Raw genomic sequence first — 57,671 nt, forward strand, 5'->3', positions numbered from 1 at the left:
CTCACCCGGACGGCCGAACAGGCCCTCGGCTGGGGCTGGACCTTCGGCACCCTCCTGCTGGTCGTCGCCCTCGGCCTGGTCGCCGCCCGCGCCCTGCCCCAGCCCGTCACCCGCCGTACGGCACTGCTCGCGGCCCCCGTCGCGGTCACCCTGCTGATGCTGTCGCTGCCGGTGCGCAACACCCTGTACCTGGGCCAGACCAGCATCCTCCCCGTGCTGCTCGTCCTCGCGGGCTGCTTCGCCGTGCGGGGCGAGCGGACCAGCGGCGCGTTCATAGGGCTCGCCGCGGCCTTCCAGCCGACCGTGCTGCTGTTCGTGCCGCTGCTGTGGTTCACCGGCCGCAGGCGGGCCGCCGCGAGCACCGGGATCACGTTCGCCGGGGCCACCGCGCTGGCCTGGGCCGCGATGCCGCACGACTCCTTCACCTACTGGGTGCACCACCTCGCGGGCGTCGGCCTCGGCGGCCGGGCGGACGACCTCGCCAACCAGTCCCTGCACGGCGCGCTGCTCCGGCTCGGCCTCACGGGCCCGCTGGAGATCGTCGTCTTCTTCGCGCTGGCCGTCGCCGTCGCCGTGTTCGGCATGCGGCGGGCCATCCACTACGCCCGCGACGGGCAGTTGCTGCTGGCCGTCGCGATCACCGGCTGTGTCGTGGTCGCCGTCTCCCCGACGTCCTGGAAGCACCAGCTGCTGTGGGTGCTGCTCGCGGCCGTCGGCAGGGTCGGCACGAAGCAGTCCTCGCGGTACGTGTGGCCGGTCGCCGTCGTCCTGGTGATGACCCTGCCGGCGAAGATGATGGTCCCGAACGTGGACGTCCTGCACCCGGCCCGTGACAACGTCGTCCTGCTGGCCGCGCTCGCCGCCGCGCTCGTCGTGCCGTTCCTGTCCCGCACCTCGGCGTACTACCGGGCACCCGTGCCCACGGAGTACGCCCCGAAGGCGCAGACCCGTTTCCGCTGGGCCCCGCTGCTGCGCCGGGTGGCGACCCGGCCGAACCTGCTCCTCGAACTGCTGCTGATCCGCGTCGTGTACGCGGCCTACCAGCGCACCCGCCTGGAGGCCACCGGCAGCCGGGCCTCGGCCGAGGAACACGCCCGGCAGATCCTCGCCGTCGAGAGGGCCCTGTTCCTCGACGTCGAACACTGGTTCAACCACGCGGTGGTCCGGATCGACTGGCTGCGGGCCTTCTTCGACTTCTACTACACGTCGTTCCACTTCGTGGTCCCGCTGACCGTCCTCGGCCTCCTCTACTGGCGCCGCCCCGCCGACTACCGCTGGGCCCGTACGGCCATCGGCTTCACCACGGTCCTCGCGCTCGTCGGTTTCTTCTTCTACCCGCTGGCGCCGCCGCGCCTGATGCCCGGCCTCGGCATCATCGACACCCTCCACGGCGTCCAGGACTTCTCCCGCCCGGACTACGGCAGGCTGACCGAAGTCGCCAACCAGTACGCGGCGATGCCGTCCCTGCACTTCGGCTGGTCCCTGTGGTGCGGGCTCACGATCGCGCTCGTCGCCCCCCGGGTGTGGATGAAGGTCCTCGGCCTGATGCACCCCTTCTTCACGGCCCTGGCGATCGTGGCGACGGGCAACCACTGGGTGCTGGACGCGGTGGGCGGGGCGGCGGTCGTGGGCGCCGGCTTCGGCCTCACCTACCTTCTGACCGGGCCCCGCACCACCGCGTCCTTCAAGGGGCGCGGGGAACCGCGCGAGCAACCAGCGACGACGGACCGACTCGCGACGGCCGTCCGGCCCAACGGCGCAGGAGCGACCGGAGAGGGCGGGGGAGCGACCGGAGAGGGCGGAGACAGGGGCGGGGCGTAGGGGCGCGGCCCCTGCCTCCGGCCGGACGGGCCGACGGCGCCGGGAGGCCGTCGGCCCGAGTCGGGGTGGGGGTGGGGCGGCTCAGACCGTGGTCACCTGGAGGTGCTTCACCCCGTTGATCCAGGCGGAGCGCAGACGGTCGGGATCGCCGGCGAGACGGAGGCCCGGCATCGCGTCGGCGATCGCGTTGAAGATCAGGTCGATCTCCAGGACCGCGAGGGACTTGCCCAGGCAGAAGTGGGGGCCTCCGCCGCCGAAGCCGAGGTGGGGGTTGGGGTCGCGGGTGATGTCGAAGGCGTCGGGGTTCTCGAAGACGTCCGGGTCGTGGTTGGCGGAGGCGTAGAAGATGCCGACACGGTCGCCCTTCCGGAGGAGCTTGCCGCCGAGTTCCACGTCCTGGGTGGCGGTGCGCTGGAAGGCGTTGACCGGGGCGGCCCAGCGGACGATCTCCTCGGCCGCCGTCGCGGGGCGCTCGCGCTTGTACAGCTCCCACTGGTCGGGGTGGGTGAGGAAGGCGTGCATGCCGTGGGTGATGGCGTTGCGGGTCGTCTCGTTGCCCGCGACGGCCAGCATCAGCACGAAGAAGCCGAACTCGTCGGAGGCGAGGTTCCCCTCGTCCTCGGCGGCGACCAGCGTGGTGACGATGTCCTTCGCCGGGCACTGCTTGCGGTCGGCGGCCATGTTCATGGCGTAGGCGATCAGTTCCATCGCCGACTGCTGGCCGACCTCCTCGGTGATGGCGTACTCCGGGTCGTCGTAGGAGATCATCCGGTTCGACCACTCGAAGATCCGGATGCGGTCCTCCTGCGGGATGCCGATCAGCTCGGCGATGGCCTGGAGGGGGAGTTCGCAGGCGACCTCGGTGACGAAGTCGAAGGGGCCCGGGCGGGCGGCGGCCTCGCGGGCGATGGCGAGGGCCCGGTGGCGCAGGTTGTCCTCCAGCGCGCGGATCGCCCTCGGGGTGAACACGCGCTGCACGATCTGGCGGACCCGGGTGTGCTCCGGCGGGTCCATGTTCAGCAGGATCAGCCGCTGGGCGTCGATCGCGTCGCGTTCGATGTGCTCGTTGAAGCGGATGATCGCGGTGTTGACCGTCGAGGAGAACAACTCCGGGTGCGTGGAGACGTACTTGACGTCCGCGTGCCGGGTGACGGCCCAGTAGCCCTCGTCCGCGAAGCCCGCGATGCCGGGTGCCTGCGGGATCCAGTGGACCGGTTCCGTGCGGCGCAGTTCGGCGAACTCCGGGAGGGGGACACGGTGGTGCAGCAGGTCGGGGTCGGTGAGGTCGAACCCGTCGGGCAGCGCTGGACAGGGCATCGGCAACTCCTGACGGAGCATCAGATATAGGGAATTGCGGTGACGGTAGTAACGGGTTCCAGAACTAGCAAGGGGTGCGGGCTGCTCAATCGGCTTCCAATTGCCGCACGCCCCTTGCGGTGCCGGAGTGCCCCTCCGCAGACTGCTGAAGAGAACTAGAACGTGTACTAGTTCTGCGTGGCGGGCCGGGCCGGGACGCCCCGCGCCGCGCGGGTAACCGTCGAGAGGATTCCCCATGGCCGCGGAACCCGTGATCGTCGAAGCCGTACGCACCCCCATCGGCAGGCGCGGCGGCGCGCTCGCCAACCTGCACCCCGCCTATCTCCTGGGCGAGACCTACCGTGAACTCCTCGGCCGCACCGGCATCCCCGCCGACTGCGTCGAGCAGATCGTCGGCGGCACCGTGACCCACGCCGGCGAACAGTCCATGAACCCCGCGCGCACGGCCTGGCTGACCATGGGCCTGCCGTACGAGACGGCCGCGACCACCGTCGACTGTCAGTGCGGCTCCTCGCAGCAGGCCTCGCACATGGTGGCCAACATGGTCGCGGCCGGCGTCATCGACGTCGGGATCAGCTGCGGGGTCGAGGCCATGTCCCGGGTGCCGCTCGGGTCGGGGTCCAAGCACGGGCCGGGCAAGCCGTTCCCCGACGAGTGGAACGTCGATCTGCCGAACCAGTTCGAGGCCGCCGAACGGATCGCCCGGCACCGGGGGCTCACCCGGGAGGACGTGGACGCGCTGGGCCTGCGGTCCCAGGAGCGGGCCGCCGCCGCGTGGGCCGAGGAGCGGTTCAAGAGGGAGACGTTCGCCGTCCAGGTGCCGACGACCGAGGCGGAGCAGGGCGCCGGGCAGGGCATGTGGCGGCTCGTCGACCACGACGAGGGGCTGCGCGACACGTCGGCGGAGGCGCTGGCCCGGCTGAAGCCGATCATGCCGACGGCCGTCCACACGGCCGGCAACTCCTCCCAGATCAGCGACGGCGCGGCGGCGATCATGTGGGCGTCCAAGCGGATGGCACGGGCGCTCAAGCTCCGGCCGAGGGCCCGGATCGTCGCCCAGGCGCTGGTCGGCTCCGACCCCCACTTCCACCTCGACGGGCCCATCGACGCGACCAAGGCCGTGCTGGGGAAGGCCGGGATGTCGCTGAGGGACATCGACCTGGTGGAGATCAACGAGGCCTTCGCGTCGGTGGTGTTGAGCTGGGCGCGGGTCTTCGACCAGGACCTGGCGAAGGTGAACGTCAACGGCGGCGCCATCGCCCTCGGCCACCCGGTGGGCGCCACCGGGGCGCGGCTCATCACGACCGCGCTGCACGAGCTGGAGCGTACGGACAAGGAGTTCGCGCTGGTGACGATGTGCGCCGGCGGCGGGCTGGCGACCGGGACGATCATCCAGCGGCTCTGACGGGCAGGGAGGAGAAAGGGCCCTGCTGGTCGTCCCGCGACCAGCAGGGCCTTCCCCCGTGGCGGCAAGTCCCCCGTGCCGCCGTACTCCCCCGTGGCGGCCGGTCGAACCGCCCGTTCCCCCGATGTGCGCGGCCCCCGTACCGCCCACACCACTGATTTCACCGGGTCGCGCATTGTTAGGCAGGGGGGTCGCGGCTGCCAAACAATGGCCGGACGCGATCTCTCCGCTTGGGCGGCCGGATGCGTACGTTGGTGGCGGACGGTGTGGTTGTGGTGGGAGGGGAACAGCGCGGTGGCGGGTCGTCGTGAGGTACCGGTCGATCCGGGGGCGGGGCCGGTGCAACGGTTCGCGTTCGAGTTGCGCAAACTGCGGACCGAGGCGGGCGGCCTCACCTACCGGGCGATGGCCGAACGGGCGGGCTACTCGATCACCACCCTCTCCCAGGCCGCGGGTGGCGAGCAGTTGCCCACCCTGCCGGTGGCCCTGGCCTTCGTACGGGCCTGCGGGGGCGACCCTGCGGAGTGGGAGGCCCGGTGGCAGCGGGCGGTCGAGGAGGCCGCGGCGGTCGATCCGGACGCCGACGAGACGGCCGCGGAGCCGCCGTACCGGGGGCTCGCCCGGTTCGAGACCGGGGACAGCGGCCTCTTCTTCGGCCGGGACCGCCTCACCGCGGACCTCGTGGACCTGATGCGCCGACGGCGTTTCGCGGCCGTCTTCGGCCCCTCCGGCATCGGCAAGTCCTCCCTGCTGCGCGCCGGCCTGATCCCGGTCCTGAGGGAGTCCGAGGACCCGGACCTACGACCGTCCGCGATCCGCGTCCTGACCCCCGGCGACCAACTGTCCCGAACCTATGAGCTGCTGCGGGAGGTGAGCGGGGGCGGAGGGGGTACGGCCACCGCCGGCGGCACCGGCACCGGCACCGGCACCGGCACCGGCACCGGCGACGGCGACAGCGGGACCGGCGACAGCGGTAGTGGCACTCGCGCCGGCGGTGGCACTCGCGCGGGTCGCCCCGGCCCCGGCTCTGGCCCTGCCCGTGGCTCCGCCCCCGGCCGTACCGGTCCCGGCTCCGCCCCCGGCCGTACCGGTGTCGGCCCCGGACGTGGTGACAGGCTCGTCGTCGTCGATCAGTTCGAGGAGGTGTTCACCCTCTGCCACGACCCCGTCGAACGCGCGCGGTTCATCGACCTGTTGCTCACCGCACGCGATCCGGGCAGCGGGCTGCGGGTGCTGTTGGCCGTGCGCGCCGACTTCTACGGCCGGTGCGCCGAGCACCGCGCGCTGGCCGAGGCGCTCGGGGACGCCAACCTGCTGGCCGGGCCCATGAGTCCGGCCGAACTGCGCGAGGTCGTCGTCAAGCCGGCCGCGGCCGCCGGACTGACCGTGGAGCGGGCGCTGACCACCCGGCTCGTCGAGGAGATCACCGACGCGCCCGGCGGGCTGCCCCTGCTGTCGCACGTCCTGCTGGAGACCTGGCGGCGCCGCCGGGGCAAGACCCTCACCCTCGCCGGCTACGAGGCGGCCGGCGGCCTGGACGGCGCGATCGCCAAGACCGCCGAGGACGTCCACAGCCGGTTCACCGACAGCGAGGCGGCCACCGCCCGCCGGGTCCTGCTGCGGCTCATCTCGCCCGGCGACGGCACCCCCGACACCCGCCGGCCCGCCGAACGGGCCGAGTTGGAGACCACGGGCACCGGACGGGAGGAGGCCGCCCGGGTCCTGGAGGCGCTCACCCGGGCCCGCCTCCTCACCCTCGACGGCCCGACCGTGGACCTCGCGCACGAGGCGCTCATCACCGCCTGGCCCCGGCTGCGCGGCTGGATCGAGGAGGACCGCGACCGGCTGCGCGCCCACCGGCACCTGACCGAGGCGGCCCGGTCCTGGGAGGAGCTGGGCCGTGACGCGGGCGCGCTGTACCGGGGGAGCCGGCTCGCCAGGGCGCGGGAGTACTTCGGGGGGCCGGGCCACACCGACGACCTGACCGACCAGGAGGCCGCCTTCCTCGCGGCCGGTCTCGGCGCGCTGGAGCAGGAGGAGCGCGCCAAGGCCCGCACCACCCGCCGGCTGCGCGTCCTCGTCACCTCCCTGGCCGGCCTGCTCGCCCTCGCCCTGACCGCCACCGCCGTCGCGTACTGGCAACGCCAGAGCGCCCTGGACGCCCAACGCGACGGTCTCTCCCGCCAGTTGGCCGCGCAGTCCACCGCCCTGCTGGACAGCGACACCGACCTCGCGTCACTGCTGGCCATCAAGGCGTACCGGACGAGCCCCACCCGCGAGGCCACCCGGAGTCTGTACGCCGCCGCGGCCGTCCCCCTCGAACGCCGGCTGACCGGACACGCCGAGACCGTGTCCGCGCTGGTCTACAGCCCCGACGGCAAGACCCTCGCCAGCGGCGCCTACGACGGCACGGTACGGCTGTGGGACACCAGGACCGGACGGACGAGCAAGGTGCTCACCGGCCGTGCGGACGCGGACGACCCCGATCTCGTCCGCACCGTGGCCTTCGCCCCGGACGGCCGCACCCTCGCCACCAGCCATGGCGACGACGCGCGGCTGTGGGACCTGGACACCGGACGCGTACGGGACTCGGTCGCCCTCAGCGACCCCGACGACGACAACATGGCGGCGGTCGGCTTCGACCGCGCCGGCCGCGCGCTCGCCGTCGCCGAGGGCGGGCAGGTGCTGGACGTGGCCGACGGCCGGGTCGTGACCACCCTCAAGGGCCCCACCGGGCTGGAGATGGCGGTCGCGTTCAGCCCCGACGGACGCACCCTCGCCACCAGCACCCGGGATCACACCGCCCAACTGTGGGACCTGGATACGGGAAAGGTGCTCCACACCCTCAAGAGCGGTACCGGCGTCGTCAGTTCACTGGCCTTCGACTCGGCCGGGAAGACCCTGGCCACGGGCACCGAGGACGGCACCGTCCATCTGTGGGACGTGGCCGACGGCGAGCAGCGGACCACCCTCACCAGTGCCAGCAGCAGGGTCGAGTCCATGGCGTTCGCCCCGGACGGCAGGACCCTGGCCGCCGGCAGCTACGACGGCACCGTACGCCTGTGGGACCTCGCCACCGGCCGAGCCGGCACCACCCTCACCGGCCACACCAGCCCCGTCATGTCGGTGGCGTTCGATCCCGACGGGACCGAACTGGCCGCGGGCAACGAGGCCGACACCTTCGGCGGCGGCGGTGACGTCGCGATCCGGCTGTGGAAGGCGGGCACGAACCGTCCCCGCGCCACGCTGGACGTCCCCGGCGGCGATCTGCAGTCGATGTCCTTCAGCCCCGACGGCGACACCCTGGTCACCAGCAGCGTCACGAGGACCGACGACCCCCGGGACATGCGCGGCACGGTACGGCTCTGGGACACGGGCACCCGCCGCACGCGCGCCGTGCTCGACGAGGGCCTGACCCACGTCGGGGAGGTCGTCTTCAGCCCCGACGGCCGGACGCTCGCCCTCACCGCCGACATCCGGGCCCAGTTGTGGGACGTCCGCACCCGCCGACCGCGGATCACCCTCCCCGACCACTTCGTCAACGCGATGGTCTTCAGCCCGGACGGCCGCACGCTGGTGACGGTGGGCGACGGCCTCCATCTCTACGACCCCCGCACCGGGCGCCCCCGTGCCGAACTCCCCAAGGCCGAGGAGGGCTCGGCGCTGGCGTTCAGCCCCACGGGCGAGGTCTTCGCCACCACCGGGGGCCGGAAGGCGGAGATCCGGCTGCGCGATCCCGACACCGGACGCGTCCGCCGCACCCTCACGGAACCGGCCGGCAGCGCCCCGCCCGAGGGGGCGCGCGACAACCCGGCCATGATGTTCCGGCAGGTGGAGTCGATGGCCTTCAGCCCGGACGGCCGCACTCTCGCCTCCGCCGAGGCCGACGGCACGGTACGGCTGTGGGACACCGGCACCGGAGACCTCGACGCCACGCTGACCGTCAGCCTCACCCAGGGCCCGGTCGCGCTCGCGTTCAGTCCCGACGGCCGCACGCTCGCCACGGCCGGGGGCGGCACGGTACGGCTGTGGGACACCACCACCCGGTACGCCCGGGAGACCTTCCCCGACGGTGGCGCGGCGAGGCTCGCGTTCAGCCCCGACGGCCGCACCCTCGCGGTCGGCGACTACCGCGACCGTGTCCGTCTGTGGGACGTCGACCTGCCGCTGCCCGCCGAGGCGATCGACCACCTCTGCCGAGCAGTGCACCGCGACCTCACCGAGCAGGAGAGGGCGCTGTACCTGTCGGACCAGGAGCCGGGCGGGGCGTGCGGGTAGGGGGGAGCGGGTCGGTCGGCCCCGGAACGCGACGAAGACGGCGGCCCCGGGGATCGGGGGCCGCCGCCTTCGGTTCTGTGTCGGCACTCAACCGTGCCGGTGGCGCTCAACCGTGCCGGTGGCGCTCAGCCGTGCCGGGGCACTCGGTCGCGCCGGTGGTGCCGGATCAGTACCAGTGGTTGGCCTGCCAGAAGTTCCACGCGCCACACGGGCTGCCGTAGCGGTCCTTCATGTAGTCCACGCCCCACTTGATCTGGGTGGCGGCGTTGGTCTTCCAGTCGGAGCCGGCGGAGGCCATCTTGGAGCCGGGGAGCGCCTGGACCAGGCCGTAGGCGCCGGAGGACGCGTTGGTGGCGTTGACGTCCCAGTCGCTCTCGTGGTCGACGATGTTCGAGAAGCACTTGTACTGGGCCGAGTTCCCGATCATCTTCTTCGCGACAGCCTGAGCCTGGGAGGCCTCCGACGCGGCCTGGGCGGGCGCGGCGGCGAGCAGGGCACCGGTGGCGGCGACGGCCAGGGTGGCACCGGCGAGGGCCTTCTTCGGGGAGGCGATGCGGCGGAGAGCGGAGCGGGTCACGGGGATCCTTTTCTTCGGGGTCATGGTCGTCGCGGGCATGCCTTCACCACATGAGGTGCGGTGGGGGCGTACGTCGGCGCCGAGGCCCGGGTGGGCACGTCGGCGCCGTTGCGACTCATCCAGAGAAACAGCCGGAGCCGGCGTCCGCAATGACCCCTTTTGCTAGTTGTAGTCGTATCCGCACCGAAGGCCCCCTCTGTGACGTGGCTCTCAAAGCCCAGGTCAGCGCCCGTAAGGCCGTGTGCATGCCAAGCATTTCGATCTACGAGCCCGGTTCGTATGTGACCTGGGTCCTGTGGGGTGCTTCACGGCTCGCGCGACGGACGGTGAGCGGTGCCTCGCCCGAGCGTCACCTGACGGGCGGGGCGAATGTGACCGCGCTCTCGAACGCGGCCCGACGGGTCGCCCGGCGCAGTGCCTTGAGGACGGCGGCGCCGAGGGCGAGGGTCAGGACGGCGGTGACGACCGCGCGGCCCAGGTCCCAGCCGAGTGATGTGGCCAGGCAGTACGCGAGGAAACGTGTGAGGTTGGCGGCCGGGGCCGCGTCCGCGTCGTAGGCGATGGTCGAGGCGAGGGTGTCGATGAAGGGCCAGCCGTAGAGGTTCATGACCGTGCCGTACGCGAAGGCGGCGACGAAGCCGTACCCGGCGAGCAGGACGAGTTCGGCGCGGCCGCGCAGGCGGTGGGCGCCCGGGAGCAGCCCGGCACCCATCGCGAACCAGCCCATCGCCAGCATCTGGAACGGCATCCACGGGCCCACACCCCCGGTGAGCAGCGCGGACGAGAACATCGTCACCGCGCCGAGGGTGAAGCCGAACCCCGGGCCGAGGACTCGGCCGCTGAGCACCATGAGGAAGAACATCGGCTCGATCCCGGCGGTTCCGGCCCCGATGGGGCGCAGCGCCGCGCCGACCGCCGCGAGCACCCCGAGCATCGCCACCGCCTTCGCCCCGAGCCCCGCCTCGGAGAGCGTCGCGCCGACGACCCCGACCAGCAGCACCAGCAGCCCGGCGAACAGCCAGGGCGCGTCCTGCGCGTGGGCGGTCACCTGTGAACCGGGGTCCGCGAAGAAGGGCCAGCCGAAGGCCGCGGCCCCGACGAGACTGACGAGGAGGAGGGCGGCGACGGTACGGGGGGAGAGCGGGACGGGTCGGGCGCGTGACGGGCCGCTCATGAGTGCTCCTCCGGGGTGGCCGGTTCCGGGGGTGTCGCTCGCAGGGCGCGTCGTATCTGGGCCGTGGTCAGCCAGGGCTGTGGGGCGAGGATCTTCGTGACCTGCGGGGCGAAGGAGGGGGAGCCGACGACCACCTCGGCGGTCGGCCCGTCGGCCACGACCTCCCCGTCGGCGAGGATCAGCACGCGGTGGGCCAGCTCGGCGGCCAGTTCCACGTCGTGCGTGGCCAGGACGATGGCGTGCCCGTCGGCCGCGAGGCCGCGCAGCAGGGTGACCAGGCGTGCCTTGGCCGCGTAGTCGAGGCCCCGGGTCGGTTCGTCGAGCAGGAGCAGCGGTGGGCGGGCCGTGAGGACCACCGCCAGCGCGAGGGCCAGCCGCTGCCCCTCCGACAGGTCGCGCGGGTGCGTGTCGTCGCCGATCCCGGGCAGCAGCTCGGAGGCCAGGGCCCGGCACGTGCCCGGGGCGGCCCCCGCGTCCCGGTCCGCCGCCGCGCACTCCGCCGCGACCGTGTCCGTGTACAGCAGGTCACGGGGTTCCTGCGGTACGAGGCCCACGCGGCGTACGAGGTCCGGGGGCGCCGTGCGGTGGGGGACCAGGCCGCTCACCCGGACCGAACCGGCCGCCGGTTCCACCAGCCCGACCAGCGCGGACAGCAGGGTGGACTTGCCGGCGCCGTTGCGGCCCATGAGGGCGATCGTCTCGCCGGGGGTGACGGTGAGGGAGACGTGGGTGAGGGCGTGGACGCGGCCGTGGTGGACGGAGAGGGCGGTCACCGTCGCCGGGGCGGCCGGGGACGAGGGGGCGCGCTGGGGGGAGCGCTTGCCCAGGAGGCGCCGTAGGAGGGGGGAGCGTGGGGCCGGGGGGAGCTCGGGGGCTTCCGTTGTGTGCGGGGTGCGGGTGGGTCGTGGTTGATCGCGCACTTCCCCGCGCCCCTTCAGGGCGAGGGTTTCCCGCAGGGGGCCCGCGCGGCGGCGGGCGTCTCGGACCGTCAGGGGGAGCGGGGACCAGCCCGCCAGGCGGCCCAGGTCCACCACCGGTGGGTACACGGGCGAGACCGCCATCACCTCCGCCGGCGTGCCCAGGACCGGCGGGACTCCCGGGGCCGGGAGGAGAGCGACCCGGTCGGCGTACTGGATGACGCGTTCCAGGCGGTGCTCGGCCATGAACACGGTCGTGCCCAGGTCGTGGACGAGCCGCTGGAGCACGGCCAGGACCTCCTCGGCGGCTGCCGGGTCCAGGGCGGAGGTCGGCTCGTCCAGGACCAGCACGCGGGGGTGCGGGGTGAGGACGGACCCGATCGCGACACGCTGGCGCTGGCCGCCGGAGAGCGTGGCGATGGGGCGGTCCCGGAGGTCGGCGAGACCCAGCAGGTCGAGCGTCTCCTCCACCCGGCGCCGCATGACGTCCGGGGCGAGCCCCAACGACTCCATCCCGTAGGCGAGTTCGTCCTCGACCGTGTCCGTCACGAAGTGCGACAGCGGATCCTGGCCCACCGTGCCGACCACGTCGGCGAGTTCACGCGGCTTGTGGGTACGGGTGTCCCGCCCCGCCACCGTCACCCGGCCGCTCAGGGTGCCTCCGGTGAAGTGCGGTACGAGCCCGCTCACCGCTCCCAGCACGGTCGACTTGCCCACTCCCGACGGCCCCACGAGCAGCACGAGTTCACCCTCCGGGACCTCGAAGTCCACGCCCCGGACGGTGGGTTCGACGGCGCCGTCGTACGTCACGGACACATCCTCGAAGCGGATCACGAGGTTTCCTCCTCGGACGGGGCGGCGGTCGGCGCGGGGACGGCGAACGCGGGCAGCAGGCCCAGCAGGATCGCGGCGGCGGGCAGGAGGGGCAGGTCGGGGGAGGTGAGCGGGACGACGGTGGGGTGCAGGGCGGCGGGGTCGTACGCGGCGCAGACGATCAGCAGCGCGGCGACGGCCACCCCGGACCCGGCCACCAGCCACGCGCGCACCCCCCACGCGTCGGGCCGGTAGCGGGTGCGCGGCGAGCGACGGCCGCCCAGCCGCAGTCCCGCCAGCGCGGCGGCCACTCCCGCGAGCAGCACGGGGAGGCCGTAGCCGCCGCCCTCGGCGGTCAGCACGCCGTACGTTCCCGCGCAGACGCCGAGCAGTCCACCGAGGGTGAGCGCGGCGGTCGTACGGCGGACGCGTGCCGGGACCTCGGCGGTACGGCCGTAGCCGCGCGAGTCCATCGCGGCGGCCAGCGCCACCGACCGCTCCAACGCGCCCTCCAGCACCGGGAGTCCGACGTGCAGCAGCCCCCGTACGCCACGGTCCGGCCGGCCCCGCAGCCGCCGCGCGGCCCGCAACCGCTGTACGTCCGCCACCAGATGCGGGGCGAACGTCATCGCCACCACCACGGCCACCCCGGCCTCGTACAGGGCGCCGGGGAGGGACTTGAGGAGGCGGGCCGGGTTGGCCAGGGCGTTGGCGGCACCGACGCAGATCAACAAGGTGGCCAGCCGCAACCCGTCGTACAGCGCGAACAGGAGCCCTTCCGCCGTGACCCGGCCGCCCAGCCGGATCCCCTGCGCCCAGGCGGGGAGCGGCACTTCGGGGAGTGTGACCAGGGTGTGCGTCCCGGGGATGGGCGACCCCAGCACGACCGCGAAGGCCAGCCGGACGCCCAGCACCACCAGCCCGAGCTTCACGAACGCGGTGTACGAGCGGGCCCAGGGGGCGTCGGTCCGGTGCGTGGCCACGACGTATCCGGCCACCGCGATGAGCAGGGCGAGGAGCAGTGGGTTGGTGGTGCGCGACGCGGCGGTACCGAGCCCGAGGGCCCAGACCCACCAGGCGAGGGGATGCACCCCGCCGCCTCGTACCGCCGCGTCGCGCACCCCGCGCCTGGCCGCCCCCTGCTCCGGGCGTCCTGTGAACCCTCGCACCGCGCCGCCCTATCCCCGACGCCGCCGCGCCCGCCACATCGCCGCGCCTCCCAGCACGGCGACCGCTCCCACGCCCACGAACAGCCCGACGGACGGCCCCTCACCCTCCTGGGCGGCACCGCCGGCCGACGAACTCGGGTCATCGGCACGACCGTCGGAGCTGGACTCGGACGCTGACGTGGACTCGGACTCGGCACCGGAGTCGGCTCTGGAGCCGGTGTGGGTGTCGTCGTCGGTGTCGGCACCGGAGTCGACCGTGTCCCCGCAGCCCCGCACCGGATATCCCCCGATCGCGCAGAGCAGCGCGTTCGTGTCGTACCGGAGGGGCTTGGCGACGGACGCCAGCGCCTCGGCCGTGGTCGCGTCGTCCGGAACCCGCGCACAGGCCGTACGCGCCTTCGGGGGTGTCTCGCCCTCCGGCGCGTCGGCGGCCGTGCCGAAGTCGATGACCAGCGCGACCCGCTTCTCCCCGCCCCGCGCGGCCGTGTCCCCGCAGATCGAGGCGAAGTCGGCGGCGCCACGCGGCCGGACCGCGTCCGAGGAGTCCCGGCTCACGGCGAACCGGAAGCCCTGGACCTCGCCGTCCACCGGCCGCGTGGTCGACGGCCCCTGCGTGGCGTACGCCCAGGCGGAACCGTCCCGCTCCCAGAAGGACCAGTACCGGTACGCGGCGGCGTGGGCGGGCCCCGAACTCCCCAGCAGGAGCAGCAGAGCGCCGAGCGAGACGAGCACCGACGACAGCGCGCCGCCCGGCGTCAGGGCAGCCGACCCCCGTGCGGCTCCCCTGCGACGCCCGGTCACGCCTGCGGCCGCTTCCGGGCGGCCCTCACCAGCACGAACCCGGCGGTGGCGGCGACCACGACCAGCCCGAGTCCGATCGCCCACCAGGCGCCCGCCCCGAGGCCGTCGCCGGCCTCGTCCCCGGCGGTCGTGTCGTCGTACGGCACCGAGGAGTAGTCGCTCCCCTCACCGGCCGGACCGGTCTCCTTCAGCTGGGCGACGAGATCGGCTCCGCCGAAGTCATGCGGGTCGCCACCGGAGGCGTGTGCCGCGAGCACGAGCTGGGCGTACGCGGCGGGCCCCGCCTTGGCCGCCCACACCCCGTAGTTCTTCCGCAGCCAGGCCAGCGGCTTCTCGGTGGCGGCCAGGTCCCCGGCGGCGGCGAGCGCCACGACCGCGTCGGCGGTGGTGCCGTGGTCGGGCTGGTCCTCCGCACCCGCGAGGGAGGACTTCAGATAGCCGTCGGCGGTGAGGGCACCGGCCAGGTGGACGGCCCCGTTGTGCGCGAGCTCCTCCGGGGAGTCCCCCGGGACGCAGGCGCCGAACGCCCCCTTGTCCGTGCCCGTGCCCTTGCTCTTGTCCTTCCCCTCGCCGCTGCCCGCTTCGACCACGAACCCCTCGCCCAGGATGCCGAGCACCGCGGCGGCCGTGGCGTCGGCGTTCGCGGCGAGACCGCCCTTCTTGTCGGGCTGGTAGGCGAAGGCGCCGCCGTCCTTCACACCACTCCTGCCGCCGTCCTCGGCGCCGTTCTTGCCGTCCTTCTCCCCGTCGCCGCAGGGGAGGGCGAGGGCGCGGAGGGCGTCGTAGGGGGAGTTGCCGTCCTTCTTCTGCTTCTCGGGGGCGTCACCGGCGGCGGCCAGCGCGCCGATCACGACGGACGTCGAGTTCGCGTCGCTGGGCCCGCCCGGGGTGTAGCCCCAGCCGCCGTCCTCGTTCTGGTTGTCCTTCAGCCACCGCACCGCCCGGCCGGCCTCGGCGTCCTGCCCGCCGACCGCGGCGAGTGCCTGTATCGCGGCGGCCGTGCTGTTGGTGTCGACGGCCGTCTCGGCGTCGCACCGCGCGGTCGCGTCGGCGCGGTACGCCGCGAACGCCCCGCTCGCGCACTGCTGCCCGACCAGCCACTCCACGGCCCCGGCACCGGGCTTCTCACCCACGGTGTCCAGGGCGAGCAGGGCGAGGGACTGCCGCCATACGCCGTCGTACGTGGGGTCGGTGTATCCGTACAGACCGGTGGGGATCGCCTGGGAGGGCGAGGCGGAGGGAGCGGTGGACGCCTCGGACGCCGTGTCGGCGGCGAAGGCGGCCGGCGCGAAACCGGTGCCGGTGCCGGTGCCGAGCCCGGCTGTGGCTACCAGTACCGCGACGACCGCGGCGCTGCGGCGGACATTCATGATCGGCGGCTGCCTCTCCCTGACGGGGAGCCGGGCGGCACGGCGGAGCGCCGGGCGGCTCGGCTCCGTATTCCTCGACGGTGCCGTGCACCGGCGGGCCGCCGGTGACGCGAGCCGGTCACGATTCCCTCCAGGGCAGTCCGACTTGCCACCCTGCCGGGGCGGCTCACGGTTGCGGGTCAGCGCCGGATTTGCACCGGCTTCCCCCTGTACGGGTGTGATGACGACGCGGTCACTCTACCTGCCGGTAGCAAGGATCCCGAGGTCGGTTCGTGGGCCGCGATAGGTTCGGGCCATGCGTACGGGGAGACTGCTGGGCGCGGGCCGCACGGCCGACGTGTACGAACTCCACGCCGACGAGGGCGAGTCCGGGCCGCACGGTCCCGGCGGCCTCGCGGCGGGCACCGAGGCCGCCGCCTCCGCCCGCCCCGTCGACCGTGACGGAGCCGACAGACATACCGGACGCGACGGAGCCTGGGTGCTGCGGCGATACCGGGACGGATGGGGTGACGCGGCGGCCGAGGCCGAGGTCATGGAGTACGTGCGGAGCCATGGTTATCCCGTCCCGCGCGTACGCTCGGCGACGCGTACGGAGATGGTGCTGGAGCGCCTGACCGGCCCGACCATGCTGGAGGCCTTCGCGGCCGGCCTGATCGACCCGGCGGCGGCCGGAGCCACCCTGGCCCGCCTCCTGCACACCCTGCACGCCGTCCCGCCCCGGGCCCGTCCCGCCTTCCGCGTCCTCCATCTGGACCTGCATCCCGAGAATGTCGTCCTCACACCGCACGGCCCGCAGGTCATCGACTGGAGCAACGCCGAGGAGGGGCCGCCCGGCCTCGACTGGGGTGTCTCGGCGACGATCCTCGCGCAGGTGGCCGTCGACGAGACCGATGCACGCGCCCACCTGGCGCACGCCACGCTCGTCTCCCTCCTCGCCCACCGGCCCGACGGCCCTTCCACCCTGACGGAGGACGGGCTGGCCGAGGCGAGGCGACGCCGTGCGGCGAACCCGACGATGTCGGCGCGCGAGGTCGAACTCCTGGGACCGGCCGAGGAGTTGATCCGCCGCATCGCGGGTCCGGGTCCGGCAGCCTGAGGGGAACGGTCGCTCGAGGGGAACGGCCGCCTGAGGGGAACGGCCGCCCGAGGGTACGGCCGCCCGAGCGAGCCGAGTCGGCGCGGGCCTCCGTAAACCCCCCTCACACCGCCACGTACCGCACCGGATCCGTCCCCGTCACCGCCTCCGCCCTGCCCAGCTTCACCAGCCGTCGCACATGGGCCTCCGCCTCGGAGACCGCGATGTTGCGCGAGCCGAAGGGGATCTGGGGCCAGGGGCGGTTCCACTCCATGCGTTCGGCGAGCTGCCACGCGGTGAGGGGGGCGGAGAGCAGGGCGAGCAGGTCGGAGAGCCGGGACTCGTGATGGGCCAGCAACTCCCGTACGCGCGCGGCCGCGTCGGTGAACGCGTACTGATGGGCGGGCAGGATCTCGGCGGCGCCCAGGCGGCCGACGCGTTCCAGCGAGTCGAGGTAGTCGCCGAGGGGGTCGGTGACGGTGTCGTCGTCCGGGTCCTCGTAGAGGCCGATGTGCGGGCTGATCTCGGGCAGGAGGTGATCGCCGGAGAACAGGCGTCCCTGGCCCGGGAGTTGGGCGGGGTGCGCCTCCTCCAGGTGGAGGCAGACGTGTCCGGGTGTGTGGCCCGGCGTCCAGATCGCGCGGACGCGGCGGCCTGGGAGGTCGAGGAGTTCGCCGGGCACGATCTCGCGGTCGGGGAGCGCGGGGGAGAACCCGGGCAGCGCGCGCGGGCGGCGCGGGGCCCGCAGGGGCGCGAGGTGCTCCTCGGGCGCGCCGGCCGCCGTGAGCTTGTCCGTCATGTAGGAGTACCAGCGCTCCGGGCCGGTCCCGCGCGTGCGCCGGACGATCGCCGTGTCCGCCGCGTGCATTGCGATCCACGCCCCGGACGCCTCGCGCACCGCCCCCGAGAGGCCGTGGTGGTCGGGGTGGTGGTGCGTGATCACGACCCCGTGGATCTCCGCGACCGATGTGCCGCACGCGCTCAGGCCCGCCGCGAGCGTGTCCCAGGAGGCCGGGTCGTCCCAGCCGGTGTCGACGAGGACGGGTCCGCGGTCGGTGTCGACGACGTACACGAGGGTGTGGCCGAGCGGGTTGTCCGGGATGGGGACCTCGATGGACCGTACGCCTCCGCCGTGATCGGTCACCTGTGTCATGGGCCCACTATAACTAGAACGAGTTCCACCGGGGATGGGCGCGTGAACGCACCGGTGTCCGCACCGGCCCGCCCGCGACATGGACTCCTTCTCCTGGAACTGGTATCAGTTCCCTATTCGAAACTGACGGTATGTCAGAGAAGTGGCTCCGGGAGGCAACGGCCATGACCGAACTCGTGGAACACGGACAGCTGTTCATCGGCGGGGAGCTGACCGACCCCCTGGGCACGGACGTCATCGAGGTGGTCTCGCCGCACACGGAGGAGGTCATCGGCCGTGTCCCGCACGCCTCGCGCGCGGACGTCGACCGCGCCGTGGCCGCCGCGCGCCAGGCCTTCGACCACGGCCCCTGGCCCCGTACGACCCTCGACGAGCGGATCGAGGTCGTCACCCGGATCAAGGACGCCTTCGCCGTGCGCCACGAGGAGTTCGCCCGGATCATCAGCTCCGAGAACGGCACCCCGTTCACCTCCAGCGTGATGGTGCAGGCCCTCGCGTCGATGATGGCGTGGGACGCGGCGATCACCACGGCCCGCGACTTCACCTACGAGGAGCGGCGCGGCGGTGTGCTCGGCCAGATCATGGTCCGGCGCGAGCCGGTCGGGGTGGTCGCGGCGGTCGTCCCCTGGAACGTGCCGCAGTTCACCGCCGCCGCCAAACTCGCCCCCGCCCTGCTCGCCGGCTGCCCGGCGATCCTGAAGGTCTCCCCCGAAACCCCCCTGGACGCCTACCTGTTGGCGGAGATCGCCGCCGAGGCAGGCCTGCCCGAAGGGGTGCTCTCCATCCTTCCCGCCGACCGGGAGGTCAGCGAGTACCTGGTCGGGCACCCGGGCGTCGACAAGGTCTCCTTCACCGGCTCGGTCGCCGCCGGCAAACGCGTCATGGAGGTCGCCGCCCGCAATCTCACCCGCGTCACCCTGGAACTGGGCGGCAAGTCGGCGGCCGTGATCCTCCCCGACGCCGACGCGCAGACCGCCGTGAACGGCATCGCCCCCTTCGCCTGGATGATCAACGGCCAGGCGTGCGTGGCCCAGACCCGCATCCTCGTCCCGCGCGCCCGCTACGACGAGTTCGCCGAGGCCTTCGCCGCCTACGCCTCCGCGCTGAAGGTCGGCGACCCCCTGGACCCGGCCACCGAACTCGGCCCGCTCGTCGCCGCCCGCCAGCAGCGCCGCAGCCTCGACTACATCCGCATCGGCCAGGAGGAGGGCGCCAAGATCCTCACCGGCGGCGGCCGTCCGGCGGACCTGGAGCGCGGCTGGTACGTCGAACCGACCCTCTTCGGTGACGTCGACAACTCCATGCGCATCGCCCGGGAGGAGATCTTCGGCCCCGTCATCTGCCTCCTGCCCTACGGCGACGAGACCGAGGCCGTCCGTATCGCCAACGACTCCGACTACGGGCTCAGCGGCAGCGTCTGGACCGCCGACGACGAACGCGGCATCGACATCGCCCGGCAGGTCCGCACCGGCACCTACTCCGTCAACACCTTCAGCCTCGACATGCTCGGCCCCTTCGGCGGCTACAAGAACTCCGGCCTGGGGCGCGAGTTCGGTCCCGAGGGCTACGGCGAGTACCTGGAGCACAAGATGATCCACCTGCCGCCCGGCTACGAGCCGCCCGCCGGCGTCACGGCGGGCACGGGCGTCGGGTGATGGGCGACCGCTGGCACGTGGAGGTCGACCGGTCCCTCTGCATCGGCTCGGCCCAGTGCGTCCACCTCGCCCCGGACTCCTTTCGCCTCGACTCCGCCATGCAGTCCCACCCCACCGAACCGGAGGCCGACGCCCACGAACGCGTCCTGAAGGCGGCGGAGGGCTGCCCGGTGGAGGCGATCTCCATCGCCCTGCTCGGGAGCGGGGAGCCGGTGTTCCCGCCCGAGGAGTAGGGGCCTACGCTCTGCGGTCGGCACACGAGCGAACACACACGCGGGGCGGGAAGAAGTGCGAAAGTCCGAGGCCAAGGAGCTGATCGAGCAGGCGTACGCGGCCTGGGACGCCGAGGAGTGGCAGCGCGCCGCCGACCTCTACGAACAGGTGCTCGCCCATTTTCCGGACGAGAAGCCGAGCGCGGCGTGGTGGTACGACGCCGCGCTCGGCCACAAGTTCCTGCGCCACTGGGACAAGGCGTTCGAGCTGGGCGTCCAGGCCGCCGCCCGCGCGCCGCGCGGCGAGGGTGACCCCGCGTTCTGGAACCTCGGCATCGCGGCGACGATCCGCCGCGACTGGGCGGTCGCGCGCGACGCCTGGGCCGGTTTCGGCATCCGGATGCCGGACGGCGAGGGCGAGATCGAGGGCCGCTTCGGTCACGCCTGTGTGCGCCTGGACACCGACGGCCGGCACGAGGTGGTGTGGATCGAGCGGCTGTGTCCGACGCGCGGCCGCGTGGTGAACGTCCCCGTGACGGGCGGCCGCCGCTACGGCGAGATCGTCCTGCACGACGGCGAGCCCAACGGTGAACGCGTCGTCGACGGCTCGACCTTCCCCGTCTTCGACGAGCTGCTGCTCTTCGAGGCGTCCGACCTACCCACCCTCGAAGTGACGGTCGCGGTCGGCGAGAGCGGCGACCTGGAGGCGCTGGCCGCGCTCTTCGGCGAGCACGACTTCGGCGCGGAGACCGCCGACAGCCTCACCGTGCACTGCGCCTGCTGCAGCGAGGGCACGCTCCACAAGGAGCCCGCGCCGACCCGCACCGGCGCCCAGCGTTTCCGCCTCGCGGCCCCGGAGGAGGACGCCCGACGGCTGCTGGACCGCTGGGCGGGCGAGAAGGCGATCGGGCGGAGCTGGAGCGGGCTGGAGACCATGGGCTAGGGGTGGGCCGAAGATCATGCTCTGCCGGGTAAAAAATCCCATATGAGGGGTTGCATTCCCGTATGAGCGTTCTATCGTGGAAATCAGCCTACGAGACGAGTGAGGGAGCCGACCGGAGTAGCCGACATGGGCGAGAGGTAGCAGATCCGCCGGTGCCGACGTCGACGGTCGGGCTGAGAGGCCGGAAGGCAGCAGGACAGGGCCGGAAGGCGACCCCAGCACCTGATCCGGGTAATACCGGCGCAGGGAACCCGTCTCGTAGGTCTTTTCGTGTGCCCGCCGCCGGTTCCGGCTCTACGGCTTCGTGCCCGGCGCCGTCAGGTCGATCAGGCGGCACACCGTCTCGATGTCGATCTTCACCTGGGCGATGGACGCGCGGCCGGAGAGCCAGGTGATCAGGGCCGAGTGCCAGGTGTGCTCGATGACGCGGACGGCGGAGAGCTGCTCGGCGGTCGGGTCGTCCAGCCCCATGGCGTCGAGGATGATCGCGGTGGTCTGGTGGGAGACCTGGTCGACCTCGGGGCTGACGCTGCGGTCGGCGAAGGTGAGGGCGCGCACCATCGCGTCGGCGAGGTGGGGCTCGCGCTGCAGGGCCCGGAAGGCGCGCATCAGGGTCTCGGCGACGCGCTCGGCGGCCGTCTCGCCGGTCGGGGGCTTCTTGCGGAGCGTGCCGTGCATGTGCTCCAGCTGGTCCTGCATGGTGGCGACCAGCAGGTGGATCTTGGAAGGGAAGTAGCGGTAGAGGGTCCCCAGGGCGACCTGTGAGGACTCCGCGACCTCGCGCATCTGCACGGCGTCGAAGCCCCCCCGGCTGGCCAACTGGGCGCTCGTGTGCAGGATGCGGCGCCGACGGGCCTCCTGGCGCTCGGTGAGGGGCGGCGAATCCGGTCGCGCGGTGCCGGCATCCACCTTCGCCTCCAGCTTGGTCTCCACCTTGGCTTCCGCAGGCATGGTTCTCGTTCCGTGACAGTCGTGACGGTCGGTGAGGATATGCGATCACAGAGCATGCCAGGGCGTGTGCCGTGGCGTGAATCACCTGATCCATCTCTCACAGCGGTTCTACCAGCCGGTAGATTCAGAGCCTCTTGAACGATCAACTCTGAAACTTGTTCTAGATTACCGTCTCGTCGTAATCTCACGGGAAATCGCAGTGAGAAGGGGGCCAGGAGTGACCGCTGAGGCCAGTCGGGCGGGGTCCGGACGTGACCTTGCCGCCGACGGCGGGCGACCGCTCGACATCGCGCTCCTCACCTATAAAGGGAACCCGTTCTGCGGGGGCCAGGGCGTCTACGTACGGCACCTCTCGCGCGAGCTGGCCCGGCTCGGCCACCGCGTCGAGGTGATCGGCTCCCAGCCCTACCCCGTGCTCGACGAGGACGCCGTCCCCGCCGACGGACCGGGCCGGATCTCCCTCACCGAGCTGCCCAGCCTCGACCTCTACCGCCAGCCCGACCCCTTCCGCACCCCGAAGCGGGACGAGTACCGCGACTGGATCGACGCCCTCGAAGTGGCGACGATGTGGACCGGCGGTTTCCCCGAGCCACTGACCTTCTCGCTCCGCGCCCGCCGCCATCTGCGCGCCCGGCGCGGCGAGTTCGACGTCGTCCACGACAACCAGACCCTCGGGTACGGACTGCTGGGGGACGTGGGCGCCCCGCTCGTCACCACCATCCACCACCCCATCACCGTCGACCGGCAGTTGGAGCTGGACGCGGCCGAGGGCTGGCAGCGCCGGATGTCGGTGCGCCGCTGGTACGCGTTCACCCGTATGCAGAAGCGGGTCGCGCGACGGCTGCCGTCCGTGCTCACCGTCTCCGGCACCTCCCGCCAGGAGATCGTCGACCACCTCGGCGTGCGCGACGACCGCATGCACGTCGTGCACATCGGCGCGGACACCGACCTCTTCTCGCCGAATCCCGAAGTGCCGCAGGTGCCCGGCCGGATCGTCACCACCTCCAGCGCCGACGTGCCGCTGAAGGGGCTCGTCTTCCTCGTGGAGGCGCTCGCCAAGGTGCGCACCGAGCACACCGCCGCCCATCTGGTCGTGGTCGGCAAGCGGCCCACCGAGGGCCCGGTCGCCCAGGCGATCGAACGGTACGGCCTCGAAGGCGCCGTCGACTTCGTCAAGGGCATCTCCGACGCCGAACTCGTCGATCTGGTCCGCTCGGCCGAGGTCGCCTGCGTGCCCTCGCTGTACGAGGGGTTCTCGCTGCCCGCCGCCGAGGCCATGGCCACCGGTACACCACTGGTCGCCACCACCGGCGGGGCCATACCGGAGGTCGCCGGACCCGACGGCGAGACCTGCCTCGCGGTGCCCCCGGGCGACCCCGGCGCCCTGGCCACCGCGCTCGGCCGCCTCCTCGGCGACCCCGGCCTGCGGCAGCGGCTCGGCCGCGCGGGGCGCGAGCGCGTACTGCGGCGGTTCACCTGGGCCAAGGCCGCCGAGGGCACGGTCGCCCACTACCGCGAGGCGATCGCCCGCACGACCGTCGACGCGGGCAGGACCGTCGAGACCGCCGGCGCGGCCGAGACCGCCGAGACCGTCGAAGAAGCAGCAGACACACACCGCGAAAGCGCCAACCGCGAAAGCAGGGCCACGTGCTGACCGTCGACTTCTCCCGGTTCCCGCTCGCCCCGGGGGACCGGGTCCTGGATCTCGGCTGTGGAGCGGGCCGGCACGCCTTCGAGTGCTACCGGCGAGGCGCCCAGGTCGTGGCCCTGGACCAGAACGCCGAGGAGATCCGCGAGGTCGCCAAGTGGTTCGCGGCGATGAAGGAGGCGGGCGAGGCCCCCGAGGGCGCCACCGCCACCGCGATGGAGGGCGACGCCCTCGCGCTGCCCTTCCCCGACGAGTCCTTCGACGTCGTCATCATCTCCGAGGTGATGGAGCACATCCCCGACGACAAGGGCGTCCTCGCCGAGATGGTCCGGGTGCTGAAGCCCGGCGGCCGCATAGCCGTCACCGTGCCGCGCTACGGCCCCGAGAAGGTCTGCTGGGCGCTCTCGGACGCGTACCACGAGGTCGAGGGCGGCCACATCCGCATCTACAAGGCGGACGAACTGCTGGCCAAGATCCGCGAGGCGGGCCTCAAGCCGTACGGCACCCACCACGCCCACGCCCTGCACTCGCCCTACTGGTGGCTGAAGTGCGCGTTCGGCGTCGACAACGACAAGGCGCTGCCCGTGCGGGCGTACCACAAGCTGCTGGTCTGGGACATCATGAAGAAACCCCTGGCCACGCGGGTCGCCGAGGAGGCGCTGAACCCGCTGATCGGCAAGAGCTTCGTGGCGTACGCGACCAAGCCGCACCTTCCCCGGATCACCGGGGAAGCCGGGACCGAGGCCGGGGCGGACACCAAGTGACCACTCCCCGGACAGAACACCTGGTCCTGCCCGGGGTCCTCACCGCGGAGGAGGCCGCCGCCACCGTGCGGGGCGTCCTCGCGGTGCAGCGCCCGGACGGCGCCATCCCGTGGTTCCGCGGACACCACCTCGACCCGTGGGACCACACCGAGGCGGCCATGGCCCTGGACGCCGCCGGTGAGCACGAGGCCGCCGAGCGCGCCTACGAGTGGCTGCGCCGGCACCAGAACGAGGACGGCTCCTGGTACGCCGCGTACGCCGACGGCGACGCCCACGACGTCACCGACCGGGGCCGCGAGACCAACTTCGTCGCCTACATCGCCGTCGGCGTCTGGCACCACTACCTGGCCACCGGCGACGACACCTTCCTCGACCGCATGTGGCCCGCCGTCTACGCGGCGATCGAGTGCGTCCTGCGGCTCCAGCAGCCCGGCGGGCAGATCGGCTGGAAGCGCGAGGACGACGGCACACCGGTGAACGACGCCCTGCTGACGGGGAGTTCGTCCATCCACCACGCGCTGCGCTGCGCCCTCGCGATCGCCGAGCAGCGCGAGGAGCCGCAGCCCGACTGGGAGTTGGCGGTGGGTGCCCTCCGGCACGCGATACGCCGGCACCCCGAGCGGTTCCTGGACAAGGACCGCTACTCGATGGACTGGTACTACCCGGTGCTCGGCGGCGCGCTCGCCGGCGCCGAGGCCAAGTCCCGCATCGAGGAAGGGTGGGACCGCTTCGTCGTTCCCGGCTTCGGTGTCCGCTGTGTGGTCCCCAACCCCTGGGTGACCGGTGGCGAGTCGGCCGAACTCGCCCTGGCGCTCTGGGCGATGGGCGAGTCCGACCGCGCCCTGGAGATACTCCAGTCCATCCAGCACCTCCGCGACCCCGACTCCGGCCTGTACTGGACGGGGTACGTCTTCGAGGACCGGGCGGTCTGGCCCGAGGAACTCACCTCCTGGACCGCGGGTTCGCTGCTGCTGGCCGTGGCCGCGCTGGGGGGCGACGAGGCGACGTGCGCGGTGTTCGGAGGGGAGCGGTTGCCCTCCGGGCTGGACGCGGAGTGCTGCTGAAGTGAGGGGCGCGTCGTCGGGTGCGGGTGCGTGGGGCTTCTCGCGCAGTTCCCCGCGCCCCTAAAAAGACCAGGCCCTGCGGGCCTGAAAGACCACGGCCCTGCGGGCCTGAAAAGCACGGGGCGCAGCCCCGGCTTTTCAGGGGCGCGGGGAACTGCGCGACCAGCCCCCACCGGACCCGCACACGCTCAATGGCGGTGCATCCGGTTGGCGATCGCATGCCCCACGAACAGGTAGACGACGGCCGCCAGGCCATAACCGGCCACCACCCTGGCCCACTGCTCGTCGAACGTGAACAGGTCGTGCGACCAGCCGGCGAGCCAGCGGGCCGCGTCATGGACGAACTGCACGAAGTCGTTCGCGCCGTTCGCGCCCAGCAGGTACATCAGGATCCACAGGCCGAGGATGAACGCCATGACATCGGCGACGATCGCGATGATCCGGCCCGCCTGATTGGAACCGCTATATCGAGACATGCCTGACGGGTTGCCCGTCGGCCCCCGGCCAAACCTCGCCCGCTGCCACGAGCCCCCTCGACGCCCCCCGACCTCCTAGGAGTTGAGCTCCGCCAGCACCCGCAGCGTGTGCGGATCGGGGGCCAGCACCAGCAGGTCCGTCACCGGCCCCTTGCGCCACGCCTCCAGCCGTTCCGCGATCCGTTCGCGCGGCCCGACCAGCGAGATCTCGTCCGCGAACGCGTCCGGCACGGCGAGCACGGCCTCCTCGCGCCGCCCGTCGAGGAAGAGCCGCTGGATGCGCCGGGCCTCCTCCTCGTACCCCATGCGGGCCATGAGGTCGGCGTGGAAGTTGCGCCGGGCGTGGCCCATCCCGCCGATGTAGAAGCCGAGCATGGCCTTCACCGGCAGCAGCCCCTCGGCGACATCGTCGCAGACCCTCGCCCGTGCCATGGGCGCGATGAGGAAACCCTCGGGTGCGTCGGTCAGCGAGGCCTCGTAGACCTCGGTCCGCGACGGCGACCAGTACAGCGGCAGCCAGCCGTCCGCGATCCGGGCCGTCTGCGCGATGTTCTTCGGCCCCTCCGCGCCGAGCAGGACGGGGAGATGGGCCCGCAGCGGGTGGGTGATGGGCTTCAGCGCCTTGCCGATGCCGGTACCGTCCGGCCCGTCGTAGGGGAGGGGGTGATAACGCCCGTCGAGTTCAACAGGTCCCTCCCGCCTGAGCACTTGGCGTACGACGTCGACGTACTCCCTGGTCGCGGTGAGCGGCGATCTCGGGAACGGCCGCCCGTACCAGCCCTCGACGACCTGCGGGCCGGAGAGCCCGAGCCCCAGCATGGCCCGGCCGCCGGAGAGATGGTCCAGGGTCAGGGCGTGCATCGCCGTGGTGGTCGGCGACCGGGCGGCCATCTGCGCGACGGCCGTGCCCAGCTTGATCCTGGACGTCCGCGCCGCGATCCAGGTGAGCGGTGTGAAGGCGTCCGAGCCCCACGACTCGGCGGTCCACACCGAGTCGTACCCGAGCCGCTCCGCCTCCTGGGCGAGCGGGACATGGTCCGCCGAGGGGCCGCGCCCCCAGTAGCCGAGTGCCAGACCGAGCCGCATACGCCTGCCTCCTGACGGTGCGTCAGCTGTACGGGGCGGGAGGCGACTGTACGGCAACGGCCCCCCGCCCGGAAGGGCGAGGGGCCGTCAGGCCGTCGTACGGCGACGTTGTTCGTGCCGGGTCAGCCGCGCTGGATGCCGCTGGTGTCCTGGAGGACACCACGACGGCCGTCCTGCGTCTGGGCGACCAGGTTGGCGCCGCGCTGCTCCACCGCCAGGTACCAGGTGCCCGGCGCCAGTTCGGCGATCGTCGACTGCGAACCGTCCTCCGCGAACAGCGGACGGGCCACCGGCACCGCGAACCAGAACGGCGAGAAGTCGCTGGCCGGCGGCGGCGCCGCAGCCTGCTGCTGCGGAGCGCCACCGAACGGCGCCCCCGGACCGGGCTGCCCGGGCTGCGGCTGACCGCCACCGAAGGGACCCGGCGCACCGGCGCCCGGGTACCCGTAACCACCGGGCGGCTGGGCGCCGTACGGCTGCGGGGCGGCCGGACGCGGCGCACCGACGAGAGCGGCCTTGAGGGCGGGGACGAGGGGGGTGGCGACGGCGGCGGCGGCCAGGAGCAGCGCGGCGATCAGACCGAGGATGAGACCGGCGCCGGACTCGGGCTCCGAGCCGCCGAAGCTGCCGAAGAACTCCTCCATCGCTCCCAGCGGGTCGATGATCGACCAGAACGAGGTCCACGCGGCGAAGATCGTCAGGGCCACCCCGAGCTGGCCGAGGTCGAGACCGACGACCTTGGGCGGCTGCGGCAGCGCACGGGCGATGACGATCAGCACCGCACCGATGATGCCGCCGACGTACATGCTCATCACCAAGCCGAGGTTGTCCCAGGCATTGGGGATGTCGTCGCCGGAGCCGTCGAACGTGTCGAGGAACGACGCGATGAACAGCAATACCGCTGCTCCGATCACGACGCCGTCGCCTCTGGTGAGGGAGCGGATATTCACTTCAGGTCCTTCGTCAGTCGTCTCGTCGTCGGTGGAGGCGTCGCCGTCACCATGTCGCCGTCAGGCCGTGGTGGGAAGCGCGGGGGTGGCCCCTCATCGTAGGGACGACCTTATCGCCCGACCGACGTGGGTGTCCGCCGGGATGACCGCGACGATCACGACCCGCCCGCTACCCGCGCAGAAAACTCACGATTCCCTCAGAGGTTCCCCCGCGCGCATCCTGTCCGCCAGGCACCGCTGGTCAGCGGTGCCCCGTCATGGATATCGCGTATCCCCGCGCACTCGATGAACTCGGCGGGAACTGTTGACAGATTGAGACCGCCACACGCATTCCCCAAAGGGAAAGTTGTTCAATTTTCGAGGAAGCTGGTGATGCCGTCCGAGATTCCCCGGGCCGCTTTCTGGCGCCAGGCTCCGCTGGTGAGCTGCGCCGCGTCCTTGCTGTCGCGCATGTTGCCGCACTCGATGAACACCTTCGGGACCGTGGAGAGGTTGAGGCCGCCGAGGTCGGTGCGGGTGACGATGCCGGTGCCGTCGCCGACGTAGTTGGAGGGGGCGCTGCCGGTCGCGCGGACGAAGTAGCCCGCGACGCGCTCGCCGAGGTCACGGGACGGGGCGACGATGGGCCGGGTGTCCGCGGCGCCCTCGTTCACCGAGCCCGGCAGGATGACGTGGAAGCCGCGGTTGCCGGACCCGGAGCCGTCCGCGTGGATCGACACCACCGCGTCCGCCTTCGCCTCGTTGCCGATCCGCGCCCGCTCGTCGATGCACGGACCCCACGCGCGGTCGTCGTCCTGCGTGAACTTCACCGTGGCGCCCTGCTGCTGGAGGAGCGTGCGCAACCGGCGGGCGACGTCCAGCGTGAACTCGGCCTCCAGGTAACCGACGTTGGTGGTCGTCCCCGTCGTGTCGCACTCCTTCGCGTGCGTCCCGACGTTCACCTTGCGGTTGATCTCGGCGGTGTGCTGGAAGTTGCCGGGGTTGTGCCCCGGGTCGATGACGACGACCTTGCCCTTCAGGGGCCCCGTCGCGGCCGGCGCGGAGGCGGAACCGGAGGGGCTCGCCTTCTTGCCGTCGCCGTCCTCCTCGCCACTGCCACGGCCGCCGTCACCGTTGCCGGCGTCGGTGGGCGCGGTGGGATCGCCGCTCGCCGGGGGAGTGGTCGCCGACCGCGTCTGCGGCACCTTCGCGCTGTCCGACCCGCCGTCCCCGCCTCCGGAACCCCCGGTGACCTGCCAGACCCCCCACCCGGCCACCGCCCCTACCACGACCGCGGCCACCGCCACGGTCAGCGGACGGCGAAGGGCGGAACGGCGGGGCTGGGGCGGATCGAAGTCCGGGCCTACGTACGACACGCCTGCCACCTTACGGGTCGGGCGGCACACGGGCGGGAACCCCTGGCGGCACCGCGCGGGGTTCGGCGGCGCCGACTGGACCCGTCGGCCGTCGGCAGGTCAGAGTACGGGGATGATCGAGGTGGTGATCGCGGTCCTCGGGGCCGTGGTGGGGGCTTCGGCGCTCGTCGTCAGCATCGCCGGGCACCGTCACAACGTCCGTCAGGCCGCTCGGCTGGCCGATCGGGAACGCCGTATCGAGGACCGCGAACGCGAGGCGGACCAGCGGGAGAAGCTGATCCAGTCGTCGCTGCTGCACGTCACCATGGGCAGCAGCCGCTCGGTGCTCGCGGACGGATACGCGCGGTGGCACCTCGAAGCGGTCAACACCAGCAACCAGCCGCTCGTCCAGGTCGCCGTCCACTACGACGGCGTCCGCCTCGACGGCCGGGAGATCCTTCCGGCCGGCGGCCGGCTCACCGTCGGCCTCCCGATGACCTCGGCCACCGGCTCACCGCCCTCGCCCCTGCTCTGCTCCGTCGAGTTCACCGACTCCTCGGGCAACCGCTGGCGCCGTCTGGCCACGGGCCGGCTCCAGCCATGGGCGACCGGAACCGGCGACGAGGCGGACTGGCAGCCGCCCCTGGCACCGATCGTCGGCCCCCTGCCGGCCCCTCTGATCCACGGCAGCCCCGCCGGCCGCGCCCGCCCGCCGCGCCAGGAAACCCCGCCGCCCGCGCCGCCGCGCCCCCTCCCCACCCGGGCCTACCGCGCGGCGGTCGCCGCGGTGGTGGTCGTCGTGGCGGCCGCTGTCTATCTGCTGGTCCGGTACATGGGGTAGGGGGCGGGAAGCCGCCCCACGGGCAGTCCCACGGGCAGTCCCACGGGCAGTCCCACGGCCGACGACCGACGTGCGGCTGACCAGCGGTAGCGGTAGGCGGACGCGCCGTCGCGGGATAAAGTCGTGCGGTTACGTCTGGTTGTGGGGGCGGGGCCTGGTCGCGCGGTCGGGGGCCCCGGTGGGAGGGCCTGTAGCGCATGAGTCGTCGCTCCAACGGGTTGGCCGGCATCTGGGCCGAGGCACAACGCCAGCAGCAGCGTCAGTCGGAGGAGCGGGCCCGGCAGCAGCGCGAGTACGAGCGGCGACAACGCGCGTACCAGCGGGAGGTGGCCCGCAGCCAGCGCGAGCAGCAGGTGGCGTACCGGCAGCAGCGCGAGGCGGAGGCGCGGCGGCGTACGGAGGAACTGGACTCGTGGGTACGGGCGTTGGAAGGGCTGTTGGTCGCGGGCTGCCGGGCCCCGGCGTTCAGGGCCGCGTCCCTCACCCGTTCCGAACGCCTGGAGCCCTTCTCCCCGGGGCCGCTCGGGCAGCCCGTTCCCATGCCGGAACCCGACCACTACCAGGCGCAGGGCGGTTGGTCCGCCCAGCGGCGCGCCCAGGCGCAGGCCGAGGCGCGCGCCCGGTTCGAGCACGACTGGCACGCGGCCCAGGCCGCCGAGGCCCAGAGGCAGCAGCAACTGGCCCGGTACCAGCGGCAGTACGAGCAGTGGGCGGAAGGTCAGCGGACGGAGATCCGGCGGCACAACGCCGGGCTCGCGCAGATGGCGAGCGCACTGCGCGACGGCGACCCGGAAGCCGCCGTCGACTACTTCTCCGCCGCCCTCTACGCCTCGTCCGCCTGGCCCGAGGGCTTTCCGCGCGGAGTCCGCGCCGCCTACGACCCGGCGGCACGGCAACTGGTCCTGGACTGGGAACTGCCCCGGTACGACGTCGTCCCCGAGACGAAGAGCGTCGTCTACATGCCGAGCGTCGACCAGGACAAGGAGCGCCCGCGCCCGGTCACCCAGCGGCGGGCCCTCTACCGTGACGTCCTCGCCCAGTGCACCCTCCTGGTGCTGCACGACCTGTTCGCCGCCGACGAGTTCGGCGCGCTGGAGTCGGTCGTCCTGAACGGGTTCGTGGACGACCACGACCCGGTGACCGGGCGCCGCGCCGAGCTCTTCCTGGTGACCGTCACGGTGCCCCGGCCGGTCTTCGCCGAGCTGCACCTGGAACAGGTGAGCGCCGTCGACTGTCTGACGGACGGCCTACGGGGACAGCTGTCCGCACGACCGGACCAGCGCACCGCCGTCCGCCCCGGACGCAGGCCCGACGACGTGGGCGACGGTGTCGTCGTCCACGGCGGCGAGGACGAGCCGGACCTCCTGGAGATGGACCCCCTCGCCTTCGAGGCACTGGTCGCGGAGCTGTTCCGGGCCATGGGGATGCAGGCCGTCACGACCCAGCGCTCGGGCGACGGCGGGGTGGACGTCGACGCCCTGGACCCGACCCCGATCCGCGGCGGCAAGATCGTCGTCCAGGTCAAGCGCTACCGCAACACCGTCCCGCCGAGCGCCGTCCGTGACCTCTACGGCACGGTCCAGGACGCCGGCGCCAACAAGGGCGTCCTGGTGACGACGTCCAAGTTCGGCCCCGGCTCCCACACCTTCGCCAACGGCAAACCGCTGGAGCTGATCTCGGGCCGCGAACTCGTCGACCTGCTGCACCGGCACGGGCTGCGCGGGCGCCTGGGCCCCGGTGAGCGCCCCGCGCCGGTGTCGTCGACCGACGCCACCGTGGTGATGCCCTCGGCCGACGCCACGTTGGTGATGCCGATGGCCGATCCGACGGTGGTGCTGCCCACGGCCGACCCCAGGCTGCCCGCCCAGCGGACCTCGCCGGACGCGACGGGAGGGGCGGGGGCAGCGTCCGGGGTGGCTCCGGGCCCGACCACGGACGCTCGCCCCGGGGACCCCGGGGACTACAGCGTGCTCGGCATGTACTGGACGGGCGGCGTCGCCGTGGACGTCTGCGCGCTCGTCTGCCACGGCAACCGCGTCCTCAGCGACGACCACTTCGTCTTCTACAACAACCTCCGCACCCCCGACGGCGCGGTCCGCGTCGTCCCGCCGACCGTCCCCGACAAGGCCGCGATCCAGGTCTCCTTCGACGCGCTGCCCGCGACGGCCGACCGTCTGGTCCTGGTCGCCGCGATCGACCCGGCCGTGAACCCCGACGCCGACCTCTCCGGCTTCACCGACGCCGGCATCCGCCTCCTGGACCCCTCCCGCGCCGAACAGGGCCGCCTGGACGTCTCCGACGGCCGCGCCGCCGAAACGGCCCTGACCCTCGGCTCCTTCCGCCGCCGCACCAACGGCGACTGGGACTTCGTCGTGGGCGGCAAGGGGTACGGGGGCGGTCTGGAGGAACTGGTGCAGGACTACGGCATGGACGTGGCCTAGCCGGGTCCGGCATCGCGGCTCAGATGCCGGTGCCCGTCCGCCGCAGCACCCGCAGGGAGTCCGTGGCCGAGACCTCGGTGAAGGCGCCGGAGGCCAGGGCGCGGAGGTAGACGCGGTACGGGGCCTGGCCGGTGAACTCGTCCTCGGGGTCGGGGAAGACGTCGTGGATGACGAGGAGGCCGCCCGGGGCGATGTGCGGGGCCCAGCCCTCGTAGTCGGCGGTGGCGTGCTCGTCGGTGTGGCCGCCGTCGATGAACACGAAGGCCAGGGGGGTGCCCCAGAACGCGGCGACCTGCGGGGAACGGCCGACGACCGCGACGACGTGGTCCTCCAGGCCCGCGCGGTGGAGGGTGCGGCGGAAGGTGGGGAGCGTGTCCATGCGGCCCACCTCGGGGTCGACGGTGGACTCGTCGTGGTACTCCCAGCCCGGCTGCTGCTCCTCACTGCCCCGGTGATGGTCGACCGTGATCGCGGTGACCCCGGCCGCACGCGCGGCGTCGGCCAGCAGGATCGTGGACCGGCCGCAGTACGTCCCCACCTCCAGCAGCGGCAGCCCCCGTCGGCCCGCCTCGACGGCCGCGGCGTAGAGCGCGAGCCCTTCCGCCACCGGCATGAACCCCTTGGCCCCCTCGAAGGCGCCGAGAATCTCCGGCGCGGGCGCGGGCGCGGGCGCCGGCGTCGGCGGGGCCGGGTGCGGGTGGGGTGCCGCGGGCATGGGTCCTCCGTGTGATGGTCGTACGAGCGGGGGCGCCCCATGCTGCCATGCGGTGCGCGCCGGGTGGGGCCGGGTGTTCGGCTGCGGGTGCGTGGGGCTTCTCGCGCAGTTCCCCGCGCCCCTGAAAAGCACCGGAGGACCCATGCCCAGGGGCTGCGCCCCGCGCTTTTCGCCCCGGAGTGGCCGTAGGCCCTCAAGGGGCGCGGGGAACTGCGCGACCAGCCCCCACCGGACCCGCGGACGGCATCGAACGGCACGCAACCGTCACGGCGCAACGTCAGCGGGAGGCGACGACCACCCGGCCCTCCCCGGCGACGGCGTCGCCTTCCCCGGTCCCCCCGGCTTCGCCGCCCGCACGAAGCGTCAGCGCGGGGCGGCGGCCAGGGAGGAACAGGGCCAGCACGAGCCCGACCGCGACCGCGGCCGCGGCGATGAGGAAGGACACGCGGAAGCCGTGCATCGTGGGGATCTCGACCCCACCCACCTCGTTCGCGGTGTTCGCCAGCACCATGCCGACGACGGCGCTCGACACGGACGTACCGATGGAGCGCATGAGCGTGTTGAGTCCGTTGGCCGCCCCCGTCTCGGACGGATCGACCGCGCCGACGATCAGCGCCGGGAGCGAGGAGTAGGCGAGCCCGATGCCCGCGCCGAGCACCACCGACACCACCACGGTCTGCCACGCGGCGCTCATCAGGCCGAGCCCGGCCCCGTAGCCGACCGCGATGATCAGCAGGCCCAGGATGAGGGTGCTCTTGGGCCCGTACTTGGCGGAGATCCGGGCGTACACCGGCGCCGTGAACATCATCGTCAGCCCGAGCGGGGCCACGCACAGACCCGCGACGATCATCGACTGCCCGAGCCCGTAACCGGTGGCGGAGGGCAGCTGGAGGAGCTGCGGCAGGACCAGGGAGACGACGAAGAAGGAGACACCGACCATGATCGAGGCGAGGTTGGTGAGCAGGACCTCACGGCGGACGGTGGTCCGCAGATCCACCAGGGGCGCGGCGACACGCAGCTCCAGAACACCCCAGAGCAGCAGGACCACGGCCGACGCGGCGAACATCCCGAGCGTCGTCGCGGAGGTCCAGCCCCAGTCGCTGCCCTTGGTGATCGGCAGGAGGAAGAGGACGAGACCGAGGGAGAGGCCGAGGGCGCCGAGGTGGTCGAAGGTGCCCGCCGCGCGCGTCCTGGTCTCCGGTACGGCGACCAGGGTGAGGACGATGGAGAGCAGACCGAGGCCGGCGGCGCCGAAGAAGAGGACGTGCCAGTCGGTGTTCTGGGCGACCGCGGCGGCCAACGGCAGCGCGAGTCCGCCGCCGACCCCTATGGACGAGCTCATCAGCGCCATGGCGGAGCCGAGGCGTTCGCGGGGGAGCTCGTCACGCATCAGGCCGATGCCCAGCGGGATCGCGCCCATGGCGAAGCCCTGCAAGGTACGGCCGACGATCATCGGCACGAGCGTGCTGGTGAAACCGCTGAGCAGCGCCCCGACCACCATCACCGCCAGGCTGGCGAGCAGCATCCGGCGCTTGCCGTAGAGGTCGCCGAGACGGCCCATGATCGGCGTGGCCACGGCACCGGACAGGAGGGTGGAGGTCAGGACCCAGGTCGCGTTGCTGGGCGAGGTGTCCAGCAGCTGCGGCAGGTCCTTGATCACCGGGACCAGCAGGGTCTGCATCACCGCGACCACGATTCCCGCGAAGGCCAGCACCGGGACGATCGCTCGGCCGGCGTGTGTGGTGGGGGCCTCGGGGGTCGGCGGTGTGTGCGGCTGTGTCATGGAGCGGGGCCTCCTGGCCGGGCGAGGGTGTATGCCGCCTGAACCTCGTGTGCCTGGGCAACTATTCCGTTGGTTCGAGTGACTAACGAAATCTTGACTTGCCCATGGGAAAGTGACGCGCCGTCAGGGAGGGCGGGTCGCCGGCGGACGAGGGTGTCGGGCGGCCGTCGGGGGGGCAGGGGGCGGGGCGCCAGCGGGGCGCCAGGGGGAGGCGGACCATCGGTCTCGCCCCTGCGGCATCTCCTCGCGGACCGAGGCGACGGTCCGCGCCCGCCCTCATGTGCATCCTCCAACCGGATGGCGTCCGGGCGAGCTGGCTCGCGGTGCCCCCGTCGGCGCCGGTGGGGGGCGAGTGCGAGTCGGTGAGAGTGGTGCAGTGAACGGGCGGTCCGTGGCCCGCTGTCCCTCCCCCCTCCATGTCCGGATCTGACGTACTGTCAGGAGTCTTCACATGTGCACGAGGCTGGGCTATACAGAGGGTCGCCGGACTGGAACGCGTTCTAGGTGGGCGGGTTCCGGGTCGGCCGTGACGACCTCGGTGCGGCCGCTGGTGCGGACGGCCGTACCGAGGTTCCTCAGCCCACGCCACCCGCCCCGGACCGTCCAGGAGCCCCATGCCCATCGACGCAGCCAAGGCGCTCGCGGCAGACCCCCGATCCGCTGAGATCGCGTGGACGCGGAAGGACGTCCTGCTCTACCACCTCGGGATCGGTGCGGGCACCCCCGCGACCGACCCCGACGAACTGCGCTACACGCTGGAGTCGCGGTTGCACGTCCTGCCGAGCTTCGCCACCGTCGCGGGTGCCGGCTCACCGGACGTGATCGGCGGCCTGAACGTGCCCGGTGTAGACGTCGACCTCGCCAAGGTCCTGCACGGCGGCCAGCGCGTCGAACTCCGACGGCCGATCCCGGTCGAGGGGCGGGCCACGGCGACCTCACGGGTGGCGGCGGTGTACGACAAGGGCAAGGCGGCCGTCCTCGTGATGCGGACCGAGGTCGCCGACGCCGAGGGCCCGCTGTGGGTCAACGAGGCGCAGATCTTCGTCCGCGGAGAGGGCGGCTGGGGCGGCGACCGCGGCCCGTCCGCCCGCCAGGAACCGCCCACGACCGCACCCGACAAAGAGGTGGAGCGCACCGTCCGCGAGGACCAGGCGCTGCTCTACCGCCTCTCCGGCGACTGGAACCCGCTGCACGCCGACCCGGAGTTCGCGGGGCGCGCCGGGTTCGACCGGCCGATCCTGCACGGGCTGTGCACCTACGGGATGACCCTGAAGGCCGTGGTCGACACGGTGCTCGGCGGGGACGTCGGCCGGGTCCGCTCCTACGGGACGCGTTTCGCGGGCGTCGTCTTCCCGGGCGAGACCCTCCGGATCCGGATGTGGCGGCCGGACGACCACGCGGTGCGGGTGACCGTGACCGCTGTCGAGCGGGACGACGCCCCGGTCCTCGCGGACACGCTCGTCGAGACGGGCTACCACGCATGAGCGGCGAATCAGCGGATCACGGGTACTTCTGATACTTCCGAGGGGAGCTGCACCATGCGCGCAGCCGTACTGCACGAGATCGGCCAGGACAAACTGGACGTGCTCGACGACGTCGAGGCGGTGGGCTTCGGGCCGGGCAGGGTGAAGATCCGGGTGCGGGCCACCGGGCTGTGCCACTCGGACCTGTCCGCCATGGCCGGGGTGCTGCCGCAGCCCGGACCGTTCGTCCCCGGACACGAGGGCGCCGGCGAGATAGTCGAAGTCGGGGAAGGCGTGAGCCACGTGAAGCCCGGCGACCGCGTCGTCGTGTGCTGGCTCCCGGCCTGCGGCACCTGTCCCGCCTGCAAGCGCGGCCAGACCCACCTCTGCCTCGCCGGATTCCTCAACGCCGGCACGCCCAACTTCAAGCGGCCCGCCGGGGACGTCTTCGGCTTCGCGGGCACCGGCACGTTCGCCGAGGAGGTCGTGGTCGACGCGGGCTGCGCCGTGCCGATACCGGACGACGTGCCCTTCGACATCGCCGCCCTCATCGGCTGCGGCGTCACCACCGGGCTCGGTGCCGCCCTCAACACCGCTGACGTGGAGGCCGGTTCGTCGGTCGCGGTCATCGGTTGCGGCGGCGTCGGCATCTCGGCGATCCAGGGTGCCCGGCTCAAGGGCGCGGCCGAGATCGTCGCCGTCGACCCCGTGGTCTCACGACGCGAGGCGGCGCTCAAGTTCGGGGCCACCAAGGCGATCTCGCCGGACGAACTGGCCGACGCCAAGCAGTCCGTCACGGGTGGCGAGGGCTTCGACTACGTCTTCGAGGTCGTCGGACGTTCGGCCACCGCCCGCACGGCGTACGAGGCCACCCGGCGCGGCGGCACCCTCGTCGTGGTGGGCGCGGGCGCGCTGGACGACTTCCTCCAGCTCAGCATGTTCGAGCTGTTCTTCGACGAGAAGCGGATCCTGCCCTCCATGTACGGCGGCGGAGACGTCCTGCGCTCCTACGAGCGGGCCATCGCCCTCTGGCGCGCCGGCCGCATCGACCTCGCGGGGCTGATCACCCACCGGGTGCCCCTCTCCGACATCAACGAGGCGCTGGACCAGATGCGGACGGGCGTGGCGCTCCGCACCTGTATCGAGATCTGACGGTTGCGGAGACCGACATCTGAAGGTTCCGGAGACCGACATCTGACATGGCTCCGGCTCGCGAGTGAATCGGCTTCGGCGGAAGGGACTCGGCAGTGGCACTGCCCCTTGAAGGACTGTCCGCGATCGTCACCGGCGCGGGGCGCGGGCTCGGCCGGGTGGAAGCGCTGGAGCTGGCCCGCCTGGGCGCGGCCGTGGTCGTCAACGACTACGGCCGCCCGGGACGGGACGGTTCCGGTGAGGTGTCCACCGGGCCCGCCGAGGAGGTCGCGGAGTCGATCCGCGCGGCCGGCGGTCAGGCGGTGGCGCACATCGGTGACGTCTCCGACCACGAACAGGCGCGAGAGCTGGTCGAGTTGGCGATAGCCGAGTTCGGCAGACTCGACATCCTCGTCAACAACGCGGGCATCCTGCGCGACCGGATGGTCTTCTCGATGTCCGAGGACGAGTGGGACTCGGTCGTCCGGGTGCACCTCAAGGGCCACTTCAACACGATCCGGTTCGCCTCCGCCCACTGGCGGGCACGGGCGAAGTCGGGCGAGGGCGGGGGACGGGTCTACGGGCGGGTGGTGAACACCTCCTCCGAGGCGTTCCTCGCCGGGTCCGCCGGGCAGCCCAACTACGCCGCCGCGAAGGGCGGCATCGTCGGGCTGACCACCTCCACGGCACTCGCGCTCGCCAAGTACGGCGTCACCGCGAACGTCATCTGCCCGCGCGCCCGCACCCGGATGACCGAGGACGTCTTCGCGGGCCTGCCGGGGGCACCCGACGGCACCGACACCGGACTCGACCCACTCGCCCCCGAACACGTCGCCCCCCTCGTGGGCTACCTCGCCTCGCCCGCCGCCGCGCAGGTGAACGGCCAGCTGCTCGTCGTCCACGGGGGCATGGTGGCGATCGTCGAACGCCCGCGCGTCCAGGCCAAGTTCGACACCAAACAGGACGCGTTCACGTACGACGAGCTGGACGGCCTGCTGACGCCGTACTACATGGCCCGGCCGGAGGGTGAGACGTTCGCGGCGGCGGAGGTGCTGGGGCTGCGGCACGGCCCGGGGGCCTCGTAGAGGCGCGGAGAACAAAAGGACCGGCCCCGCCCGTTGGTGACGGGCGGGGCCGGTGCCATCGTGATGGTCGGTTCCGGCACCGAATTGACGTTTCTCCGGAGGTGACCAGGAGGGATCCGTCGCCGTTCAGGCGGACGTCGTCGTCTCCGTGTGTTCGGCCGGCTTGCGGTGGCGCCCGCGAGGGCTCGTCTTCTCGGCTTCGTGGGCCGAGATCTGGCCCCGGTGCCTGCCGTGGCCTTCCGCCTCGTGGGGGTCGGCGGTGGGCGGCTGGGTTGTGTGCACGTCGCTCATTGGAAGTGTTCCCCGTCGAATGATCTTCTTACCGGCGGGTGATTTTAACGGTCCGCCCCGCTCGCCCCGAAGCCGCCCGAGGGCGTGTCGCCCGTGCCTCGTCCACTTGGCGCGCTGCCCCCGCACGACCTTCACCCGACGGTCACCTCCTCGGGCACTCGCCCCTCCAACGGGGCCTGCTGCAACGGCACGGGCCGGGCGACGACAGGCACGGACGGTTCCGCACCGGCCGACTGCGCGCCGCCCGACTGTTCACCGAGCGCCCGCGTATCGACACCCGCATCGACACCCGTATCGACACCCGTATCGCCCCGCGTATCGACCCGTGTATCGAGGGGCACGGTGCCCGACGCTTCGGTGTCCTCCCCTCCGGCCCTCGCCCCTCCGGCCCCCGGCGGCCCCGTGCCCGCCGACCCGCGACCGGACGGCGGCACCCCCTCCCCCTTCCGTGACTCGTCCCGGACCTCCTCCGGCTCCTCCCCCCAAGGCACGCCCACCCGGGCGACCCCGCATCGCACCACCCCTGTCGTGTACGGGAGTTGCAGTACGCCCTCCCGGCTCCACAGCCCGGCCCCCGCCAACCAGCCGTCGGGGGCGGGCAGATGGAGGATCCGGCGGGCGGCCGGGCGCCAGACGCCGACCCAGCTGCCGCGCGGGCCGTCGACGCGCAACGCCACCGCGCAGCTCTCGGGGGTGAGGATCTGCCCGGGCTGGATGGCGAAGGGGGTGATCCGATGTCCCTGCGGCACCCGCAGGCACTCCGGGAAACGGACCGGCAGCGTGCTGCCCAGCACCCCCCAGCCGAGCCGGTCCTGACCCGGGGAGGGCGCGTCCGAGCGGATGAGGAGCAGTCCGCTGTCGGGATCGGCGAGCAGCACCCGGTCGTCGCTGTCGTCCGCGATCTGCAACAGCGGCGAGACCGCGCCGCCCTGCTCCAGATCGACGACCACCGACTTCGTCCGACCGCCCGACTCCTGGTCCAGGGCGAGCAGCCGGCCCGCCGCGTCCAGCCAGACACCGCCCGAGCACCGGCCCGGCACCTGCGCCAGCAGCTCCGGGCCGAACGTTCCGCCTGCCACCAGCCACACGGCCGTCGCACTCCGGCCCTGGGCGAGGGCGTACGCACGCTCCCCGCACGGCGAGGGCGGCAGGAGCCGCACCCGGGTCGCCGGGTCGGCGCACTCGACCGCGCCGAGTGGGAGTTCCCCGGTGCCGGGTCCGGTGGGATAGAGGAGCGAGAACAGGTGCAGATCGGCGGCCAGCCGGTGGATCAGGACCCGGCCGTCGGTGAGGGGGAGCACTTCGGTGCCGGGCTCCTCCGGCTGGTTGCCCGGCAGCGGGACGGCGTACGGCTCGTGGCCGTCGAGGGTCCAGCGCTCGGGGAACCAGGACTCGCCGTCGAGCGCGAGCCGCGCCGCGTACGTCCCGTCGGCGGTGATCACACAACCGGGCGGCGCGGGCTCGACGCTCCCGCCGCCTCCACCCGGGCCGCCCGGTCCGCCGTGTCCGGTGTCGTACCCGCCTGCGCCCGGTCCGCCATGTGCGGTGTCGTACCCGCCTGCGCCCGGTCCGCCGTGTGGGGTGTCGTACCCGTCCCGGTCGCTGCCGCGACTTCCGTCGTACTCACCGTTCTCTGCGCGTCCCGAGCGCTCGTCTCCCGAGCCGTCGGTGCCCGAGCCGGCGTTCTCCGCGTCGTTCTCCCGTCCCGCGTCGTTCCCGTGGCCCGTGGTGGGGGAGGGGGGTGTACAGGCCGTCATCGTTCGATCACCTCCGGCGACGAAGCTAGTTTTCGTACGCACAGACGTGGGACAACCCGCGCCCCCTTCACACATAAGGGTGCTCGTCCGGTGATTCGCCTGAGGGAACGGCGACGGATGTGCTCGTCGAGGGGCGGCTGGTCAAGTGACCCGTGGCCGGTCGGGGAGAGGAGGAGTGCAGGTAGCCTTTGTGCGTGCCCCGTCTGTCTGAAGTCATCGCCGCGCTCGACGCCCTCTGGCCGCCCGAGAGGGCCGAGGGGTGGGACGCGGTCGGCACGGTCTGCGGCGACCCCGACCAGGAGATCGGCCGCGTCCTGTTCGCCGTCGACCCGGTCCGGGAGATCGTCGAGGAAGCGGTGAAGCTGGGCGCCGACCTGCTGGTGACCCACCACCCCCTCTATCTGCGCGGTACGACGACGGTCGCGGCCTCCACCTTCAAGGGCCGCGTCGTGCACACCCTCATCAAGCACGACATCGCGCTGCACGTCGCCCACACCAACGCCGACACCGCCGACCCGGGCGTCAGCGACGCCCTCGCCGGCGCGCTGGACCTCAGGGTCGTACGCCCTCTCGTGCCGGACCCCGTCGACCCCGCGGGGCGTCGCGGTCTCGGCCGGGTCTGCGAGCTGGACCACCCGTTGACCGTGCGGGAACTGGCCGCGCGCGCCGCCGAGCGGCTGCCCGCCACCGCGCAGGGCATCCGGGTGGCCGGCGACCTCGATGCGCTCGTCCGCACGGTCGCCGTCAGCGGCGGTTCCGGAGACAGCCTCTTCGACGACGTACGCGCGGCCGGTGTCGACGCCTTCCTCACCGCGGACCTGCGCCACCACCCGGCTTCCGAGGCCGTCGCCCGCGCCACGGAAGCCGCCCACGCGCCTCTCGCGCTGCTCGACGCCGCGCACTGGGCCACCGAATGGCCCTGGTGCGAGCTGGCCGCCGCCCAGCTCGACGAGATCTCCGACCGGGAGGGATGGGACCTGCGCGTCCACGTCTCCAAGACGGTCACCGACCCCTGGACCGCCCACGCGGCGTCCTCCACCGCCACCGAAACACTGGGAGCCCCCAACTGAACGCCGCGCCCGCCGACCAGATCCGACTCCTCGACGTCCAGGCCCTGGACGTACGCCTCCAGCAGCTCGCGCACAAGCGCCGGTCGCTGCCCGAGCACGCCGAGATCGAATCACTGACGAAGGACCACACCCAGCTGCGCGACCTGCTCGTGGCCGCGCAGACCGAGGAGAGCGACACCGCCCGCGAGCAGACCAAGGCCGAGCAGGACGTGGACCAGGTGCGCCAGCGCGCCGCCCGCGACCAGCAGCGCCTGGACTCGGGTGCCGTCTCCTCCCCGAAGGACCTGGAGAACCTGCAGCGCGAGATCGCCTCGCTCGCCAAGCGGCAGGGTGACCTGGAGGACATCGTCCTGGAGGTCATGGAGCGCCGGGAGTCCGTGCAGGAGCGGGTCGCCGAGCTGACCGAGCGGGTCGGTGCCGTGCAGGGGAAGGTCGACGACGCGACCGCCCGTCGGGACGCCGCGTTCGAGGAGATCGACGGGGAGGTGGCGACGGTGACGAAGGAGCGCGAGGTCATCGCGGCGTCGGTCCCCGCGGACCTCCTCAAGCTCTACGACAAGCTGCGCGACCAGCAGGGCGGCATCGGCGCGGCCAAGCTGTACCAGCGCACCTGCCAGGGCTGCCGCCAGGAGCTGTCGATCACCGACTTCAACGACGTCCGCAAGGCCGCCGCCGACACGGTCGTCCGCTGCGAGAACTGCGGGCGCATCCTGGTCCGTACGTCCGAGTCGGGCCTCTAGGAGCGGGAGCGGCACAGGAGCGGCAAAGGGCTTTCGGCATGCGGGAGTTCATCGTCGAGGCGGACGGCGGTTCCCGGGGCAACCCGGGGCCCGCGGGCTACGGCTCGGTCGTCCTCGACGCGGCGACGGGCGAGACGCTGGTGGAGGCCGCCGAGTACATCGGGGTCGCCACGAACAACGTCGCCGAGTACCGCGGGCTCATCGCGGGCCTGAAGGCGGCGTACGAGCTGGACCCGGCGGCCGCCGTCCGGGTCCGGATGGACTCCAAGCTCGTCGTCGAGCAGATGTCGGGCCGCTGGAAGATCAAGCACCCCGGCATGAAGCCGCTGGCCGCCGAGGCCGCGCGGGTCTTCCCGCCCGGCCGTGTGACGTACGAGTGGATCCCGCGCGAGCAGAACAAGCACGCCGACCGCCTGGCCAACGAGGCGATGGACGCGGGCAAGCGGGGCGAACAGTGGTCGGCCGCCGCGTCCACCGCGGACCTGGACACACGCGCGGCACGGGCCGCCGCGGCAGCCGCCGCCCCCGAGCCGTCGGGCCCGCCCGGGGACGCGACGGCGGGCGCGGCGAGGGCGAGGGCGGCACTGGCGGAGGGCCGGGGCGGGGCGGCGGACAGGAACGCGGGCGCGGCCAGGGCCGGTATCGGCAGCAGTGCCGCCTCTGGCAGCGGTGCCGGCACCAACGCCGCCGCTCGCACCAGCGCTGCTTCCGGCACCAGCGCTGCTTCCGGCACCAGCGCTGCTTCCGGCACCAGCGCTGCTTCCGGCACCAGTGCCGCTTCCGGCACCAGTGCCGCCTCCGGCAGCGGTGTCGGCAGCAGCGCGGTCTCCGGCACTGACGCTCGCAGCAGCGCCGCCGCTGGCACCCGCGCCGCCTCCGGCACTGGCGCTGGCGGCAGTGCAGCCAGCGGCAGCGGTGGCGCTACCGGCAGCGCTGCCGCGCCCGCATCCGCACCCGCACCCGCAGTCGACCTGCGTGCCGCCGAGCCCATCGCCGATTCAGGCGCCGCTCCACGCGCCGCTCAGACCTCCGCCGACCCAAGGGCCGCCCGGCCCGCTGCCGACCCACAGGCCGCCGGGGCCGCCCGGCCCGCCGCCGACCCACAGGCCGCCGAGGCCGCCAAGACCGCCGCCGACCTCCGCGCCGCCAGGAACGTCGCCTCCGTCGCCCCCGATCTCGGCACCCCCGCCACCTTCGTGCTGCTGCGCCACGGCGAGACGCCCCTCACTCCCCAGAAGCGGTTCTCGGGGAGCGGCGGTTCGGACCCGTCCCTCTCCGAGGTCGGCCGGTACCAGGCCGAGCGGGTCGCCGCGGCCCTCGCCGCCCGCGGCACCATCCAGGAGGTCGTGTCGTCGCCGCTGGCCCGCTGCCGGGAGACGGCGGGGATCGTCGCGGCCCGGCTGGGGCTGCGGGTCACCGTCGAGGACGGGCTGCGGGAGACGGACTTCGGCGCGTGGGAGGGCCTGAGCTTCGGCGAGGTGCGGGAGCGCTACCCGGACGACATGAACGCCTGGCTGGCCTCCCCGGACGCCGAACCCACCGGCGGCGGCGAGAGCTTCGCGGCCGTCGCCCAGCGCGTGGCCGCCACCAGGGACGACCTGGTCGCGGCACACCGGGGCCGCACGGTCCTGCTCGTCACGCACGTCACCCCGATCAAGACCCTCGTACGTCTGGCTCTCGGCGCACCCCCGGAGTCCCTGTTCCGCATGGAACTCTCGGCGGCGTCCCTGTCGGCCCTGGCGTACTACGCCGACGGCAACGCCACCCTCCGCCTCCTCAACGACACGTCACATCTGCGCTGAAGGACTCGCGGCGGGCGGGCGGCCGCGGAGCCCCGCCGCTTCCCGCGCCAGCCCCTCGATCCGCGTCCAGTCCCGGGCGGCCACGGCGTCGGCCGGCAGCATCCAAGTACCGCCCACACAACCGACGTTGGGGAGGGCGAGGTACTCCGGCGCGTTGACCGGCCCGACCCCGCCGGTCGGACAGAAGCGCGCCTGCGGCAGCGGCCCGGCGAGCGACTTCAGATAGGCCGTACCGCCCGCCGCGTCGGCCGGGAAGAACTTCATCTCCCGCACCCCGCGTTCCAGGAGTGCCACGACCTCCGACGCGGTCGACACCCCCGGCAGGAACGGCACCCCCGACTCCCGCATCGCCCGCAGCAGCATGTCCGTCCACCCCGGGCTGACCAGGAAACGCGCGCCCGCCGCGACGGATTCGCTCACCTGCGTGGGCGTGATGACGGTACCCACTCCCACCACCGCCCCCGGAACCTCCGCCGAGATCGCCCGTACGGCATCCAGCGCGCCCGGCGTCCGCAGGGTCACCTCGATCGCGGGCAACCCGCCCGCGACCAGCGCCCGCGCGAGCGGCACCGCGTCGGCGGGGTCGTCGACGACGACCACGGGCAGAACGGGCGCCAGGTCGAGGACGGAGCCGCGCGAGGACGGAGAGGCATGCGACGACGGCGGGGGCGATGAGAACATGCCGTCATCCTGCCCGTGCGGAACAGCATGCACAACGACCATTGCGCATGCTGCAACGATGCGGGAGGGGAGGGGAGGGGAGGGGGGAGGCCTCAGTGAACCTCGTCCACCAGCACATCCAACGTCCACGCCTTCCCGGCACCGGCCGGCGGCTCCACCTCCACCACGTACCCGAGGTCCCGCAGCGCCTCCACCAGCTCCGCCGGGCCCTCGGGGGCGATCCCGGCGGACAGCAGGCTCCGTACGATGCGGCCCTTGGTCGCCTTGTTGAAGTGGCTGACCACCTTGCGCGTGGGCGCGTGCAGCACCCGCACGGTCGCGGTCCGCCCGGCCACCTCGCCCTTCGGCCTCCACGCGGCCGTGTACGCCGAGGACCGCAGATCGAGGACGAGCCCGTCACCGGCGGCCTCGGGCAGCGCCGTCGCCATCGGCGTACGCCAGTGCGTGCCGAGCGCTCCGAGGCCGGGCAGCTTCACGCCCATCGAGCAACGGTAGGAGGGGATCCGGTCCGTCACACGGACCGCGCCCCACAGCCCCGAGAAGACCAGCAGCGAACGCGCCGCCCGCTGCTTCGCGGCGGTCTCCAGGGTGGCCAGACCGAGGGCGTCGTACAGCACGCCCGTGTAGACCTGTCCGGCCGGCCGTGTCCCCGCCGTCAGCAGCTCCGCGTTCTTGGCGACCTCCCCGCGCAGCCCCTCGCTCAGCCCGAGCACCTCACGTGCCTTGTCCTCGTCGCCGGAGCACAACTCCACCAGTTCACCGACGACCGCCTCCCGTGCCCCCGTGAGCGTGGGCAGCGAAAGCCCCTCCAGCTTCAGGGGAGCGCCACCCGAGGAGGGTGCCTTGCCTTCGGACGGGGGCAGCAGGACGAGCACGGGTACTCCTTGTTCTCAGGGCTCCGCAACGTTCTCGGGGCTCCGCGACAGCGTACGGGGTGGGGGGCGGGGCCTACGAAAGCGCGGCTCACGCAGGCGGCCGAGCCGGGAGCGGCGAAGGTGCGTTTCGTTCCGGCATGAACTCTCTTATACGACCTACGAGTGGATCGGAATCGTCGGCGTGGAAGCGCACCAGACGCACTTCCCTGCGACGGCCGAAGAACGTCAAGTGGGCGACGGGATGGACCAGCTCGACGGTAATGGTGGTCTGCGACCCGACCTCCATGTTGAGCTCGCCGTCCTGCTTCTCGTGCGTCGTACGCAACTCGCGGCGGACGGAGGCGATGGCGCTCAGCGGGACACACAGATCCACGCTGGCGAAGCGGCGCAGCCGCAGGGTCGTGTCGGTGAGGACGTGCGGGCGGGTGACGGAGGCGGCGTGCAGCCCGGCGACGACGAGGATCGTATAGAGGTCGAGGACGAGGAAGACGGAGTGCGCGAGCGGAAAGTCCCGCAGCAGGACGGACATGGTCACGGTCTCGACGACACACACGAAGCCGAACCCGAACATCATGGCTCCCTGCCCCCGCGCGTACCCGAAGGCCCGCGCACCCTCCGCCCCGACCCCGTGCGGACGCCGAGCCACCCAGCGCAACAGGCTGGCCAGAAGCAGAAGCTCATGACGCACGAGAGAGCGCGCGACCCTGTACGTCCTCTCGACCGTCTTCTCGACCGTCTTCTCGGTCGTCTTCTCGATCGTCCTCATGGGCGGTCCTCCCTCAGTATCCGGAGCGTGCGGCGGATGGCCTCCGCCTGGGCCGGTGCGAAGTCGGCGTAGAAAGCACGCAGGAAGCTGCCGGTGCCGGTCCCGTTCCCGCCGCTGTCCCCGCTGCCGTCGAGGTCGATGCCGGTGTCCCGCGGGACCATCTCCGGCGGGACGAGGCCGGCCAGTACGCGCGCGGCCTCCGCGACCCGGGGGTCGTCGGGCTCGGCGTCGGCGAGCGCGTCGAGCAGCGCGTAGGCCTCGTGCACCCGCTCCACCGCGCCCGGGGCCGACATCATGCTCTCCAACGAGGCGAGCAGCTCCGCGCGAGCCTCGGGCGTGGCAGTCGTCTCCAGGAGGGCGAACACCTCCCGGTCCTTGGCTGCCATCGGGGAGTGCGGTGCGGACCCGAACCTGCCGAACAACGCGGCGAGTTCAGCGGAAACGGGCCCCTCGGCCGGCAACCGCCCGGCACGCGCGTCCTCCATCAGCACGCGCAACCGCCCCCGCCGCTCCCGGATCTCCTCCTCCTGCCGCGCCAGATCATCGTCCAACTCGCCCAGCACCTCGACGAGTTCACGCCCGGCGTCGTCCGCGAGCACATCCCGCACCTCGGCCAGCCCGAGCCCCAGCTCCGTCAGCCGCCGGATCCGCGCGAGCACGACCGCGTGCCGCAAGGTGTAGTCCCGATACCCGTTGGCCCGCCGCTCCGGCTCCGGCAACAGCCCGAGATGGTGGTAGTGCCGCACGGCACGCGGGGTGACCCCGACGACCGCGGCGAGTTCTCCGATCCGCATACGACCAGTAGAAACGTTGACGCTGCGGCAGGGTCAAGCGACGGGCCCGGCGACGGACAGTGACCGGGATCATGTGCCACGATCGAGGGAACGGGCCCGATCTCGCGACCGGCTGCCCGTCCGAGGTCCCATTCTGGCGAGCGACGAAGCCGGAGGGGCATGACATGACCGCAGTGATCCGCAAGGCGCTCAAGTCGCACGAGGCGCAGAAGGCGCTCAAGACGTTCGTGGATGAGGACGTTCTGCTGGAGGGCTTCTTCGCGCTGGGGACCCCGGACGGTTTCCGGGCGGAACTGATCGAGGGAGAGATCATGGTGGCCGCACCGTCGGACGGGGACCACGAGGACTGCGTCGGCCTGGTCCTGAGCCAGGTCATCAAGCGATCGCGCACTGACATGCAGTTCTCCGGCAACAAGGGGTTGAAGCTGGGACGGGCGAACGGATGCCCGCATGACCACGTGATCCCGGACGGCACATTCGCCGCCCAGGCACTACGGCTGTACCGCGGCGCGCCCTCCTGGATGCCCAGCCAGGGCGTATCCATGGTGCTGGAGGTGACCTCCACCAGGCCCGAGGCCGACCGTGAGGTCAAGCGCCGGTGCTACGCCCGTGGCCGCATCCCCCTCTACCTGCTCATCGACCGGGACTCCTCCCAGGCGACACTCCTCAGCGACCCCCGAGACGACGACTACCGCCAACGCCGCACCGTCCCCTTCGGCAAGCCGCTCACCCTCCCCGACCCCTTCGCCTTCGACCTGGAGACCTCGGACTTCCTCTGACTACCTCAGGCTTCCCCTGACTCCACTGACACCTTCCTCCTGCCCAGCCGGGCGTAGCCTGGAGGACCGGTGGCCGGTGGCCGGTGGCCGGTGACCGGCGGGGCGAGGCGGAGTGGAGCGGGGGCAGAGGTGGGCACACGTGGTGAGACCCGATGGACCCGCACCACCCTCGGCCGTCCCGACCACCCCCTGGACCTCCTGACCGCCCGCTTCGACCGCCACCGCTACGCCCCGCACACCCACGAGGAATTCAGCATCGGCATCTGTGTCCGGGGCGCCTCGTGCATCGACTACCGGGGCGGCGCCCTGACGGTGGGGGAGGGCTCGATCGTCGTCCTGGCCCCCGGCGAGGTCCACACCGGCGAGTCGGCCTTCGGCACCTACGCCTACCGCGCCCTCTACCCGGTCCCCGCCCTGCTCACCGATGGCATCCTCGGCGGCACCCCGCACTTCCGCGACCCCCTCCTCCACGACCCCGAGCTCGCCACCGCCCTGAGCACGGCCCACACCGAGCTGAGCACCTGCCCCGACCCGCTGGAGTCCGAGTCCCGCCTCCCCTGGCTGCTCACGGCCCTGGCCCGCCGCCACTCGACGTCCCGCCTCACCTCCGACAGACTCCCCGGCGCCGACACGATCGCCCTAGCCGTACGCGACCGCCTCGCAGATGAGCTGGTGGCTCCCCCCTCCCTCGCCGACCTCGCCACCGACCTGGGCCTCTCCCGCTACCAGCTCCTCCGCGCCTTCCGTACGACGATGGGCATGCCGCCGTACGCGTGGCTGGCCCAGCACCGGGTGGCACGGGCCCGGGGCCTGCTGGAGGCGGGCACCCGCCCGGCGGAAGCGGCGGTCCAGGTGGGCTTCGCGGACCAGGCGCACATGACGCGCTGGTTCAGGAAAGTGCTGGGAGTGACCCCGGCGGCGTACCGCAACAGCGTTCAAGACCCACGCCGCTGATCCACCGGACACTCTCCTCATGACTGCACGCGGCTGGTTCCTTTTCTCCCTGATGGGAGTCCTCTGGGGCATCCCCTACCTGATGATCAAAGTGGCTGTGGACGAGGTCTCCCCGTCCATGGTCGTCTTCGTACGCTGTGCCCTGGGCGCGGCGCTCCTGCTCCCCTTCGCGATCCGCCAGGGGAACCTGACCCGCGTGGTCCGACAGCACTGGCGCCCGATGCTCGCGTTCGCCGTGATCGAGGTCATCGGCCCGTGGTGGACGCTGACCGACGCCGAACGCCACCTCTCCAGCTCCACGGCCGGCCTCCTGATCGCGGGCGTCCCGATCGTGAGCGTGCTCCTGGCCCGCTTCTTCGGCGACGCGGAACGCCTGGGGGCCCGCCGCATGACAGGCCTGGCCCTGGGCATGGGAGGCGTGGGCATCCTCACCATCCCCCACCTGACCGGCGGAAACGTCCTCTCCCTCACCGAGGTCCTGATCACGGTGATCGGCTACGCGACGGCCCCCTTGATCATGGCCCGCCACCTGAAGCAGGTCCCCACACTCCAACTGATAGCCCCGGTCCTGCTGCTCGCGGCAGTCGTCTACGCGCCCGCTGCTGCCCTGACCCGCCCGTCCACGATGCCCTCGACCGAGGCCCTGGTGTCCCTGGCGGCCCTGGGCGTGATCTGCACAGCACTCGCCTTCGTGGCCTTCCTGGAACTGATCCGAGAGGTGGGCCCGACGAGGGCTACGGTCTTCACGTACGTCAACCCGGCGGTGGCGGTGGCGGCGGGAGCGGTCTTCCTGGACGAACGCCTGACCCCTGCGGTCCTCTCCTCCTTCGCCCTGATCCTGGCGGGCTCGTTCCTGGCGACGGCGTCGTCGGCGTCACCGGCATCGACGGCATCGAGGGGTGGCGGACGCCGGGTAGCATGGTCCACACGGCAGACGAGCCGGGCGGACGGCCGCGTGGAGTCCCCCTGACGGGGAGCTTCCCGAGGAACGTCCGGGCTCCACAGGGCAGGGTGGTGGCTAACGGCCACCCGGGGTGACCCGCGGGACAGTGCCACAGAAAACAAACCGCCGGGGACCTCGGTCCTCGGTAAGGGTGAAACGGTGGTGTAAGAGACCACCAGTGCCCAGGGTGACCTGGGCAGCTAGGTAAACCCCACCCGGAGCAAGGTCAAGAGGGGCCGCCGTGAAAAGCGGCCCTGCGCGGACGTTCGAGGGCAGCCCGCCCGAGTCCGCGGGTAGACCGCACGAGGCCGGCGGCAACGCCGGCCCTAGATGGATGGCCGTCTCCCCGGCCGCCGCGAGGCGGTCGGGTGACAGAACCCGGCGTACAGCCCGACTCGTCTGCCGCTCTTCATTTCCTCAGGTCAGACCCCATGAGGCTCAACAATGCGCCCGTTGAATGGGGTCCGCGCACTGTTCGCCTTGTCTAACCAGTAGGTGGGCAGGCTTCAGGATGCCGACTCTGGCGTGTCGACCCATGAATCGTCGAGGAACGGACTGGGCTTCCCGTGCCAGAACACGTCCACACTGTCGCGTGCTCTTGTCGCCGCCACGAACAGCAGGGACCGGGCCCGTTGAATCTCGTGCCGATAACGGGCCGGATCCCTGTCCCGCAGGCTGTTGACGGCTTCGCGTGGCACAAGTCCGTCTGCTACACCCGCGATGACCATTCGCTGGTACTCCAGCCCCTTGAACCGGAACATCGTGCCGATGTGCACGCCGGTGGAACCGTGCGGGCCGTCGGAACGGATCTCCACCGAGTCGATGCCGTGCAGCTTGAGCGTGTAGGCCACCTCGGCCGCCATCTGATTCGTCGGCACGCAGATCGCGATCTGCTCGTGCGGAATGGCCGTGCCCGTGTCGGCGTCCCACTCCCTGATGAGCGCGGCCACGCCTTCCCGTTCGGAGGCCCAGTCCGGGAACGCGTGTCCGGCCGGCAGCCCACCGCTGAGTACCGACCGGTAGCCGGCCAGCGTTTCCTCGCTGCCGTCGAGGTCGTCGTACGTCGTCTCGCCCAGCACGCCGAGGGCGGAGCGCAGGATCTGCCGTGTCGTGCGGTAGCTGAGGCTCAGTTTCGAGGACCGACCGCGGATGTTGACGCCCAGGCTGCCCAGCGTCACCTGGTTCTTGTAGATGCGCTGGTGGGTGTCGCCGACCAAGAACAGGTCGTCGGCACCGCGAGGGGCCATCGCGCGCAGCATCTTCCAGTGGGCGGGGCGGAGATCCTGCGCCTCGTCCACCACGATGTGCCGGTACCGGTGGCGCAGCCAGCCTCCTGAACCGTCCTGGAGGTGGATGTTGTCGAGGCCGCCCGTCTCCTCCCGCTGTCGGGCGATGTTCTGGATGCGCTGTTCGCGGCCCATCTCCAGCCGTGCGGCACGCTCCGCCACCTGGTCCCAGGTCTGCCGCCCGAGCCGGTCCAGTCGCTGGGTGAAGCGCTCGGCGAGCTGCCAGATCTCGGCGCGCTCGGCGCGTCCGATGTTCTTGCCGCGTCCGGCCCGCCGGGCCCGGAAGTAGTCGGTGCGGGTGCCGACGGCCTGACCGAGGATGACCTGTGTCCACTCGTCGTGCAGGAACTCCGGGTCCCAGGTGTTCTCCCCCAACTCGTCGAGCAGCCCGCTCCATTCGCGTACGGCCTGACTGTCGTCGATGGCCTGCTTGCCGCTGCCCGGTTCCGCCTCGCGGACGATGCGCAGTGCCAGCTGGTCGACGTGGCTGACCTCCACCCGGCTCAGCAGCTCCTCGCCGCCCAGTTCCAGCAGCCGAGAGCGCAGGTCGGCGGCGAGGTTCTTGTTGTACGTGGTCAGGAGGACCGGCTTGTCCCGGCCCGGGGGAAGCTGCCGTACGAGATGCCGCACCCGGTGCAGGGCGACGATGGTCTTGCCGGTCCCGGGGCCGCCGCCCACCCGGGCGGGGCCGTTGTAGCGTCGCTCGACCAGCCTGGCCTGGGTGGGGTGGAGGAAGACCTTCCAGCGGCCGAAGTCGCCGCTCTCCAGGGCCTCCCGCAGGGCGTCGTCCGTTGTGGTGACTACCGTCGCCGGCCGCTGGGCCGCGGCCTCGAAGTCGTCCGGGTCGACCGGCTCGGTGGCGGCCACCGGCCGGGTCACCTGGTCGAGGACGTCGTCGTACGACGCTCCGTCGAACAGGGCGAGCAGCACTTCACCGGTGAGCTGCGGCGCGTACTCGACGAGGCCGAGCAGCTGGTCCTCGGTGGCGAGGGTGCGGATGACGGGCAGCAGCGGCTCGGCGACACCGAGCTCCGACAACTGCTGGTCGGACCAGTCGGCGAACAACGGCCGCACGGGTTCCGGCTGTGCGGGCGCGGCTGGTTCGGTGGGCGCGGGGGCCGGTGCGGGCGGGGCGGGGAGGCGGCGCAGGACGCTGTCCTCGACCACCTCCAGGTCCACGTACTCGATGCCGCCGGTGACCTGGTTGACGCCGTACGACAGCCGGTTGTAGACGTCCTTGCGGTGCTTGACGGAGACGATCAGCCAGTCGTCGTCGGCGAGCCGCAGCAGCAGCGCCCGGTACTCGTCGTTGACGCGCGCCGACCAGAGCCTGCTGTCGCCCTTGAGCTGCTGGAGTTTGAGCCCGGTGGTGTGGGGGTTGCTCCGGAACTTGTGCTGGAAGTCGAAGAACGCTCCCTTGACCGTGCGGGGGAGTTTGAGGATCTCCTTGTCGGCCTTGTCGAGCAGGCGCAGTGTGACGCCCGAGGTGTTCATCGCTTCGGCTCCCCGTCCCTGATGGTGTCGCTGTCGTGCCGTCGTTCCGTGAGCCGGGCGATCATCGCCGCCGGGTCCCATTCGGCGGCGGTGCGGACCGTCCAGCCCGCCGCTGAGAACGCCTTGTCCCGGTCCTGTGCCTCGTAGTCGGGCTCGTCGCCGTCCGTGCGGGGGGCGAGGACCACGCCGATCCGGGCGGCGGGCCACGCCAGTTCGGCCTGCCAGCCGTGGCCGTCCAGTTCGTAGCCGTCTTTGGGTGCGGGCACCGCCGCGTCGGCCAGCGCGTGGGCGAGATCCGTGAGCCCCGGCTCCTCCGGGTCGAGATACTCGATGACCCGGTCCCAACCGGGATCCCGCACCGGTCCCTCCGCGCCGAGTCCCTCGCCTGTGGAGTGCCTCGGTGGGACCGCCTCACCGCTGCTCACGGCAGGCACCGAGGGCGCGGGGACGACCCCGACGGACGCGAGCTCGTCCGCGGGCGATGGCACCGGTGTACGTGTCGACGTCAGCCAGCCCTCCCCGCCGGTCACGGTGAGCACCTCGGGGGCGAAGCCGTCAAGCATGCTCGACGTCAGCTGGGCACTGTCTCCACCGCCGTGCTCCAGGAACTGCAGCACGTTGCTCCAGTACAGCCAGGCACGCCAGCGCCGCTTGTGAGCCGGCTCGTCGGCCAGGGCCGCGTCACCGTCGTCCAGGACGGTGAGTCCCGTCCACGCGGGCGGGGTGCGTCGGCCGTCGGCGGCCAGCACCAGACGGCAGCCCGACGCGTCGCGGCCGGACAGCAGCCGTACGGGTCCGGCGCTCCCGGCGGGCATGCCGCCGCGCAACGCTGCCCGGAGGCCCTCGCCGACTCCTTCGCCGGTGAGCGCGGCGGAGCGGACCCCGTCCGCCCCGCTGAGCCCGGCGGCAGCGGCTTCCGCTCGCCGCCGCCAGCGTTCCGGGTCCGGAGAGCGCAGATAGGCCAGCAGCAGCCGGGCCGGGTTGACCCACACCGTCTCGGCGAGTTCGCCGGGCAAACCCCGGCCCACGCGGTCGTAGTAGTCGCGGGCCCGCTGCTGTCCCGCCGCGCCGTACGGCTCCCACACGGGGGCGGCGGGGCCGGCTCCCGCGTACCCGGTGTCCTTGATCCGCTGACGCCACTCCTTGACGTCGGGGTAGGTCAGCTGGAACACGCGAAGGCCGTCCGCCCGGAGCCGGGTGCGCTTGATCGCGTCGTCCGCCAGCCGGTTGTGCTCACGGGTGGCGTGGTACGCGTAGCCGTCGAGGTACAGGGCCACGCGCGGGCCGGGGGTGTCCAGCCGTTCGAGGAGTATGTCGGGCCGGGTCCGGGCGTCGTCCAGGGTGCGCTGCTGGGAGACACGCCAGCTCACGGTGGACCCGTCGGCCGCGGTGAGCCGCAGGTCGAGGGCGTACGTACCGGCGGAGGTCGTGTACGTGTCCGCCGCGGCCTTCGACTCGGCCAGTTTCGCCCAGTCCTGGAGGGTGTCGATGAAGAGGATCTCCAGGTCGCTCTCGGCCTGTCGTTGCAGCGGGATGTGACGTGTCGTCGCCACCGGTGAGGTGCGCCACCGCTCACCGTCGGCGCCCAGCAGCTCGTCCAGCATCTGGCGGACCTCGCCCCGGCTGACCTTGTCGTAGTCGGCCGCCGGTACCCGCCGCAGCAGGCACTGGTGGCAGCCGTCGAGCCCCTTCTCGCGGCACGCGCAGCCCTCGATGACGTCCCGTGCCCTGAGCAGGACCTCCCGGAAGCCGTCGGCGGAGGCCAGCCGGTGCAGGTAGCCCGTGCCGCCCGGCAGCCGGTCGTAGACGACGAGAAAGCGCCTCGGCCAGTCCGCGTCCAGATCGCCCGCGTGGTCGGGCATGGTCGCCTCTGCGATGTCGATGTGGTCGGGATCGCCACCGTAACGAGCCGCGATCCCCACGAACAGGGCGGCGGTGAACGACGCCAGCCGCTCCTTGACGCGTGCCACCGACGCGGGCAGCAGAATGCGCACGGCCTCGGTGGTCAGTTCGTGAGCGAGCAGCAGAGGCACGTCCTGGCCCTTGCCCTGCTGTTCACCCGCATCGGTCACCGGCTTGCGGACACGGCGCCGCGCGCACCACAACTGATGGTGCTGGGCGGCCGGGGTGCTCGCCGCCCCCGACTCGGTGAGCGCGTGCTGCGCCACGTCCACCACCGGTCGGCCGTCGGCCGTGGCGCCGCCGCACTCGGTGCAGACGTAGAACGGGTTGATCCGTACGTCCTGTCCGGCGAGTGGCACCGTGCTGCTGCCGTCCTCGCGGTCCAGCCCGAGGTTCAGTGTCCGGATCGTGGCGTGGCGGGTGAAGTCCACGCCGAACACGGCGGTGTCGTGCCGCCAGGAGCCGGGTGCCAGACGGTCGGGGTCGATGTCCACGGTGGTGAGGACCGCGTAGCGCCTGCGGTCCCGTTCATCGTGGTCGTCGCGGACCCGGGCGTCGTCGCGTTTGTCGCGGGACAGGACCCGCCTGGGCCGCAGTACGCGCTGGACACAGCCCGCGTCGGCGATCTCCCGGCCCTGGCAGCGCGGGCACGGTGCGGTGTTGTGCTCGGCGTTCTGCTCCTCGGTGCGGACGTATCCGCAGGAGGGGCAGAGCCGCCACACCGACCAGGCGCGGCGCTCGGGAGTGCCGACGTCGAGCGCACGCACCACGTGACGGTAGCCGTTGACGTAGAAGCTGTTGCCGGGGGCGAGTTCGGTGAGGGCCAGCTTGCGGGACCGCTCGTAGTCCCGCGTCTCGCTGCGGTACACCTTGCGGACGGCGGCCCGCTCGGCGGCTCCCGCCGTGTCGGTGTCGTCGTCCTCCGGGGTCTCCGTCCAGTAGAGCGTCGCTTCCAGCTGAGTGGTGGTGTCCGTCAGGCTGTAGTTGGGCAGCAGCCCGAGGTCCACCAGGGTGGCATGGGCGCTGGACTGGCTCAGCTCCCGCAGCAGGTCCCCGGCGCCCCGCCGCTCGGCGAGCAGTTCGCGCCGTTCTCGGGCCTGCGACTCGTCGGACTGGGCCAGCTGCTCCGCGGCCTCGTCGATCGCCGCGATCCTGCGGCGCAGCTCCTCGCGCCGCCCCGTCCAGTACTCCTCGGCCTCCTGCAACGCCCGCGCGATCCCACTGGTCGCGTACGCCCGGAGTTCCTCCGCCGCGTACGCGGAGACGCCCGCACCGTCGGAACCGTCAGGGTCTCGCCCGTCGCTGTCGTCGGGGAACAGTGCCAGGAACTCCTCCACGAGCGCCGCCCCGTGCGTTCTCGCCGCATCCGCGAGGTCTTCGCACCACCCGCTGGTGCCGAACAGGGCGGAGGACAGCCGGGGGAGCGGCGCGAGCACTTCGCCGTCGGAGGTCCGCAGCTCGCCACGGGCCGCCAGGTCCAGCAGCCGTGCCGTGTACTGGCGGCGCAGGATCTCCACCGCCGACAGGTAGCAGCCCGGCGGCAGGATGGTCCCGGCGATCATCTCGCGCGGCTCGTCCAGGTAGTACAGGTCGCGTGCCTTGCGTCCGCCGAACGCGACGATCAGCGCGTTGCCCGTGCGGCGCCCGGCGCGTCCGGCCCGCTGCACGTAGTTGGCGGGACCGGCCGGCAGCGAGCCGAGCAGCACGGCGGACAGGTCGCCGATGTCGATACCGAGTTCCAGCGTCGGGGTGCACGACAGCACATTGGGGTCGGTGTAGTGCGTACCCGTCTTGAAGGCTCGCTCGACGCGTTCCCGTTCGGGGCGGCTGAGCATGCCCGTGTGCTCGGCGGTCACCACGCGGAACGTGCCGCCCGTCAGGTAGAGGCGGCGGTAGTAGTCGCCGGTGTAGTCCCGTTCCGGTACGAGTGGGCCCGATCCGAAGCGGGACACCTCGGCCTCGACGGCGAACGGGTCGACCTGAGGCGCGGTCAGCCTGCCCTTGCACCGGTAGCGGGGGCAGGGATGGCCGTACCAGCGGGTGCGGCGCTCGGGTGCCACGACCTGCTGCCAGCGGCAGTCCTCGCAGCTGACGAAGGCTTTGTTGACGACGGCGTCGTCGAGGAGCCGCACCTCGATGTGGCCGGGCTGCAGCCCGTAGACGCGGGTCTGGCGGTCGCGGGCGGTCCGCACCGAGAGGACGCCCGCGTCGGCGAGGGCGGGCAGCAGCCTGCGCAGGTACTCGGTGGCCCCGGCGGCGTCCAGATCCAGGCATCTGCGGGTCCAGTCCTGGTACCACCCCAGACGTCCCGTGATCGAGTCGAACAGGGTCTTGTCCTTCTGCCCGTCGACCAGGAAGCGCGGCGGGGCCACTCCCTCGGGGAAGGCGGGCATGCCGTCCGGCCTGCGCCCGGAGATGAGATACCGGTCGGCGCCGACTTCCTTGATCCAGGTGTCGAGCCAGTGGTGCCGCACCGCGCCACGTAGCCGTAGCCGCTCCAGCAGGCCCCGGACGTACGCGAGATAGCGCTCGGGTGTGGGCAGCCCGCCGACCGCCAGTAGCTGGCCGGGCAGGGTCAGGTGCAGGTCCCGCGCCAGGTCGGTGACCCGCTCCGGGTCGGCAACGGCGACCTCGGCGGCGGCGGTCCGGGTCAGTTCCAGGGTGCGGCCCATGCGGCTGCGCAGTCCGAACTCCATCACCGTCGCGAATGCCAGCCGTTCGCCGATCAGCCGCCAGGTCCGCGCGTCACCCGTGCCGCGCCCGGAGAGCAGCCGGTCGACGCCCGGTTCGTCGTGCAGATCGGGGGGCACCACGGCGGCCAGCGCCTCCGGGTCATCGACCGAGTCCAGGACATGGCCGATGAGGTCGTTCAGGGCGGTCGGCGCACCGGACTCGTCCAGGTTGTGGGCGAGCAGCGAGCGGAGCGAGAACTTGTACGAGGCGTTGGCGACGTATCCCGCACGGTGGGCCGCGTCCTGTGTGGAGTCGTTGAACAGCAGAGTCTTGCGCTCTTCCGGTACGAGCGCGATGTCGCCGCCGGTGAACAGCTGGGTGACCGTCGCGGAGGCGAGGGCCGCCTGGGCCGTGCCGAGGAAGCGGATGCTGTTGTCGGTGTGGCAGGCCGG

At 72.4% G+C, this 57,671-nt stretch carries 43 protein-coding genes, 1 other RNA gene and 1 pseudogene (2 of these 45 cut by a window edge); 22 read left to right on the forward strand and 23 right to left on the reverse strand.

The annotated features are described in order from the left end of the window. On the forward strand, nt 1-1,821 hold the 3' portion of the coding sequence (locus ACZ9QC_RS29935) for a bifunctional glycosyltransferase 87/phosphatase PAP2 family protein (protein WP_472915952.1). 267 nt of this gene lie to the left of the window's left edge; 1,821 of the gene's 2,088 nt are visible here — the last part of the coding sequence; the start codon falls outside the window, past its left edge; its stop codon occupies nt 1,819-1,821. A gap of 81 nt (nt 1,822-1,902) precedes the next feature. Here ACZ9QC_RS29935 and ACZ9QC_RS29940 read toward each other — a convergent pair whose 3' ends face one another. Then, nucleotides 1,903-3,138 (reverse strand): cytochrome P450, encoded by a 1,236-nt coding sequence (locus ACZ9QC_RS29940; RefSeq protein WP_472915953.1) that lies wholly within the window; start codon nt 3,136-3,138, stop codon nt 1,903-1,905. Nucleotides 3,139-3,373: 235 nt separating this feature from the next. Between ACZ9QC_RS29940 and ACZ9QC_RS29945 the strand changes: the two genes are divergently transcribed. Next, the gene (locus tag ACZ9QC_RS29945; RefSeq protein ID WP_472915954.1) at nt 3,374-4,543 is read left to right on the forward strand and encodes a steroid 3-ketoacyl-CoA thiolase; all 1,170 of its coding nucleotides are present in this window, start codon (nt 3,374-3,376) and stop codon (nt 4,541-4,543) included. A 294-nt stretch (nt 4,544-4,837) separates the two neighbouring features. After that, the gene (locus tag ACZ9QC_RS29950; RefSeq protein ID WP_472915955.1) at nt 4,838-8,821 is read left to right on the forward strand and encodes an nSTAND1 domain-containing NTPase; all 3,984 of its coding nucleotides are present in this window, start codon (nt 4,838-4,840) and stop codon (nt 8,819-8,821) included. A 166-nt stretch (nt 8,822-8,987) separates the two neighbouring features. On the opposite strand, the gene ACZ9QC_RS29955 is transcribed toward ACZ9QC_RS29950, so the two are convergent. From ACZ9QC_RS29955 to ACZ9QC_RS29980, 6 genes are all read right to left on the reverse strand, one after another. Next, a complete protein-coding gene (locus ACZ9QC_RS29955; protein ID WP_184894750.1) occupies nt 8,988-9,437 on the reverse strand; it encodes an aggregation-promoting factor C-terminal-like domain-containing protein in 450 nt (149 codons plus the stop codon). Nucleotides 9,438-9,747: 310 nt separating this feature from the next. Continuing rightward, the gene (locus tag ACZ9QC_RS29960) at nt 9,748-10,572 is read right to left on the reverse strand and encodes an ECF transporter S component (RefSeq protein WP_472915956.1); all 825 of its coding nucleotides are present in this window, start codon (nt 10,570-10,572) and stop codon (nt 9,748-9,750) included. Continuing rightward, nucleotides 10,569-12,323, reverse strand: a complete 1,755-nt coding sequence (locus ACZ9QC_RS29965) for an ABC transporter ATP-binding protein (RefSeq protein WP_472915957.1) — start codon at nt 12,321-12,323, stop codon at nt 10,569-10,571. Before ACZ9QC_RS29965 ends, ACZ9QC_RS29960 begins: the two co-directional genes overlap by 4 nt. After that, a complete protein-coding gene (locus ACZ9QC_RS29970) occupies nt 12,320-13,393 on the reverse strand; it encodes a CbiQ family ECF transporter T component (protein ID WP_472921850.1) in 1,074 nt (357 codons plus the stop codon). Before ACZ9QC_RS29970 ends, ACZ9QC_RS29965 begins: the two co-directional genes overlap by 4 nt. A gap of 87 nt (nt 13,394-13,480) precedes the next feature. Continuing rightward, complete coding sequence (locus ACZ9QC_RS29975; RefSeq protein ID WP_472915958.1) at nt 13,481-14,272, reverse strand: SCO2322 family protein; 792 nt, start codon at nt 14,270-14,272, stop codon at nt 13,481-13,483. Continuing rightward, entirely contained in the window at nt 14,269-15,642 is a 1,374-nt protein-coding gene (locus ACZ9QC_RS29980; RefSeq protein WP_472915959.1) for a prenyltransferase/squalene oxidase repeat-containing protein, read from the reverse strand. Before ACZ9QC_RS29980 ends, ACZ9QC_RS29975 begins: the two co-directional genes overlap by 4 nt. 295 nt (nt 15,643-15,937) lie before the next feature. On the opposite strand from ACZ9QC_RS29980, the gene ACZ9QC_RS29985 reads away from it, so the two are divergent. After that, nucleotides 15,938-16,738 carry a phosphotransferase gene (locus tag ACZ9QC_RS29985; RefSeq protein WP_472915960.1) on the forward strand — a complete coding sequence of 267 codons (801 nt, stop codon included), beginning with the start codon at nt 15,938-15,940 and terminating at the stop codon, nt 16,736-16,738. A gap of 103 nt (nt 16,739-16,841) precedes the next feature. On the opposite strand, the gene ACZ9QC_RS29990 is transcribed toward ACZ9QC_RS29985, so the two are convergent. Continuing rightward, the gene (locus tag ACZ9QC_RS29990; protein WP_472915961.1) at nt 16,842-17,870 is read right to left on the reverse strand and encodes an MBL fold metallo-hydrolase; all 1,029 of its coding nucleotides are present in this window, start codon (nt 17,868-17,870) and stop codon (nt 16,842-16,844) included. Between the two features lie 164 nt (nt 17,871-18,034). Between ACZ9QC_RS29990 and ACZ9QC_RS29995 the strand changes: the two genes are divergently transcribed. Genes ACZ9QC_RS29995 through ACZ9QC_RS30005 form a run of 3 tightly spaced genes read left to right on the forward strand, consistent with a single transcriptional unit; the run spans nt 18,035 to nt 20,680 of the window. Beyond that, nucleotides 18,035-19,525, forward strand: a complete 1,491-nt coding sequence (locus tag ACZ9QC_RS29995) for an aldehyde dehydrogenase (RefSeq protein ID WP_472915962.1) — start codon at nt 18,035-18,037, stop codon at nt 19,523-19,525. Beyond that, entirely contained in the window at nt 19,525-19,758 is a 234-nt protein-coding gene (locus ACZ9QC_RS30000) for a ferredoxin (protein WP_472915963.1), read from the forward strand. The genes ACZ9QC_RS29995 and ACZ9QC_RS30000 overlap by 1 nt, the downstream gene beginning before the upstream one ends. A 55-nt stretch (nt 19,759-19,813) precedes the next feature. After that, nucleotides 19,814-20,680, forward strand: a complete 867-nt coding sequence (locus ACZ9QC_RS30005) for a tetratricopeptide repeat protein (protein WP_472915964.1) — start codon at nt 19,814-19,816, stop codon at nt 20,678-20,680. A gap of 294 nt (nt 20,681-20,974) precedes the next feature. Here the strand turns inward: ACZ9QC_RS30005 and ACZ9QC_RS30010 are convergent, their stop codons facing one another. Further along, on the reverse strand, nt 20,975-21,631 hold the full coding sequence (locus ACZ9QC_RS30010) for a TetR family transcriptional regulator (protein ID WP_472915965.1): 657 nt from the start codon (nt 21,629-21,631) through the stop codon (nt 20,975-20,977). Between the two features lie 217 nt (nt 21,632-21,848). Here ACZ9QC_RS30010 and ACZ9QC_RS30015 point away from each other — a divergent pair, with 217 nt between their 5' ends. Genes ACZ9QC_RS30015 through ACZ9QC_RS30025 form a run of 3 tightly spaced genes read left to right on the forward strand, consistent with a single transcriptional unit; the run spans nt 21,849 to nt 25,107 of the window. Continuing rightward, nucleotides 21,849-23,285: a glycosyltransferase family 4 protein gene (locus ACZ9QC_RS30015; protein ID WP_472915966.1), complete on the forward strand. Its 1,437-nt coding sequence runs from the start codon at nt 21,849-21,851 to the stop codon at nt 23,283-23,285. Beyond that, entirely contained in the window at nt 23,279-24,043 is a 765-nt protein-coding gene (locus ACZ9QC_RS30020; RefSeq protein WP_472915967.1) for a class I SAM-dependent methyltransferase, read from the forward strand. Before ACZ9QC_RS30015 ends, ACZ9QC_RS30020 begins: the two co-directional genes overlap by 7 nt. Continuing rightward, the gene (locus ACZ9QC_RS30025) at nt 24,040-25,107 is read left to right on the forward strand and encodes a prenyltransferase/squalene oxidase repeat-containing protein (protein WP_472915968.1); all 1,068 of its coding nucleotides are present in this window, start codon (nt 24,040-24,042) and stop codon (nt 25,105-25,107) included. The genes ACZ9QC_RS30020 and ACZ9QC_RS30025 overlap by 4 nt, the downstream gene beginning before the upstream one ends. Before the next feature lie 188 nt (nt 25,108-25,295). On the opposite strand, the gene ACZ9QC_RS30030 is transcribed toward ACZ9QC_RS30025, so the two are convergent. The 4 genes from ACZ9QC_RS30030 to ACZ9QC_RS30045 all read right to left on the reverse strand — a co-directional run bounded on the left by ACZ9QC_RS30030 (nt 25,296) and on the right by ACZ9QC_RS30045 (nt 28,974). Further along, complete coding sequence (locus tag ACZ9QC_RS30030; RefSeq protein ID WP_215455131.1) at nt 25,296-25,583, reverse strand: hypothetical protein; 288 nt, start codon at nt 25,581-25,583, stop codon at nt 25,296-25,298. A 75-nt stretch (nt 25,584-25,658) separates the two neighbouring features. Continuing rightward, a complete protein-coding gene (locus tag ACZ9QC_RS30035; RefSeq protein WP_472915969.1) occupies nt 25,659-26,669 on the reverse strand; it encodes an LLM class F420-dependent oxidoreductase in 1,011 nt (336 codons plus the stop codon). 122 nt (nt 26,670-26,791) lie between these two features. Next, nucleotides 26,792-27,619 (reverse strand): hypothetical protein, encoded by an 828-nt coding sequence (locus tag ACZ9QC_RS30040; protein WP_472915970.1) that lies wholly within the window; start codon nt 27,617-27,619, stop codon nt 26,792-26,794. 350 nt (nt 27,620-27,969) lie between these two features. Next, nucleotides 27,970-28,974: an N-acetylmuramoyl-L-alanine amidase gene (locus tag ACZ9QC_RS30045; RefSeq protein ID WP_472915971.1), complete on the reverse strand. Its 1,005-nt coding sequence runs from the start codon at nt 28,972-28,974 to the stop codon at nt 27,970-27,972. A 112-nt stretch (nt 28,975-29,086) separates the two neighbouring features. Here ACZ9QC_RS30045 and ACZ9QC_RS30050 point away from each other — a divergent pair, with 112 nt between their 5' ends. Both ACZ9QC_RS30050 and ACZ9QC_RS30055 read left to right on the forward strand, forming a co-directional pair. Next, a complete protein-coding gene (locus ACZ9QC_RS30050) occupies nt 29,087-29,794 on the forward strand; it encodes a hypothetical protein (RefSeq protein ID WP_472915972.1) in 708 nt (235 codons plus the stop codon). Nucleotides 29,795-29,991: 197 nt separating this feature from the next. After that, nucleotides 29,992-32,235: a restriction endonuclease gene (locus ACZ9QC_RS30055; RefSeq protein WP_472915973.1), complete on the forward strand. Its 2,244-nt coding sequence runs from the start codon at nt 29,992-29,994 to the stop codon at nt 32,233-32,235. 19 nt (nt 32,236-32,254) lie between these two features. Here ACZ9QC_RS30055 and ACZ9QC_RS30060 read toward each other — a convergent pair whose 3' ends face one another. After that, on the reverse strand, nt 32,255-32,950 hold the full coding sequence (locus ACZ9QC_RS30060; RefSeq protein ID WP_472915974.1) for a class I SAM-dependent methyltransferase: 696 nt from the start codon (nt 32,948-32,950) through the stop codon (nt 32,255-32,257). A 277-nt stretch (nt 32,951-33,227) separates the two neighbouring features. After that, nucleotides 33,228-34,733, reverse strand: a complete 1,506-nt coding sequence (locus ACZ9QC_RS30065; protein ID WP_472915975.1) for an MFS transporter — start codon at nt 34,731-34,733, stop codon at nt 33,228-33,230. Between the two features lie 614 nt (nt 34,734-35,347). Between ACZ9QC_RS30065 and ACZ9QC_RS30070 the strand changes: the two genes are divergently transcribed. The 3 genes from ACZ9QC_RS30070 to ACZ9QC_RS30080 all read left to right on the forward strand — a co-directional run bounded on the left by ACZ9QC_RS30070 (nt 35,348) and on the right by ACZ9QC_RS30080 (nt 38,412). Next, nucleotides 35,348-36,217: a MaoC/PaaZ C-terminal domain-containing protein gene (locus ACZ9QC_RS30070; RefSeq protein ID WP_472915976.1), complete on the forward strand. Its 870-nt coding sequence runs from the start codon at nt 35,348-35,350 to the stop codon at nt 36,215-36,217. A 54-nt stretch (nt 36,218-36,271) separates the two neighbouring features. Beyond that, nucleotides 36,272-37,348, forward strand: a complete 1,077-nt coding sequence (locus ACZ9QC_RS30075) for a Zn-dependent alcohol dehydrogenase (RefSeq protein WP_472915977.1) — start codon at nt 36,272-36,274, stop codon at nt 37,346-37,348. A 95-nt stretch (nt 37,349-37,443) separates the two neighbouring features. Next, entirely contained in the window at nt 37,444-38,412 is a 969-nt protein-coding gene (locus ACZ9QC_RS30080; RefSeq protein ID WP_472915978.1) for a 3-oxoacyl-ACP reductase, read from the forward strand. A gap of 126 nt (nt 38,413-38,538) precedes the next feature. Here the strand turns inward: ACZ9QC_RS30080 and ACZ9QC_RS30085 are convergent, their stop codons facing one another. Beyond that, a complete protein-coding gene (locus ACZ9QC_RS30085; protein WP_365671310.1) occupies nt 38,539-38,703 on the reverse strand; it encodes a hypothetical protein in 165 nt (54 codons plus the stop codon). A gap of 131 nt (nt 38,704-38,834) precedes the next feature. Then, on the reverse strand, nt 38,835-40,460 hold the full coding sequence (locus ACZ9QC_RS30090) for a hypothetical protein (RefSeq protein WP_472915979.1): 1,626 nt from the start codon (nt 40,458-40,460) through the stop codon (nt 38,835-38,837). Between the two features lie 194 nt (nt 40,461-40,654). On the opposite strand from ACZ9QC_RS30090, the gene ACZ9QC_RS30095 reads away from it, so the two are divergent. Genes ACZ9QC_RS30095 through ACZ9QC_RS30105 form a run of 3 tightly spaced genes read left to right on the forward strand, consistent with a single transcriptional unit; the run spans nt 40,655 to nt 44,072 of the window. Continuing rightward, nucleotides 40,655-41,530 (forward strand): Nif3-like dinuclear metal center hexameric protein, encoded by an 876-nt coding sequence (locus ACZ9QC_RS30095; RefSeq protein ID WP_472915980.1) that lies wholly within the window; start codon nt 40,655-40,657, stop codon nt 41,528-41,530. Further along, nucleotides 41,527-42,270 (forward strand): zinc ribbon domain-containing protein, encoded by a 744-nt coding sequence (locus ACZ9QC_RS30100; RefSeq protein ID WP_472921851.1) that lies wholly within the window; start codon nt 41,527-41,529, stop codon nt 42,268-42,270. The genes ACZ9QC_RS30095 and ACZ9QC_RS30100 overlap by 4 nt, the downstream gene beginning before the upstream one ends. A gap of 38 nt (nt 42,271-42,308) precedes the next feature. Further along, on the forward strand, nt 42,309-44,072 hold the full coding sequence (locus ACZ9QC_RS30105) for a bifunctional RNase H/acid phosphatase (RefSeq protein WP_472915981.1): 1,764 nt from the start codon (nt 42,309-42,311) through the stop codon (nt 44,070-44,072). On the opposite strand, the gene eda is transcribed toward ACZ9QC_RS30105, so the two are convergent. The 4 genes from eda to ACZ9QC_RS30125 form a co-directional block, all read right to left on the reverse strand. Further along, nucleotides 44,058-44,753 carry a bifunctional 4-hydroxy-2-oxoglutarate aldolase/2-dehydro-3-deoxy-phosphogluconate aldolase gene (eda, locus tag ACZ9QC_RS30110; protein WP_472915982.1) on the reverse strand — a complete coding sequence of 232 codons (696 nt, stop codon included), beginning with the start codon at nt 44,751-44,753 and terminating at the stop codon, nt 44,058-44,060. The genes ACZ9QC_RS30105 and eda overlap by 15 nt on opposite strands. Before the next feature lie 92 nt (nt 44,754-44,845). Beyond that, nucleotides 44,846-45,628, reverse strand: a complete 783-nt coding sequence (gene yaaA, locus ACZ9QC_RS30115; RefSeq protein ID WP_472915983.1) for a peroxide stress protein YaaA — start codon at nt 45,626-45,628, stop codon at nt 44,846-44,848. Between the two features lie 88 nt (nt 45,629-45,716). Continuing rightward, nucleotides 45,717-46,394: a hypothetical protein gene (locus tag ACZ9QC_RS30120; protein WP_472915984.1), complete on the reverse strand. Its 678-nt coding sequence runs from the start codon at nt 46,392-46,394 to the stop codon at nt 45,717-45,719. Continuing rightward, nucleotides 46,391-47,188, reverse strand: coding sequence for a MerR family transcriptional regulator (locus ACZ9QC_RS30125; RefSeq protein ID WP_472915985.1), 798 nt, complete (start codon nt 47,186-47,188; stop codon nt 46,391-46,393). Before ACZ9QC_RS30125 ends, ACZ9QC_RS30120 begins: the two co-directional genes overlap by 4 nt. A gap of 164 nt (nt 47,189-47,352) precedes the next feature. On the opposite strand from ACZ9QC_RS30125, the gene ACZ9QC_RS30130 reads away from it, so the two are divergent. From ACZ9QC_RS30130 to rnpB, 4 genes and pseudogenes are all read left to right on the forward strand, one after another. Next, nucleotides 47,353-47,967 (forward strand): Uma2 family endonuclease, encoded by a 615-nt coding sequence (locus tag ACZ9QC_RS30130; RefSeq protein ID WP_472915986.1) that lies wholly within the window; start codon nt 47,353-47,355, stop codon nt 47,965-47,967. Between the two features lie 129 nt (nt 47,968-48,096). Continuing rightward, nucleotides 48,097-48,921 (forward strand): helix-turn-helix domain-containing protein, encoded by an 825-nt coding sequence (locus tag ACZ9QC_RS30135; RefSeq protein ID WP_472915987.1) that lies wholly within the window; start codon nt 48,097-48,099, stop codon nt 48,919-48,921. Between the two features lie 82 nt (nt 48,922-49,003). Then, a pseudogene (locus ACZ9QC_RS30140) lies at nt 49,004-49,720 on the forward strand (DMT family transporter); the annotation flags it as partial. 136 nt (nt 49,721-49,856) lie between these two features. Next, nucleotides 49,857-50,266: RNase P RNA component class A (gene rnpB, locus ACZ9QC_RS30145), an RNA gene on the forward strand. 104 nt (nt 50,267-50,370) lie between these two features. Here rnpB and ACZ9QC_RS30150 read toward each other — a convergent pair. Further along, nucleotides 50,371-52,644 carry a UvrD-helicase domain-containing protein gene (locus tag ACZ9QC_RS30150; RefSeq protein ID WP_472915988.1) on the reverse strand — a complete coding sequence of 758 codons (2,274 nt, stop codon included), beginning with the start codon at nt 52,642-52,644 and terminating at the stop codon, nt 50,371-50,373. Further along, on the reverse strand, nt 52,641-57,671 hold the 3' portion of the coding sequence (locus ACZ9QC_RS30155; RefSeq protein ID WP_472915989.1) for a DEAD/DEAH box helicase. Its footprint extends 1,926 nt past the window's final position; only the last 5,031 of its 6,957 coding nucleotides appear in the window; its start codon lies off the right edge, out of view; it ends in the stop codon at nt 52,641-52,643. Before ACZ9QC_RS30155 ends, ACZ9QC_RS30150 begins: the two co-directional genes overlap by 4 nt.

The organism is Streptomyces sp. HUAS MS02 (genome assembly GCF_055702265.1).

Excerpts from the sequence above, each read along its gene's own strand:
- ACZ9QC_RS29940 (WP_472915953.1), bottom strand. The coding sequence starts at position 3,138 with ATGCCCTGTCCAGCGCTGCCCGACGGGTTCGACCTCACCGACCCCGAC.
- ACZ9QC_RS29945 (WP_472915954.1), top strand. The coding sequence starts at position 3,374 with ATGGCCGCGGAACCCGTGATCGTCGAAGCCGTACGCACCCCCATCGGC.
- ACZ9QC_RS29955 (WP_184894750.1), bottom strand. The coding sequence starts at position 9,437 with ATGCCCGCGACGACCATGACCCCGAAGAAAAGGATCCCCGTGACCCGC.
- ACZ9QC_RS29960 (WP_472915956.1), bottom strand. The coding sequence starts at position 10,572 with ATGAGCGGCCCGTCACGCGCCCGACCCGTCCCGCTCTCCCCCCGTACC.
- ACZ9QC_RS29980 (WP_472915959.1), bottom strand. The coding sequence starts at position 15,642 with ATGAATGTCCGCCGCAGCGCCGCGGTCGTCGCGGTACTGGTAGCCACA.
- ACZ9QC_RS29985 (WP_472915960.1), top strand. The coding sequence starts at position 15,938 with ATGCGTACGGGGAGACTGCTGGGCGCGGGCCGCACGGCCGACGTGTAC.
- ACZ9QC_RS29990 (WP_472915961.1), bottom strand. The coding sequence starts at position 17,870 with ATGACACAGGTGACCGATCACGGCGGAGGCGTACGGTCCATCGAGGTC.
- ACZ9QC_RS29995 (WP_472915962.1), top strand. The coding sequence starts at position 18,035 with ATGACCGAACTCGTGGAACACGGACAGCTGTTCATCGGCGGGGAGCTG.
- ACZ9QC_RS30000 (WP_472915963.1), top strand. The coding sequence starts at position 19,525 with ATGGGCGACCGCTGGCACGTGGAGGTCGACCGGTCCCTCTGCATCGGC.
- ACZ9QC_RS30010 (WP_472915965.1), bottom strand. The coding sequence starts at position 21,631 with ATGCCTGCGGAAGCCAAGGTGGAGACCAAGCTGGAGGCGAAGGTGGAT.
- ACZ9QC_RS30030 (WP_215455131.1), bottom strand. The coding sequence starts at position 25,583 with ATGTCTCGATATAGCGGTTCCAATCAGGCGGGCCGGATCATCGCGATC.
- ACZ9QC_RS30035 (WP_472915969.1), bottom strand. The coding sequence starts at position 26,669 with ATGCGGCTCGGTCTGGCACTCGGCTACTGGGGGCGCGGCCCCTCGGCG.
- ACZ9QC_RS30050 (WP_472915972.1), top strand. The coding sequence starts at position 29,087 with ATGATCGAGGTGGTGATCGCGGTCCTCGGGGCCGTGGTGGGGGCTTCG.
- ACZ9QC_RS30055 (WP_472915973.1), top strand. The coding sequence starts at position 29,992 with ATGAGTCGTCGCTCCAACGGGTTGGCCGGCATCTGGGCCGAGGCACAA.
- ACZ9QC_RS30060 (WP_472915974.1), bottom strand. The coding sequence starts at position 32,950 with ATGCCCGCGGCACCCCACCCGCACCCGGCCCCGCCGACGCCGGCGCCC.
- ACZ9QC_RS30065 (WP_472915975.1), bottom strand. The coding sequence starts at position 34,733 with ATGACACAGCCGCACACACCGCCGACCCCCGAGGCCCCCACCACACAC.
- ACZ9QC_RS30070 (WP_472915976.1), top strand. The coding sequence starts at position 35,348 with ATGCCCATCGACGCAGCCAAGGCGCTCGCGGCAGACCCCCGATCCGCT.
- ACZ9QC_RS30075 (WP_472915977.1), top strand. The coding sequence starts at position 36,272 with ATGCGCGCAGCCGTACTGCACGAGATCGGCCAGGACAAACTGGACGTG.
- ACZ9QC_RS30085 (WP_365671310.1), bottom strand. The coding sequence starts at position 38,703 with ATGAGCGACGTGCACACAACCCAGCCGCCCACCGCCGACCCCCACGAG.
- ACZ9QC_RS30090 (WP_472915979.1), bottom strand. The coding sequence starts at position 40,460 with ATGACGGCCTGTACACCCCCCTCCCCCACCACGGGCCACGGGAACGAC.
- ACZ9QC_RS30105 (WP_472915981.1), top strand. The coding sequence starts at position 42,309 with ATGCGGGAGTTCATCGTCGAGGCGGACGGCGGTTCCCGGGGCAACCCG.
- eda (WP_472915982.1), bottom strand. The coding sequence starts at position 44,753 with ATGTTCTCATCGCCCCCGCCGTCGTCGCATGCCTCTCCGTCCTCGCGC.
- ACZ9QC_RS30120 (WP_472915984.1), bottom strand. The coding sequence starts at position 46,394 with ATGAGGACGATCGAGAAGACGACCGAGAAGACGGTCGAGAAGACGGTC.
- ACZ9QC_RS30125 (WP_472915985.1), bottom strand. The coding sequence starts at position 47,188 with ATGCGGATCGGAGAACTCGCCGCGGTCGTCGGGGTCACCCCGCGTGCC.
- ACZ9QC_RS30130 (WP_472915986.1), top strand. The coding sequence starts at position 47,353 with ATGACCGCAGTGATCCGCAAGGCGCTCAAGTCGCACGAGGCGCAGAAG.
- ACZ9QC_RS30150 (WP_472915988.1), bottom strand. The coding sequence starts at position 52,644 with ATGAACACCTCGGGCGTCACACTGCGCCTGCTCGACAAGGCCGACAAG.